This is a genomic window from Pseudoxanthomonas sp. JC1303 (genome assembly GCF_058448525.1).
The window spans coordinates 450,087-506,311 of sequence record NZ_CP185958.1 but is presented as its reverse complement, the minus strand read 5'-3'; the positions used below and the strand labels follow the sequence as shown (position 1 = coordinate 506,311).

The 56,225-nt window shown below is 66.4% G+C and carries 51 protein-coding genes (2 of these 51 cut by a window edge); 33 read left to right on the top strand and 18 right to left on the bottom strand.

Annotated elements, in window-relative coordinates:
• Nucleotides 1–180: the start of an Hsp33 family molecular chaperone HslO gene (hslO, locus tag ACORQU_RS02360; RefSeq protein WP_491643155.1), read on the bottom strand. 720 nt of this gene lie to the left of the window's left edge; 180 of the gene's 900 nt are visible here — the first part of the coding sequence; the start codon lies at nt 178–180; its stop codon lies beyond the left edge, outside the window.
• Nucleotides 181–401: 221 nt separating this feature from the next.
• On the opposite strand from hslO, the gene mtgA reads away from it, so the two are divergent.
• From mtgA to ACORQU_RS02345, 3 genes are read left to right on the top strand one after another with little or no spacing between them, the layout of a single operon-like run.
• A complete protein-coding gene (gene mtgA, locus ACORQU_RS02355; RefSeq protein ID WP_491643153.1) occupies nt 402–1,160 on the top strand; it encodes a monofunctional biosynthetic peptidoglycan transglycosylase in 759 nt (252 codons plus the stop codon).
• 2 nt (nt 1,161–1,162) lie between these two features.
• Nucleotides 1,163–2,185: a glycosyltransferase family 2 protein gene (locus tag ACORQU_RS02350; RefSeq protein WP_491643151.1), complete on the top strand. Its 1,023-nt coding sequence runs from the start codon at nt 1,163–1,165 to the stop codon at nt 2,183–2,185.
• Nucleotides 2,145–2,573 (top strand): CBS domain-containing protein, encoded by a 429-nt coding sequence (locus ACORQU_RS02345; RefSeq protein ID WP_491643149.1) that lies wholly within the window; start codon nt 2,145–2,147, stop codon nt 2,571–2,573. The genes ACORQU_RS02350 and ACORQU_RS02345 overlap by 41 nt, the downstream gene beginning before the upstream one ends.
• 4 nt (nt 2,574–2,577) lie before the next feature.
• Here the strand turns inward: ACORQU_RS02345 and ACORQU_RS02340 are convergent, their stop codons facing one another.
• The 5 genes from ACORQU_RS02340 to ACORQU_RS02320 form a co-directional block, all read right to left on the bottom strand.
• Nucleotides 2,578–4,545, bottom strand: a complete 1,968-nt coding sequence (locus ACORQU_RS02340) for an AsmA family protein (protein WP_491643147.1) — start codon at nt 4,543–4,545, stop codon at nt 2,578–2,580.
• 85 nt (nt 4,546–4,630) lie between these two features.
• A complete protein-coding gene (gene trhA, locus ACORQU_RS02335) occupies nt 4,631–5,299 on the bottom strand; it encodes a PAQR family membrane homeostasis protein TrhA (RefSeq protein ID WP_491643145.1) in 669 nt (222 codons plus the stop codon).
• 112 nt (nt 5,300–5,411) lie between these two features.
• Nucleotides 5,412–7,016 (bottom strand): peptide chain release factor 3, encoded by a 1,605-nt coding sequence (locus tag ACORQU_RS02330; RefSeq protein WP_491643143.1) that lies wholly within the window; start codon nt 7,014–7,016, stop codon nt 5,412–5,414.
• Nucleotides 7,017–7,088: 72 nt separating this feature from the next.
• Nucleotides 7,089–7,721, bottom strand: a complete 633-nt coding sequence (locus ACORQU_RS02325; RefSeq protein WP_491643141.1) for a hypothetical protein — start codon at nt 7,719–7,721, stop codon at nt 7,089–7,091.
• A gap of 68 nt (nt 7,722–7,789) precedes the next feature.
• Nucleotides 7,790–10,255, bottom strand: coding sequence for a penicillin-binding protein 1A (locus ACORQU_RS02320; protein ID WP_491643139.1), 2,466 nt, complete (start codon nt 10,253–10,255; stop codon nt 7,790–7,792).
• A 224-nt stretch (nt 10,256–10,479) separates the two neighbouring features.
• Between ACORQU_RS02320 and ACORQU_RS02315 the strand changes: the two genes are divergently transcribed.
• The 15 genes from ACORQU_RS02315 to ACORQU_RS02245 all read left to right on the top strand — a co-directional run bounded on the left by ACORQU_RS02315 (nt 10,480) and on the right by ACORQU_RS02245 (nt 28,761).
• On the top strand, nt 10,480–11,538 hold the full coding sequence (locus ACORQU_RS02315) for a pilus assembly protein PilM (protein WP_271644971.1): 1,059 nt from the start codon (nt 10,480–10,482) through the stop codon (nt 11,536–11,538).
• The gene (locus ACORQU_RS02310; protein WP_491643137.1) at nt 11,538–12,215 is read left to right on the top strand and encodes a PilN domain-containing protein; all 678 of its coding nucleotides are present in this window, start codon (nt 11,538–11,540) and stop codon (nt 12,213–12,215) included. The genes ACORQU_RS02315 and ACORQU_RS02310 overlap by 1 nt, the downstream gene beginning before the upstream one ends.
• The gene (locus tag ACORQU_RS02305) at nt 12,212–12,874 is read left to right on the top strand and encodes a type IV pilus inner membrane component PilO (RefSeq protein WP_271644974.1); all 663 of its coding nucleotides are present in this window, start codon (nt 12,212–12,214) and stop codon (nt 12,872–12,874) included. Before ACORQU_RS02310 ends, ACORQU_RS02305 begins: the two co-directional genes overlap by 4 nt.
• Nucleotides 12,875–12,888: 14 nt before the next feature.
• The gene (locus tag ACORQU_RS02300; protein ID WP_491644929.1) at nt 12,889–13,410 is read left to right on the top strand and encodes a pilus assembly protein PilP; all 522 of its coding nucleotides are present in this window, start codon (nt 12,889–12,891) and stop codon (nt 13,408–13,410) included.
• Nucleotides 13,411–13,424: 14 nt separating this feature from the next.
• Nucleotides 13,425–15,281 carry a type IV pilus secretin PilQ gene (locus ACORQU_RS02295; protein ID WP_491643135.1) on the top strand — a complete coding sequence of 619 codons (1,857 nt, stop codon included), beginning with the start codon at nt 13,425–13,427 and terminating at the stop codon, nt 15,279–15,281.
• 1,002 nt (nt 15,282–16,283) lie between these two features.
• Nucleotides 16,284–17,012: a hypothetical protein gene (locus tag ACORQU_RS02290; RefSeq protein WP_491643134.1), complete on the top strand. Its 729-nt coding sequence runs from the start codon at nt 16,284–16,286 to the stop codon at nt 17,010–17,012.
• A gap of 474 nt (nt 17,013–17,486) precedes the next feature.
• Nucleotides 17,487–18,434, top strand: a complete 948-nt coding sequence (locus tag ACORQU_RS02285; protein ID WP_491643132.1) for an AAA family ATPase — start codon at nt 17,487–17,489, stop codon at nt 18,432–18,434.
• Between the two features lie 103 nt (nt 18,435–18,537).
• Nucleotides 18,538–19,488, top strand: a complete 951-nt coding sequence (locus ACORQU_RS02280) for a DUF58 domain-containing protein (protein WP_491643131.1) — start codon at nt 18,538–18,540, stop codon at nt 19,486–19,488.
• Nucleotides 19,485–19,955, top strand: coding sequence for a DUF4381 domain-containing protein (locus tag ACORQU_RS02275; protein WP_491643129.1), 471 nt, complete (start codon nt 19,485–19,487; stop codon nt 19,953–19,955). Before ACORQU_RS02280 ends, ACORQU_RS02275 begins: the two co-directional genes overlap by 4 nt.
• A complete protein-coding gene (locus ACORQU_RS02270; protein WP_491643127.1) occupies nt 19,952–20,971 on the top strand; it encodes a vWA domain-containing protein in 1,020 nt (339 codons plus the stop codon). Before ACORQU_RS02275 ends, ACORQU_RS02270 begins: the two co-directional genes overlap by 4 nt.
• Entirely contained in the window at nt 20,968–22,743 is a 1,776-nt protein-coding gene (locus tag ACORQU_RS02265) for a VWA domain-containing protein (RefSeq protein WP_491643125.1), read from the top strand. Before ACORQU_RS02270 ends, ACORQU_RS02265 begins: the two co-directional genes overlap by 4 nt.
• Nucleotides 22,744–22,760: 17 nt before the next feature.
• Nucleotides 22,761–24,521 (top strand): BatD family protein, encoded by a 1,761-nt coding sequence (locus tag ACORQU_RS02260; protein WP_491643123.1) that lies wholly within the window; start codon nt 22,761–22,763, stop codon nt 24,519–24,521.
• Between the two features lie 126 nt (nt 24,522–24,647).
• The gene (locus ACORQU_RS02255) at nt 24,648–25,973 is read left to right on the top strand and encodes a dicarboxylate/amino acid:cation symporter (RefSeq protein ID WP_491643121.1); all 1,326 of its coding nucleotides are present in this window, start codon (nt 24,648–24,650) and stop codon (nt 25,971–25,973) included.
• Between the two features lie 107 nt (nt 25,974–26,080).
• A complete protein-coding gene (gene tkt, locus ACORQU_RS02250; protein WP_491643119.1) occupies nt 26,081–28,090 on the top strand; it encodes a transketolase in 2,010 nt (669 codons plus the stop codon).
• Nucleotides 28,091–28,287: 197 nt separating this feature from the next.
• On the top strand, nt 28,288–28,761 hold the full coding sequence (locus ACORQU_RS02245) for a DoxX family protein (protein ID WP_491643117.1): 474 nt from the start codon (nt 28,288–28,290) through the stop codon (nt 28,759–28,761).
• An 11-nt stretch (nt 28,762–28,772) separates the two neighbouring features.
• Here the strand turns inward: ACORQU_RS02245 and ACORQU_RS02240 are convergent, their stop codons facing one another.
• Nucleotides 28,773–29,075: a hypothetical protein gene (locus ACORQU_RS02240; protein WP_491643115.1), complete on the bottom strand. Its 303-nt coding sequence runs from the start codon at nt 29,073–29,075 to the stop codon at nt 28,773–28,775.
• A 223-nt stretch (nt 29,076–29,298) separates the two neighbouring features.
• Between ACORQU_RS02240 and mprF the strand changes: the two genes are divergently transcribed.
• Both mprF and ACORQU_RS02230 read left to right on the top strand, forming a co-directional pair.
• A complete protein-coding gene (mprF, locus tag ACORQU_RS02235; RefSeq protein ID WP_491643113.1) occupies nt 29,299–31,881 on the top strand; it encodes a bifunctional lysylphosphatidylglycerol flippase/synthetase MprF in 2,583 nt (860 codons plus the stop codon).
• The gene (locus ACORQU_RS02230; protein WP_491643111.1) at nt 31,878–33,326 is read left to right on the top strand and encodes a virulence factor family protein; all 1,449 of its coding nucleotides are present in this window, start codon (nt 31,878–31,880) and stop codon (nt 33,324–33,326) included. The genes mprF and ACORQU_RS02230 overlap by 4 nt, the downstream gene beginning before the upstream one ends.
• Here ACORQU_RS02230 and ACORQU_RS02225 read toward each other — a convergent pair.
• Nucleotides 33,323–35,287, bottom strand: a complete 1,965-nt coding sequence (locus ACORQU_RS02225) for an acetyl-CoA hydrolase/transferase C-terminal domain-containing protein (RefSeq protein WP_491643109.1) — start codon at nt 35,285–35,287, stop codon at nt 33,323–33,325. The two genes, ACORQU_RS02230 and ACORQU_RS02225, sit on opposite strands and share 4 nt — an antisense overlap.
• A gap of 293 nt (nt 35,288–35,580) precedes the next feature.
• Between ACORQU_RS02225 and fhuE the strand changes: the two genes are divergently transcribed.
• The 4 genes from fhuE (at nt 35,581) to ACORQU_RS02205 (ending at nt 40,634) form a co-directional block, all read left to right on the top strand.
• On the top strand, nt 35,581–37,755 hold the full coding sequence (gene fhuE, locus ACORQU_RS02220) for a ferric-rhodotorulic acid/ferric-coprogen receptor FhuE (protein ID WP_491643107.1): 2,175 nt from the start codon (nt 35,581–35,583) through the stop codon (nt 37,753–37,755).
• A gap of 143 nt (nt 37,756–37,898) precedes the next feature.
• Nucleotides 37,899–38,267, top strand: coding sequence for a BlaI/MecI/CopY family transcriptional regulator (locus tag ACORQU_RS02215; protein ID WP_491643105.1), 369 nt, complete (start codon nt 37,899–37,901; stop codon nt 38,265–38,267).
• On the top strand, nt 38,158–40,044 hold the full coding sequence (locus ACORQU_RS02210) for a TonB family protein (protein ID WP_491643103.1): 1,887 nt from the start codon (nt 38,158–38,160) through the stop codon (nt 40,042–40,044). The genes ACORQU_RS02215 and ACORQU_RS02210 overlap by 110 nt, the downstream gene beginning before the upstream one ends.
• Entirely contained in the window at nt 40,044–40,634 is a 591-nt protein-coding gene (locus ACORQU_RS02205; RefSeq protein WP_491644927.1) for a hypothetical protein, read from the top strand. The genes ACORQU_RS02210 and ACORQU_RS02205 overlap by 1 nt, the downstream gene beginning before the upstream one ends.
• A 103-nt stretch (nt 40,635–40,737) precedes the next feature.
• Here the strand turns inward: ACORQU_RS02205 and ACORQU_RS02200 are convergent, their stop codons facing one another.
• Complete coding sequence (locus ACORQU_RS02200; RefSeq protein WP_491643101.1) at nt 40,738–41,265, bottom strand: flavin reductase family protein; 528 nt, start codon at nt 41,263–41,265, stop codon at nt 40,738–40,740.
• A 157-nt stretch (nt 41,266–41,422) separates the two neighbouring features.
• Here ACORQU_RS02200 and ACORQU_RS02195 point away from each other — a divergent pair, with 157 nt between their 5' ends.
• On the top strand, nt 41,423–43,102 hold the full coding sequence (locus tag ACORQU_RS02195) for an ABC1 kinase family protein (protein WP_491644925.1): 1,680 nt from the start codon (nt 41,423–41,425) through the stop codon (nt 43,100–43,102).
• A gap of 96 nt (nt 43,103–43,198) precedes the next feature.
• Here the strand turns inward: ACORQU_RS02195 and modC are convergent, their stop codons facing one another.
• The 4 genes from modC to ACORQU_RS02175 all read right to left on the bottom strand — a co-directional run bounded on the left by modC (nt 43,199) and on the right by ACORQU_RS02175 (nt 45,756).
• Nucleotides 43,199–43,810: a molybdenum ABC transporter ATP-binding protein gene (gene modC, locus ACORQU_RS02190; protein WP_491644923.1), complete on the bottom strand. Its 612-nt coding sequence runs from the start codon at nt 43,808–43,810 to the stop codon at nt 43,199–43,201.
• Between the two features lie 2 nt (nt 43,811–43,812).
• A complete protein-coding gene (modB, locus tag ACORQU_RS02185; protein ID WP_491643100.1) occupies nt 43,813–44,514 on the bottom strand; it encodes a molybdate ABC transporter permease subunit in 702 nt (233 codons plus the stop codon).
• A 9-nt stretch (nt 44,515–44,523) separates the two neighbouring features.
• Complete coding sequence (gene modA, locus ACORQU_RS02180; RefSeq protein WP_491643098.1) at nt 44,524–45,333, bottom strand: molybdate ABC transporter substrate-binding protein; 810 nt, start codon at nt 45,331–45,333, stop codon at nt 44,524–44,526.
• 63 nt (nt 45,334–45,396) lie between these two features.
• Nucleotides 45,397–45,756 carry a winged helix-turn-helix domain-containing protein gene (locus ACORQU_RS02175; RefSeq protein WP_271644997.1) on the bottom strand — a complete coding sequence of 120 codons (360 nt, stop codon included), beginning with the start codon at nt 45,754–45,756 and terminating at the stop codon, nt 45,397–45,399.
• A gap of 101 nt (nt 45,757–45,857) precedes the next feature.
• Here ACORQU_RS02175 and ACORQU_RS02170 point away from each other — a divergent pair, with 101 nt between their 5' ends.
• Together ACORQU_RS02170 and trxC are read left to right on the top strand one after the other, a co-directional pair.
• Nucleotides 45,858–46,334: an OsmC family protein gene (locus ACORQU_RS02170; RefSeq protein WP_491643096.1), complete on the top strand. Its 477-nt coding sequence runs from the start codon at nt 45,858–45,860 to the stop codon at nt 46,332–46,334.
• Complete coding sequence (gene trxC / locus ACORQU_RS02165; protein ID WP_491643094.1) at nt 46,331–46,777, top strand: thioredoxin TrxC; 447 nt, start codon at nt 46,331–46,333, stop codon at nt 46,775–46,777. The genes ACORQU_RS02170 and trxC overlap by 4 nt, the downstream gene beginning before the upstream one ends.
• A 34-nt stretch (nt 46,778–46,811) precedes the next feature.
• Here the strand turns inward: trxC and ACORQU_RS02160 are convergent, their stop codons facing one another.
• The 3 genes from ACORQU_RS02160 to ACORQU_RS02150 all read right to left on the bottom strand — a co-directional run bounded on the left by ACORQU_RS02160 (nt 46,812) and on the right by ACORQU_RS02150 (nt 49,081).
• Nucleotides 46,812–47,630 carry a S1/P1 nuclease gene (locus ACORQU_RS02160; protein ID WP_491643092.1) on the bottom strand — a complete coding sequence of 273 codons (819 nt, stop codon included), beginning with the start codon at nt 47,628–47,630 and terminating at the stop codon, nt 46,812–46,814.
• A gap of 74 nt (nt 47,631–47,704) precedes the next feature.
• Nucleotides 47,705–48,391 carry an OmpW/AlkL family protein gene (locus ACORQU_RS02155; RefSeq protein ID WP_491644921.1) on the bottom strand — a complete coding sequence of 229 codons (687 nt, stop codon included), beginning with the start codon at nt 48,389–48,391 and terminating at the stop codon, nt 47,705–47,707.
• A 66-nt stretch (nt 48,392–48,457) separates the two neighbouring features.
• Nucleotides 48,458–49,081: an OmpW/AlkL family protein gene (locus tag ACORQU_RS02150; RefSeq protein WP_491643091.1), complete on the bottom strand. Its 624-nt coding sequence runs from the start codon at nt 49,079–49,081 to the stop codon at nt 48,458–48,460.
• A 220-nt stretch (nt 49,082–49,301) separates the two neighbouring features.
• Here ACORQU_RS02150 and gap point away from each other — a divergent pair, with 220 nt between their 5' ends.
• Nucleotides 49,302–50,306: a type I glyceraldehyde-3-phosphate dehydrogenase gene (gene gap / locus ACORQU_RS02145; protein ID WP_491643089.1), complete on the top strand. Its 1,005-nt coding sequence runs from the start codon at nt 49,302–49,304 to the stop codon at nt 50,304–50,306.
• Between the two features lie 63 nt (nt 50,307–50,369).
• On the opposite strand, the gene ACORQU_RS02140 is transcribed toward gap, so the two are convergent.
• Nucleotides 50,370–50,834, bottom strand: coding sequence for a hypothetical protein (locus ACORQU_RS02140; protein ID WP_491643088.1), 465 nt, complete (start codon nt 50,832–50,834; stop codon nt 50,370–50,372).
• A gap of 37 nt (nt 50,835–50,871) precedes the next feature.
• Nucleotides 50,872–51,378, bottom strand: coding sequence for a hypothetical protein (locus tag ACORQU_RS02135; RefSeq protein WP_491643087.1), 507 nt, complete (start codon nt 51,376–51,378; stop codon nt 50,872–50,874).
• Between the two features lie 245 nt (nt 51,379–51,623).
• Here ACORQU_RS02135 and ACORQU_RS02130 point away from each other — a divergent pair, with 245 nt between their 5' ends.
• The 5 genes from ACORQU_RS02130 to ACORQU_RS02110 form a co-directional block, all read left to right on the top strand.
• Nucleotides 51,624–52,166, top strand: a complete 543-nt coding sequence (locus ACORQU_RS02130) for a hypothetical protein (protein ID WP_491643086.1) — start codon at nt 51,624–51,626, stop codon at nt 52,164–52,166.
• A gap of 141 nt (nt 52,167–52,307) precedes the next feature.
• On the top strand, nt 52,308–53,480 hold the full coding sequence (locus ACORQU_RS02125; protein WP_491643084.1) for a phosphoglycerate kinase: 1,173 nt from the start codon (nt 52,308–52,310) through the stop codon (nt 53,478–53,480).
• Nucleotides 53,481–53,552: 72 nt separating this feature from the next.
• Nucleotides 53,553–54,197 (top strand): HAD hydrolase-like protein, encoded by a 645-nt coding sequence (locus tag ACORQU_RS02120; protein WP_491643082.1) that lies wholly within the window; start codon nt 53,553–53,555, stop codon nt 54,195–54,197.
• Between the two features lie 228 nt (nt 54,198–54,425).
• Nucleotides 54,426–55,895 carry a pyruvate kinase gene (gene pyk, locus ACORQU_RS02115; RefSeq protein WP_271645009.1) on the top strand — a complete coding sequence of 490 codons (1,470 nt, stop codon included), beginning with the start codon at nt 54,426–54,428 and terminating at the stop codon, nt 55,893–55,895.
• 102 nt (nt 55,896–55,997) lie between these two features.
• Nucleotides 55,998–56,225 carry the start of a class I fructose-bisphosphate aldolase gene (locus ACORQU_RS02110; RefSeq protein WP_491643080.1) on the top strand. It continues 777 nt past the right edge of the window, so the window shows 228 of its 1,005 coding nt (coding positions 1–228); the start codon lies at nt 55,998–56,000; its stop codon lies off the right edge, out of view.

Here is a 56,225-nt window from a genome sequence, read left to right as displayed (position 1 = left end):
GGTGAACAGGGCGGAAGCTGCCACGGCCTGGCCAAGCAGGTCGCGCGCGCGATCAGGGTAGGCTGCCGGCTCCAACAGCGTGGTCCAGGCCTGGTCCAGGCGAACGCAGACACCGCGCACGCCGGCGACGGGCAGAAGGAAACGAAGGCGCGTATCGCGCGTGTCATCGATCTCGGGCATGGCAGGATTCGGCGTTGTCGCCACAGGCAGGAATTAACTTCCTATCGTGTGGGCGATGAGGAGCCATTCCAAGTCGAGGCGGGCAGGGAGCTGACGGCTGCAGGACCCCGGAGGGGCTTCACGCGCCATGCCAGGCTCGCATGCGGGCCGATAGGGCGATGGCCAGGCGGGGGCGTGGCAAAGGTCGTGTCAGAAAGCGCGGGGAGGTTAACATCGTCGGGATGCCCGACCCGCAACTCAATCATGAGAGCCCTGTTGCCGATGTGCCGCTGCGCCGAAGTCGATTGCGGCGTTGGCGCCGCTGGCTACTCGCGCTGCCTCTGCTTTTCGCGGCCGGGAGTGCCTTGCAGGTGCTGGTGCTGCGCTTTGTCGATCCGCCGTTTTCGGCCTTCATGGTGACGCGGCAGCTCGACGCCTGGGGAGACGGGCAGTGGGCGTTCCATCCGCGCTACGCGTGGCGCGATTTCGACCGGATCGCACCAGCACTTCCGCTGTCGATGATCGCCGCGGAAGACCAGCGCTTCGCCACGCATTCGGGCTTCGACCTGCAAGCCATCGAAAAGGCCAGGGCGCACAATGAGCGCGGTGGCAGACTTCGCGGCGCCAGCACCATCAGCCAGCAGGTGTCCAAGAATCTTTTCCTCTGGTCCGGCCGCAGCTATGTGCGCAAGGGCATCGAGGCCTGGTACACCGTGCTGATCGAGCTGTTCTGGCCCAAGCAGCGGATCCTGGAGGTCTATGCCAACATCGCCGAGTTCGGCGACGGGATCTATGGGGCGCAGGCCGCATCGCAGGCGTTCTGGGGGATCGATGCGTCCCGGCTCAGTGGCGACCAGGCCGCCCGATTGGCCGCGGTGCTGCCCGCCCCCGGACGCTACAGCGCGAGCAGGCCGGGTCCCTACGTGCAGCGACGGGCGGCCTGGATACAACGTCAGGTGCGACAGCTCGGCGGCACCGCTTATCTGGATGAACTGGAGTAACCATGGCCCGTGATTGTCTGACCGTGGTGGTGGCTGCGCGCAACGAGGCGGAGTCCCTGCCGGCCTTGCATCCACGCCTTCGGGCAGTGCTGGTCCAACTGGAGGCCTTGGACTGGCGCGTGATCTATGTCGATGACGGCAGCCTGGACGCGACCTGGGAGGTGATGCAGCGCCTTGCGGAGGAGGACCGGCGGGTCGGAGTACTGCGGCTGTCGCGCAATTTCGGTAAGGAGGCGGCCTTGACCGCCGGACTGGATCTTGTCGCGCCGCACAGCGCCGTGCTGATCCTGGATGCCGATGGACAGGACCCGCCGGAGCTTATCCCCCAGTTCGTCGCCGCCTGGCGGGAGGGGTATGACAACGTGTTCGGCACACGGGTCGAGCGCGATGGCGAGACCTGGCTCAAGCGGTTCAGCGCGCACGGCTTCTACCGGGTGATTGGACGCCTGTCCAAGACCCCGATCCCGGCCGATACCGGCGATTTCCGCCTGCTGTCGCCGCGTGCCCAGCAGGCACTCAAACAGTTGCGCGAGCGGCACCGGTTCATGAAAGGCCTGTTCGGCTGGGTGGGATATGGCCAGCGCGCCATTCCGTATCACCGAGAGGCGCGCATCGCCGGTCGCAGCAACTTCAGTGCCTGGAAGCTGTGGAACTTCGCGCTGGAGGGCATTACCAGCTTCTCCACCGCCCCCTTGCGGGCCGCCACCTATCTCGGACTGCTGGTGGCGGCGCTGGCCTTCATCTATGCCGTGATGATCGTGGTGCGCGCGTTGTGGCACGGCGATCCGGTCGCGGGTTGGCCCAGCATAATGACCGTCGTGCTCTTTCTGGGGGGGACGCAGCTGATCGCCCTGGGAATGATCGGGGAATACCTGGGCCGACTGTACGACGAGGCCAAACAGAGACCGTTGTATCTGATTGACCAGTGGAACCCGGCCAGCGAAGGCGTATCCTCCGGACCAACCGAGGCTACCGGAGCGTCCCATGCGCACGGTGAAGCAGTTGCTGGACGGCAAGACCGCTGAGCTGGTCGCGGTCGAGCCGCATGAAGCGGTGTTCGAGGCGGTTCGCAAGATGGACCGGCACAGTGTCGGGGCGGTGCTGGTGATGCGCGGTGAGGTGCTGGTCGGGATCCTGTCCGAGCGAGATTACGCGCGCAAGGTGGTCCTGCTGGAGCGTTCATCGCACAACACGCGCGTCGATCAGATCATGACCACGCAGGTCGTGACGGTCGAGCCGGACCAGAGCGTTGCCCACTGCATGGAGGTGATGACGCGTCGTCGTTTCCGCCATTTGCCGGTGATCGACGAAGGGCGGGTGATCGGGGTGGTGTCGATCGGTGATTTTGTCAAGGCGGTGATCGAGGAGCAGCAGGCCGATCTGGACGCGCTGCAACGCTACGTCGCTTCCTGAAGCGTCACTTGGCGTACTGGCCGCCGCACTGGCTGTCCTGTCCACCACCCGGGTCGATCGTGGCCAGCAAGGCTGCTGGCGGGGCGATGGTACCCAGCGCCAGCGCGATCGCCCCGCGCAAGCCGAGCTTCTTCAGGTTGGGGCGGAACGACGGGTCCTTGAAGGTGCCACCGATCTCCAGCGGCGTGCGGAAACTCAGGATGCTGCGATCCTTGGGGCGCGGGGTCAGGGTCAGGTCCAGCGATTCGTCCTTGAGATTAATCGAGCCCGCGCCCAGCACGATGGTGTCGGTGGTGTCGAATGCCATGGCGCGACTTTGCATGAGCCCATCCTTGACACCGAAATCAGCGAATGCGCACCGGATAGGGACCTGCTTGTCCTGATCGAAGAGGTAGCCCAGCGACTGCGTCACATCCAGCCCGGCCAGTTCCACCAGAAGCTGCGGGAGATGGCCCTTGCCCATGCCGACGCCCAGCTCGCCGTTGGCGTTGGCCGCCATGGCGGCGATCGAATTGCCCGAAGTTTCGATGTTGATGCTGCCGCCAATGCGTCCGATGGCGTCCTGGGTCAGTTTTACCTGCGGAAACAATTGCCCCAGATTGAGCTTGCGCACGGAAATGTCGGCGCGGGTGCGAATTGTCGACTGGCGCGCATCCATGCGAATCGTGGAGCGGATGTCGCCGCCTGCGACGCCGAAATTCAGGGGTCGCAATTCAAGCAGTCCGTCGGTCAGGACCAGATGCGCGTCCATGTCGTCGATGGGAAGCTTGGGGGCGTTGATGCGCGCGGCCTTCCATCGCACGTCCGCATCCATCGAGCGCAGTTTGGACAGGTCGTAGCGCGTCTGGGGCAGGACGCGTGGACTTGTGGCCAGCTGGGCGGCCTGATGGGTCTGTTCAGCGTTACGGGTCTCGCCCGCGCCGCCTTTGGGCGGCGCGCCGACGAAGCCGGCCAGATCGTCGAAATCCAGGCGCCTAGAGGTCAGATCGGCCTCAAGCTTCAGACGCGGCCCGCCGGTGCTCACCGCCACGGCGCCGTGGAGGTCACTGTCACCCAGCGTGCCGCTGAAGTGGTCGTAATGCCAGGTCGAGCCGGTCCGCGTCAGGGTGCCATCGAGCGCGTAAGGCGGCGATGCCGGGATCGCCACGCCGATCAGGGGGTACAGGTCCGCCAGGTCCTGCCCGGCCAGCGACATGCGCAGGTTGAATCCGCCCAGGTGCAGCGGGTCGATCAGCGTGCCCCGGGCGTGGGCCTTGGTGGCCCCCGCGGCGGCCCGCAGATCGATCAGGTAGGGTCGCTGCGTCTGGGCCAGATCCAGCGGGGACTGGATGCGCCCGGCCAGGGTGAAGGTGTTGGCCGCCCAGCGGCCACTGCCTGACAGGTCGATTGGCGGTGCCTTGTACTGCGCATCGGGCTGCCCACTGTTGGCCTCAATGCGCAGGTCGGTCTGGTTGGGCGGATCCAGATAATGCAGGCGCGCGTCTTCGACGATGAGCGCGCCGATGCGCGGCATGGTCCCCTCCTCGTCGCGGCCGGCGGTACGGGTGTCTTCAAAGACCCAGTTGCCCCCTTCGCCGGCAGCGCGGTTCTGCAACTCGATCACCGGGCGCTCCAATCGGATCGCGGGAAGCACGACGCGGCCGTGGAAGATCAGCTGAGGCGCGTCCAGCTTGATCTCCAAGCGCTTGGCGGTGGCCATAGTCGCTGCGGTCTTGCTTGCCCAGTCGCTATTGCCCAGTCGTAGACCATCCGCGCGGACGATGGTGATCCGGCCCAGGTCGACATCCAGGTCGCCGTCGATATGAAAGGCGCGGCCCGTGCGGGCCTCGACTGCGCGTTCGACAGGACCTTTGAACCAGTTCCAGTCCCACAGCAGGACTAGCAATAGGACGAGCACCGCCAGGATGCCAAGCGCGGTCAGCAGCGGATGGGCGCGTGCGGGATTGCGTGACGGGTAAGTGGCTGGGTCCATGGCCGTCACTATCTGTGGGCCAGGTGTTCACGGCCTGCGAAGACGCCTGCGGGTATTCAGTCGTTCGTGCCAGGCTCGGGTCCGATCAGCCGCCGTGGTGCAAGCGCGGCACCAGCACCTGGCCGGTCACCGCCACGAAGTGGCACACGCTGCCGGCCAGCACGAACAGATGCCAGATCGCATGGAAATAGCGGACTGAGTCGCGCTGGTAGAAGTAGGTTCCCAGCGTATAGAACACGCCGCCGGCCAACAACCAGCCAAGCGTGAAGCCATCGACGGACTTCAGCAGCGGTTCGATGGCGATCACGACCAGCCAGCCCATCGCCACGTAAATGGCTGTGGACAGCAGCTTGAAGCGCCCGGTGAAGAACAGCTTGAAGACCACACCGAACGCGGCGATGGACCAGATCGCGGCAAACATGCCCCAACCCCAGGGGCCGCGCATACCGATCAACAGGATCGGGGTGTAGGTGCCGGCGATCAGCAGATAGATCGCGCAATGATCGAAGATCTGCAGCCGCGCCTTGGCCATGGGGTGCTGGATGGCGTGGTAGAGCGTGGAGGCCACATACAGCAGCAGCAGGGTGACGCTGAACACGATGGCAGTGCCGAGCTGCCAGCCATCGCCGTAGAGCGCGGCCAGGGTGATCAATACGGCGCCACCGGCGAGCGCCCCGACCGCGCCCAGGCCGTGGGTCAGGGCGCTGGCGATCTCGTCGCGCAGGTTGGTCTCGGGGTGCGCCTGTAAAGCCATAGACCGACTTTAACGCAATCCATTCTCAACAACATGGCAGGCCAGCCCTGCAGTGGACCGGCTGGGTCGGCGAGACGGGCCCATGTTCAGCTTGCCTGGCGCCTGCGACCGCTCAGTCGGTGACCACGCTGTAGGCGTGTTCGCGCGTGGCCGAGAAGCGCACGTCCGGTGCCCGTTCCTGGGCCAGCTGAAGATTGACCCGGGTTGGCGCCAGGTAGACCAGTTCGCCGGCCGCGTCGATGCCCAGGTTCATCGCGTTCTTCTCGCGGAACTCTTCAAGCTTCTTCTCGTTGTCGCAATGCACCCAGCGTGCGGTGGTCACCCCAACCGGCTCGAAGATCGCATCGACGCCGTATTCGTCCTTCAGCCGGTAGGCCACCACGTCGAACTGCAGGACGCCCACCGCGCCCAGGATCAGGTCGTTGCTCATCAGCGGGCGGAAGAACTGGGTGGCGCCTTCCTCGGAGAGCTGGGCCAAGCCCTTCTGCAGCTGTTTGAGCTTGAGCGGATCGCGCAGGCGCGCGCGGCGGAACAGTTCGGGGGCGAAGTTGGGGATGCCGGTGAAGCTTAAGGATTCGCCCTCGGTGAAGGTGTCGCCGATGGAGATCGTGCCGTGGTTGTGGATGCCGATCACATCACCCGGATAGGCCTCGGCGGCGATCTCGCGGTCGGAGGCCATGAAGGTCAGCGCGTTGGCCAGCTTCTGCTCCTTGCCACTGCGTACGTGAAAGGCCTTCATGCCGGCGGCAAAGCGGCCCGAGCACACGCGCATGAAGGCCACGCGGTCGCGATGCTGCGGGTCCATGTTCGCCTGGATCTTGAACACGAAGCCGGTCAGTTTGCCTTCGGTGGGCTGCACTTCGCGCCCGGTGGTCGCGCGCTGCTGCGGGGCCGGAGCGTGTTCGACGAAGAAGTCCAGCAGCGGCTGTACGCCGAAGTTGTTCACGCCCGAGCCGAAGAAGACGGGGGTCTGCTGGCCGCTCAGGTAGGCGTCCAGGTCGAAGGGATTGCTCGCCCCCTGGACCAGTTCCAGTTCGTCGCGCAGGCTGGCCAGCATCTGCGGACCGATCCTAGCCTCCAGACCCGGATCGTCGATCGACGGAAAGATGGTCGAATCCTGCCGGGTGAAATTGCGCCCCGGCTCGTACAGGTGGACCTCGCCGCTGATCAGGTGCACCACGCCCTTCAGGCGCTGGCCCATGCCGATCGGCCAGGTGACCGGCGCGCAGCGGATGCCCAGCACGGTCTCCACTTCATCGAGCAGTTCGATCGGGTCCTTGCCCTCGCGGTCCAGCTTGTTGATGAAGGTCATGATCGGCGTGTCGCGCAGGCGGCAGACCTCCATCAGCTTGATCGTGCGCTCTTCCACGCCCTTGGCCACGTCGATCACCATCAGCGCCGAGTCCACCGCGGTGAGCACGCGGTAGGTGTCCTCGCCGAAGTCGGCATGGCCGGGGGTGTCGAGCAGGTTGATGATCTTGCCCTCGTACGGGAACTGCATGACCGAGGAGGTCACCGAGATCCCGCGTTCTTTCTCCAGCGCCATCCAGTCCGAGGTGGCGTGGCGCGCGGCCTTGCGGCCCTTCACCGAACCGGCCATCTGGATCGCCCCACCGAACAGCAGCAGCTTTTCAGTCAGCGTGGTCTTGCCCGCATCGGGATGGGAAATGATGGCGAAGGTACGGCGGCGCGCGGCTTCGCGGGAGACTTCGGACATGGTCGTCGCGCCCGGGTGGACGCATTGGGGAATCAGGGAGCCGATAAGTATAGCGGCGCCGTGCGGCCGGGTTCAGCCGATCGGTGCGTCGGCCGCCAGCAGCGCCTCGAGCTGGCTGGCCGAAGCGCGCGCCATCGGGCGTGCATCGATCGCGGACAGGGGGGTCTGGCGCAGCGCCTGGCGCGGCAGGACGAGCAGATCGAAGTTCACCCCGTCGGCGACCAATTGCCACACCGTGACGTCGGCCTGCCGCGCCTGGTCCAGGCGGATGCGACGCGTGCGGGGATCGGCGGGGATGTGGTGGTCCTCAAGAAACCGCGAGATCGCGTCCTCGTCGTCGCTGTGCAGGTGCAACTGCACGCTCGATTGCCCATCGGCGGTGCCATCCAGCACCGGGCCAGCCAGGCGTGGGGAAAAGTCCGCGAAAAACGCCATCGCCTGGAGCGCTGCCGCACGCCTCGAGCGCAGCAGCCCGGCATGGTCGGGACTGGCGAACAGACGCTGGTACTCGCGCAGCGCCTGTTCAATTTCCCGATTGGCCGGCAGAGACGCCTCATCCAGCATGCCCAGCCGACTGGCGGCCTTGCGCTTGGCCTGGCTGTAGTCATCGATGCCGCCTTCGGCCATCAGACGGGCAGCCTCCTGCGCCACGTGTCGGCGGCGCTGCGCCGTCTGGGTCTGCGCATGCTGGCGGGCGTGGGGCATCTCCAGCCTCAAAATCGTCAGGGGCCACCGGACTCTACACGAGCCCGGTGATGCCCCTGGTCAAGCGATCAGAAGATGTCGAACGCCGCCTCGTCCTTGCTGGGATCCTGGTCCTGAAGGTTTTCATCACCCTGCATGCGATCCAGATCTTCGACCTTGATCCATTCGGTCGCCCCGTTGCGCGTGACCTCGACCATGCCCTCGGGCGGGTCATTGGGGGTGATCGGCTTGTCCTTCAGGGCCACGCGCATGTAGTCGATCCAGATCGGCAGCGCCGCACGACCGCCGTATTCCTTGTAGCCGAGCGAGCGGAAGTTGTCCTTGCCCACCCAGACCGTGGTCACGTAAGGGCCGGCGAAGCCGGAGAACCAGGCGTCGCGATGGTCATTGGTCGAGCCGGTCTTGCCGGCCGTGTCCTCGCGGCCAAGTACGTTGGCCGCCGTGCCGGTGCCGCGGCGGACCACGTCGCGCATCATCGACACGATCTGGTAGGCGGTGCGTTCGTCGATCGCACGCGGAGCGACCTTGGTGCCCGGCGGCGGCTCGTCATCCTGGCTCGGATCCGACTTGGAGGTCGCCAAGGGTGCCGATGCGCTGGCCTGCGGATCCTGCATCGGACCGAAATTGAAGCCGTCCACCACCTGGCTCGGCGGCTTGGCATTGGCGCCATGGCGTCCGCAGGCACGGCAGGCCACGGCGGGGTCGGCCTGGAAGACCACCTTGCCATCGCGGTCGGTGACCTTGTCGATCAGCCATGTCTCCACCAGGGAGCCCCCGTTGGCCAGGACCGTATAGCCACGGGCCACCGACAGCGGCGTCAGCGAGGCCGAGCCCAGCGACATCGATAGATTCGGTGGAAGCTCGGATTCCTCGAAGCCGAACTGGCTGATGTATTTGCGCGCGAAGTCCACGCCAATGGCGTCGAGCAGGCGTACCGACACCAGGTTGCGTGACTGCACCAGGGCCTCGCGCAGGCGCATCGGTCCTTTGAACTTGCCGTCGTCGTTGCCCGGGCGCCAGACATGCCCACGCCGATCGCGGAACACGACCGGGGCATCGAGCACGATGGACATCGGATTGAAGCCCTTCTCGAACGCCGCGGCGTAAAGGAACGGCTTGAAGCTGGAGCCCGGCTGGCGACGGGCCTGTGTGGCCCGATTGAACTTGTTGGCCGCGAAACTGAAGCCGCCGACCAATGCGCGGATGGCGCCGCTGTTGGCATCCAGTGACACCAGGGCCGACTGGGCCTGGGGCACCTGATCCAATGTGTAGACGTACTCGGGCTTGGCGGCCGGATCGGTCTGCTTTTCGGTCTCCTTGCGTTGGGCCGCGATACGCACCATGTCGCCGCGTTCGAGCAGCTTGGCCGGGGTACGCCCGGTCCACTTGCTGGAAGAGGCAGGCAAGGTGATCAGCTTGGCATCGCGGGTCACCACCGTGGCGCTGCCGTCTGCTTCGGTGGAGGCGACGATCACCGGGTCCAGTCCGCCCTGGGAGACCTGGCCGGCCAGGTGGCCGGCCAGGGACTCGGCGTCGGCCCCGGCGGTCACGTCGAAGTGCTTCTCCGCACCCCGCCAGCCGTGGCGATGGTCGTAGGTTTCCAAGCCTTCACGGACGGCCTTGTCGGCGGCCGGTTGCAGCAGCGGGTCGATCGTCGTGGTGACGTGGTAGCCCTTGTTGAGGACATCGCCGCCGAACTTGGCGACCATTTCCTGGCGGACCATCTCGGCCACGTAGGGCGCGTAGACATCGATCGGGCGCTCGTGCGGCTTGGCGTGCTCTGGCTCTGCCCTGGCCTGCGCCGCCTGCGCTGGGGTGATGTAGCCATCCTCAAGCATGCGGTCGATGACGTAGACGGAGCGCTGGTGGTTGCGGACCGGATTGCTGAGCGGATTGCCGCTGGAAGGGAACTTCAGCGAGCTGACCAGCGTGGCGGCCTCGGCCAGGCTGAGTTCCTTGAGGGATTTGCCGTAGTAGAACTCGGCAGCGGCCGCCACGCCGTAGGCCCGATTGCCGAAGAAGCTCTTGTTGAGATACAGCTCCAGGATCTGGTCCTTGGTGAGCATGCGCTCGATGCGCATGGCCAGCATCATCTCGGCCAGCTTGCGGGTGTAGCTGTATTCGTTGCTCAGGAAGAACTGTCGGGCGACCTGCTGGGTGATCGTGCTGCCGCCGGCCACGCGCCCATCCTTGGTCAGGGTCTGCCAGATCGCGCGGGAGATGCCCTTCGGGTCAACGCCGCCGTGCTCGTAGAAATTCGAGTCCTCGGCGGCGACGAAGGCGCGGCGAACCTGGACTGGGACATCCTCGATGTCCACCGGATAGCGCCGATTCTCACCGAACACTGCGATCAAGCTGCCGTCGTCGGCATAGACGTACATCGGCTCCTGCCACTGGACGTCGCGCAGGGACTGGATCGAAGGCAGCTTGGCAGCGATCGAGTAATAGAAGAAGCCCAAGACCGTTGCGCCGACAACGGCACCGACCAGGCACAAGACCAACGCCCAGCGCAGCAGGCGGCGAAAACGAGACATCCGGAGCATCCGATTGCACAATTCGTGGCACGGGAGTATAGATGCATCCCGAAGCAGGGGACGGCTTCTCCGGGGGAAACAAACACTTGGGGCATATCCTTACAAAAAGGTTGCAAGCCGTGGCGCGCAGCTCCTGAGCGCTTGCAAGTTGTGAATAATTCATTATTAATGTGAGGGTGGGCTGAACTGGCCCATCAGTTCCGCAGGGCGGAAGGGGACACACCGTGGGGCTCATCCCGAAAAGTCAAGCTACGCTCGTGGGCGTAGACATCAGCTCGACTGCGGTCAAGCTGTTGCAGCTGGCGCGCGTCGGCAATCGCTTTCGCGTGGAACACTATGCCGTGGAACCCCTGCCGCCGAACGCGGTGGTGGAGAAGAACATCGTCGAAGTGGAGGCCGTGGGTGAGGCGATCCGTCGCGCGGTGACCCGGGCTGGCACCAAAGCCAAGAACGCGGCTGCGGCCGTTGCCGGGTCCGCGGTGATCACCAAGATCATCCCGATGCCTGCCGATCTGGACGAGAGCGAACTGGAAGCCCAGATCGAGCTCGAGGCCATCAATTACATTCCCTATCCCATCGAGGAAGTGAACCTCGACTTCGAGGTGCTTGGCCCGCTGCCGAGCAATCCAGAGATGGTCCAGGTGCTGCTTGCCGCCTCGCGCTCGGAAAATGTCGAGCTGCGCCAGTCCGCGCTGGAGTTGGGCGGCCTCACCGCCAAGGTGATGGATGTCGAGGCATTCGCCATCGAAAACGCCTTCGCGCTGTTGGCCGGCGACTTGCCGGTACCGCACGACGGCGTGGTGGCGCTGGTGGACATCGGGGCCACGATGACCACGCTCAACGTGATCCGGACGGGCCGCAGCCTCTACAGCCGTGAGCAGGTGTTCGGAGGCAAGCAGTTGACCGACGAGGTCATGCGCCGCTACGGCCTGACCTATGAGGAAGCCGGCATGGCCAAGCGCCAGGGCGGCCTGCCGGAAAGCTATGAGATCGAGGTGCTCGAGCCGTTCAAGGAAGCGACGGTCCAGCAGATCAGCCGGTTGCTGCAGTTTTTCTATGCCGGCAGCGAGTTCAACCGGGTGGACCAGATCGTGCTGGCGGGCGGCTGTGCCGCGTTGGCCGGGCTGCCTGAGATGGTCGAAGAGCAGCTTGGCGTGCCGACCATCGTGGCCAATCCGCTGGCGCAGATGACGCTGGGTCCCAAGGTGCAGGCGCACGCGCTCGCCCAGGACGCGCCGGCGTTGATGATCGCCACCGGCCTTGCCCTGCGGAGCTTTGACTGATGGCAAAGATCAATCTTCTTCCGTGGCGCGCGGAACGCCGCGTACAGCGCCAGAAGGAGTTCTACGGCATGCTCGGCGTGGCCGCGGCCGTCTCCGTGTTGCTCGCGCTCTTCATCTGGTTCTACTACAACGGCCAGATCGACGGCCAGAACGACCGCAACGCGTTTCTGCAGGGCGAGATCACCAAGCTCGATGCCCAGATCAAGGAGATCGAGGCGCTGGACAAGCAGAAGGACCGCCTGCTTGCGCGCAAGAAGGTGATCGAGGAACTGCAGGCCAATCGCTCGCAGATGGTGCACCTGTTCGATTCGCTGGTCAGGACCATTCCCGACGGCGTGGTGTTGTCGAGCATCAAGCAGGATGGAAACATCCTCACCCTGCAGGGTCGTTCCCAGTCCAATGCGCGGGTGAGTACCTACATGCGCAACTTGGAGGGCTCTGGCTGGATGACCAAGCCCGACCTGTCGGTCATCGAAGCCAAGAGCGATGACAAGGCCGCGCCGGTCGCCTCGACAGGGCGGGCTTTGCCCTATGTCTTCAGCCTCAAGGTCGAGCTGGCGACGCCCACCGAAACCGATCCTGCGACCGTGCCGGCGGATGCACCCGCGGCGGCCCAGCCCGCCACGCCTGACGCACAGCCCGCGCCCACCCAGACGCAAGGGACTCCCGCGTCATGAGCCAGAAGAAAGTCAAACTCAACGAGCTGGATTTCAACAACATCGGCGGCTGGCCCCAGAACTACAAAGTCGGGTTCTGCGTGCTGGTTGGCGTCCTGATCCTGCTGCTGGCCTACCTGCTGGTGTTCCGGGGCCAGCGCGAAGAGCTAGAAGGGCTGGAGAGTCAGGAAACCACCCTGCGCGGCGAGTTCGAGCAGAAGGCCGGACGCGCTGCCAATCTCGAACCCCTCAAGCAGCAGCTGGCGCAGATGGAACAGGTGCTGCAGCAGATGTTGCGGCAGCTGCCCAGCAAGACCGAGATGCCGGACCTGATCGTGGACATTTCGCAAACCGCGCTGTCCAGTGGCTTGACCAACGAGCTGTTCCAGCCAGGTCCGGAAACCCCGAAGGAGTTCTACGCCGAGAAGCCGATTGCCCTGCGCATGGTGGGGAGCTACCACCAGTTCGGTGCCTTCGTCAGCGGCGTGGCCTCGCTGCCGCGGGTGGTGATCCTGACGATGCATGACATCTCCCTCCAGCCGGTCGATCCCAAGGCGGGGCTCTCAAGCGGCAATCTCGAGCTTTCGGGCACGGTGAAGACCTACCGTTATCTGGATGAGGAAGAAACCGCGGAGCAGGAGAAGAAGGCTGGCACGCAACCTGCAGGAGGCCAGCCATGAGTCGTCCTTCTTCAATGATCCGCGTCTGCGCCTGTGCTGCCACGCTGCTGGTCATGGTCGGCTGCACCCGCAGCATCACCAGTACGCCCGGCGACGCGCCGAATCTTGAGGATTGGGTTGCCAACGTGCGTGCGCGGCCTGCGCCGCCGCTCGACCCTCTTCCGGTGATGCAACAGTTCGAGACCTTCGAATATTCAGCGCAAAACCTGCGCGACCCGTTCAGTAGCGCCTGGGGCACGACAACGGATTCCAGCGGACTGCGTCCGGATCCGAACCGGCGCAAGGAAACGCTCGAGCAGTACCCGCTGGACAGCCTGAAGATGGTGGGCACCATCGGGACTGGCGCAAGCCTGGTCGGCCTAGTGATGGGACCGGACAAGGTCACTTATCGCGTGTCGCCAGGGGCTTACATGGGCCAGAGCGATGGTCGCATTACCGATATCCAACAAGATCGCATCGATCTCGTTGAGCTTGTGCCGGACGGCGCGGGTGGCTGGCTGGAACGTCCGGCCGCCGTGACGCTTGATGATCAATGATTAGGGGATACACGATGACCGCTTCCAACGCTGACAGCCTGCGTCCCCTGCGGCGCCTGGCCACGACACGGCTCTGTGCGCTGGCATGTGCCGTCGCCATGGTCGCCGGGCCAATGCCGGCCTTCGCCGCCCAGACCGCCTCGGTCGCGCCTGCAGTGCAGCGGAGCGCGGTCCAGGTGTCCAACATCGATTTCCGTCGTGGGGATGACGGAGCCGGGCGTCTCATTCTCAAGTTCGACCAGAAGGGCGCGACGCCCGATCTGCGAACGGAGAATGGCAAGATCGTGGTCGATCTTGCCAACGTCTCGATGCCTGCCTTCCTGCAGAAACAGATGAATGTGGTGGATTTCGCCACTCCGGTGCAGCGCATTGATGCGCATGCGTCTGGCAAGGGGGCGCAGTTGGTGTTCGATACGCGCGGCGCCGTGGACTCGCTGGCTTACCAGACCGAAGACCAGTATGTGGTGGAGATCTCGCCTCGTGCCGACAAGCAAGCGGTGGGTGCGGCTTCGGGTGCGGTGGCTGGCGCTGCCCAAATGGCGGCGGTCGGGGCCAAGACCTATTCCGGCAAGCCAGTCACATTCAACTTCCAGGATGTGCCGGTTCGCACCGTCTTGCAGCTGATCGCCGAAGAATCCAACCTCAACATCGTGGCGTCCGACACGGTGCAGGGCAGCGTGACCCTGCGGCTGGTGAACGTCCCGTGGGACCAGGCACTGGATATCGTGTTGCGTGCCAAGGGCCTGGACAAGCGCCGCGACGGTAACGTGGTCTGGGTTGCGCCGCAGCCCGAATTGGCCAAGTTCGAACAGGACAAGGAAGACGCGCGCATCGCGATCGAGAACCGCGAGGACCTGATCACTGATTACGTGCAGATCAACTACCACAGCGCTACCGAAATCTACAAGGCGCTCACGGAAGCCAAGGGAATTGGGGGACAGAACGGTGGCGGGCAGGGGAGCCAGCAGGAAAATGGTTTCCTGTCCTCGCGTGGCCGGTTGGTCGCCGATGAGCGCACCAACACCCTGATGATCAGCGACATTCCGAAAAAGGTCGCGTCGATGCGCGAACTGATCAATGTCATTGATCGGCCGGTCGATCAGGTCCTGATCGAAGCTCGGATCGTGGTGGCCACCGATACATTTGCACGTGACCTGGGTGCAAAATTCGGCATCGGTGGTACGCACACCTATGGTGACAACGTTGCGACCATCGGCAGCGGAGCGACCGGCGGTGGTACGGCTGCTACGAGAGGGCTAAACGTTGATCTGCCAGCTGGTGGCTTCACACAAGGCGCAACGGCGCCCAGCTTGGCTTATACGCTGTTAGGGGCCAATTTTAATCTTGATCTGGAGCTTTCTGCGTTGCAGCAAGAGGGGCGTGGCGAAGTCATTTCCAATCCACGCATCATTACTGCGAACCAGCGTGAAGGTGACATTAAGCAAGGTACCGAAATTGGTTACGTGACCATTACTGGAGGTACTAATGGAACTGCCGCGACGCCGAACGTCCAGTTCAAGGAGGCGTTGCTGGAGTTGAAAGTGACGCCCACCATTACTCATGACGGGCGCGTGTTCCTGAACATGTTCGTCAAGAAAGATGATGTCGCTGACTACATTGATCTTCCTAATTATGGTGTCGTGCCTACGCTGAATCGGCGCGAGATCAACACCGCGGTTCTGGTCGAGGATGGTCAAACTGTGGTAATTGGTGGTGTGTACGAATTCACGGACGATGCATCGGTATCCAAGGTCCCCTTCCTCGCGGACGTCCCCTTCCTGGGCAATCTCTTCAAAAAGCAGGGCAGGCAGAAGAACAAGGCGGAGCTGCTGATCTTTGTGACACCCAAGATCATTGCGGTTCGCCAATAACGTTGCCCAAATGCGGTTAAAAAAGGGAGCCTAGTGGCTCCCTTTTTCAGTCAACGCTTGTCTCTTATGGGCAGGACTGTGTGACCGTCGCAGCACAGCTGAGTGATCCACCGCTTGCGTTGTACGATCCATTGCAGCCAAGGGAAACTGTTCCGGGGCCATTAGCTGTGATCGACTGTCCAACAGGAACAATGGCGCTAGCGGACCCCGGCACCGTAATTCCGCATGTGGTGCCGTAAATGCCACCGGCTGCTTGAGTGCATTTAACAGTTGCCACTGAACTGATAGGGGTCAGCCCCTTGGTTGTTTGCTGTGACTTGGCGCTGGCCGTAAGAGATGTGGGGGATTTGCAAACAGTGTCCTCCACCTTTGCCGAACAAGTCAGTGAACCGCTGTTGTAGTCGTAACTGCCGCTACAATTTAAAACGACGCTACCTGCACCGCTAGTTCCAATTGATTGACCGGCTTTTATGGCCCCGTACCATCCTGGTGCTTGGATCATGCAAAGAGTGCCGGCACTTCCGCCGCCTGAAGCCTCGGTACATGTAACTGTAGATGGGACTGATGTAGTAGCTGTCCCGTTCGTAGTATTCCCGTGACGCGCGGATGCCGTGATTGTTTGAGTTGCCGCATCTGCGGCGCCGGCAAAAAACGGGCCGAAAAGCAAAATGGCAAGAGACCGGCAAAGCATATGACTCGTCATTTTTTGTCCTTGGATAGAAAATTTTCCGTGAATCCATGGATAAAGGGTGCGAACATGGAAGGGCGTCCATGGTTACCCATTCATGCAGGTCTCTAGAAGGTTAGGGACTTGCCTCAGATATTGCGATCCGCAGCTCAGTCCTGTCAATATGAATCGCCATTGCGCGTGAGCCTGTGATGCAATCCTCATTGCAGACAGGTGGCCGAGTGGGTTTTTTCATATAGAAAGGTCCATTTTTGTTATTCTTGCGATAAGAAGGCGGTCGGTCTTATTTTCTACTGGATGCGGCGCGCAGTAGGATGGGTGCAGCAAATTTGGTGGCGTGCGCGGATATTGGCGGAGGTAGAGGCGAAGTGAGTAGGGGGCGCTATTGGATAATTGCAGCGATTATCGCAGTCGGGGCGGCTTATGGTTGGCTTTTTCTTCAAAAGGCGGAAAGCCAGGCGGTTGAAGAACATCCCCGGGAGCGAGAGATCCCTCAGGGTGACCTGGCTATTGTCGGAGGTGGCCAAGGCAGTAGTTCGGAGATTTTTGACAGCGGAAGCGAATTATCTCCCACAACTCACTCTAATCGAATAGCCGCCTCCGGAGTGAATCTCCGGTTCGAGAAGACGCTGCTGCGAGGCGGGAAGATTTCTTACGACCAAACTATTCGAATACTTCAAGGCGACCATTTCGATAGTTACATGCAGGATGTCCTATGGCAGTCAGCGAGAGATCTGGACGCTGCCCATCTGACCGAGCTATATGCGCGGAAATTTGAAACGGCTTTCACTAACGATCCCTCTATCTTCATCGAAGATTTCGCCTGCGGGTTAAGTATCTGCGTTGGTGAAATTACTACCTACGGCGTCCAGGGTGAACAGGAGTACAGCCGCTTTCATAAAGCGCTTTCTCTTGCCGACGACACGCCGGCCTATTCAATGATCGAGTTGCCTATTGGCGAGGACCGGGATGTTACGGAACACAGGTTCGTTTTTGCGACGGATCCCTTCATGAACGGGATTGGCGATCGTGCTGTGTACTGATGATGGCTGTAAGCCTGCAGATCACCTGAAATAACTTGTTCCTTGCGCGGTGATTATGGCGCTTATCCAAGTGGCGTACCTTCCACGTGCGGCTTCTGCGAAGAATAGGATTCGCTCACTCGCCACGAAGCGCATCCTGCATAGCAGATCAGTGCCGACAGTTCAGACGCGACATTTTTGTGGCAAAGGTCGGAGATATAAGCTGCTAGTAGAGGATGGAGTACTTGCGGGTCCTGGCGATCTTCCCCTGCGGACTCGCCGCAGGGAGGGATTTGCGCGGGGTCCCCGGAAATGACGCCTTCGCTGAACGAGGGACTCAGGGTATCGTGGAAGGCGGAACCCCACCGGTTTGCGCTGGTCTGACCTGCGCTGGCCTAGACCGTGAGAGACAAGATGGAACCATTCCCCGACGCGCTTCCTTCCCCGGCGCCTGTACCACAGGCTGGGTCTGATGGCTGCCTCCATGATGCGTTCATGGCTTTGCGCGACTCGCTGGCACAGACGATCGTTGGACAGCAGTCGCTGGTGGATCGTCTGCTCATCGCGCTGCTGGCCGATGGTCACTTGCTGGTGGAAGGCGCGCCGGGGCTGGCCAAGACCATGGCGATCCGCGCGCTGGCCGCGCGCCTGGAAGCCGACTTCGCGCGCGTCCAGTTCACGCCTGACCTGCTGCCGGCCGACCTGACCGGGACGGAGGTCTGGCGTCCACAGGATGGACGGTTCGAATTCCAGTCCGGCCCGATCTTCCATCCAATCCTGCTGGCCGATGAAATCAATCGCGCCCCGGCGAAGGTCCAGTCCGCACTGCTCGAGGCCATGGGCGAGCGCCAGGTGACGGTCGGGCGTCATACCTATCCGCTGCCACCGTTGTTCCTCGTCATGGCCACGCAGAATCCGATCGAGCAGGAGGGCACCTTCCCGCTTCCGGAGGCGCAGCTGGATCGCTTCCTGATGCACGTCAAGATTGGCTACCCCGAGGCTTCCGCTGAGTCCGAGATCCTGCGGCTGGCGCGCGCCCGGGCGCGTGACGCGCTGGAGCCGGCCACCGAGCAGCTGGAACGGCTTTCGCTCGAGGACGTCTTTGCCGCGCGGCGACAGGTGCTGGACCTGCACATGGCGCCGCAGCTGGAGCGCTATCTGGTCGAACTGGTCCTGGCGTCGCGTGATGCCTCCCGGTATGACGCCGCACTCGGGCGGCGCATCGCCTGGGGCGCCAGCCCGCGTGGCTCGATCGCGCTTGAGCGATGCGCACGCGCGCATGCATGGCTGGCAGGCCGCGATTACGTCACGCCCGAGGACGTGCGTGCCATGGCGCCGGATGTGCTGCGGCATCGCGTCCTGCCCAGCTATGAGGCGACAGCGGAAGGCTGGGATGGCGCGAGGCTGGTGGAGGCGCTGATCGAGCGTGTCCCGCTGCCCTGAGTCGGCGCGGCCTGCGGCATGGCCTTAGCGCGTTGGCTGCTTTCACTCTTTCGACATCCTGCTGAGCGGGTGCCTGTCACCCGCCGGAGACTTCCGCGGTTCGATGGCTTTGCAGATCCCGACATCGAAGAAAGGCGCCGCACCCGCGCCAGGAGAAGGCGATGGCCTTCGTCCGACATTGGCCGAGTTGGTCCAGTTGCGGACGCTGGCCCAGCGCCGGCCGGCCGCACGACGCGGAAGCCATCACCTGACCGGGCCGGCGGCCTCGCCGCTGCGTGGACGCGGGATGGAGTACGCCGAGTCGCGTGAATACGTCGCGGGCGACGACGCCAGGCATATCGACTGGCGGCTCACGGCCCGCAGCGGCAAACCTCACACCAAGCTCTTCCAGGCCGAGCGCGAGCGGCTGACCCTGGTGGTCGCCGATACATCGCCGGCGCTGTATTTCGGCACGCGCGTGCGATTCAAGTCGGTGCAGGCGGCGCGTGCCGGTGCGCTGGCGGCCTGGGCGGCGGTTCGCGATGGGGATCGGATCTCCATCCTGCGCGGGGCGTCGCGTGAGGCGCCCGTCGCGCCGGCGTCCGGGACGCGCGGGGCGCTGCGCGTGCTGGATGCGCTGCATCGCTGGTACAGCGAGCCGCCGCAGGATGATGCGGGGCTTGGCTCGGCCCTCGAGCATGCGCAGCGTGTCCTGCGTCCGGGTTCACGGCTGGTCGTGCTGGCCGATCCACGCAGTCTGATGGACATCCCCGAGGTGCGCTGGCCGGCGCTGGCGATGCATCACGAGGTCGTCGTCCTGCTCTTGACCGACGCCATGGAGCAGGCGCCTCCCAAGGCCTCGCTGCCTTTTCATTCTGGGGAGCACCGGCTGGAGCTGGACCTGGGCAATGCGACCCAGCGGCAGCGCTGGAGCCGTGAATTCGTACAGCCGCTGCATGCGGCCCTGGAACGCCTGCCCACCCGGGGCGTGAGGGTATTCGCGCTCCGCGCCGATGCCGCATCCGATGCCTGGCTCCCACTGCTGGGGCGCGCACCCGCGCCAGCCACGGCATGAGTCAGGCTTCGCCCACGTTGGTGCTGCGCGACGTGCACGTGCCGCAAGGCCCGGGCTGGTGGCCACCGGCGCCGGGATGGTGGCTGGTCCTGCTGGCGGTGCTGCTGCTCGTTGTGCTGCCGTTGGCCGTGCTGGCCTGGCGCCGGCGACGCCAGCGCCGTTGGGCCGAGTTGTTCGATACCCAATGTCATAGCGCCCTGGCACCGCCGGCACAGGTGGCCGCGGCTTCCGAACTGCTGCGCCGCGCTGCCCGGCGTGTCGATCCTGGCGCCGACCGGTTGCAGGGAGATGCCTGGCTGCAGTTCCTGGATGGGAAGGGAAGCAAGGCGGGTCACCCTTTCAGCCAGGGCGAAGGCCGCCTGTTGCTGGACGGTGGCTACCGACGGCGTGTCGATCCGCGCCAGCTTGAAGCCCTCCGTGCCCTGGCCCGGGGGCGGTTCCTGCAGCTGATGCGGGGGCGCGCATGAGCCCTGTCGAACAGTGGGTCCAGGCCTTCCAGCTTGGATTTGGTGGGTTTGCCTGGCCCTGGATGTGGCTGGCGCTGCCGTTGCCCTGGCTGGTTGCCGCACTGCTGCCCGCCGTGCGTAGCCAGTCGCCGGCGCTGCGCGTGCCCTATGGCGATCGCCTGGACGGGATTGCGGCCACCGGGGCGGTGGCGCGCCGTTTCCGGGTCAACTGGTTCGCTGCCCTGGCGTGGCTGCTGCTCTGCGCCGCTGCGGCACGCCCCCAGCAGTTGGGCGAGGCCATCACGCCGCCCCAGGCCGGGCGCGACTTGATGCTGGCGGTGGACCTGTCCGGCAGCATGCGCGAACCGGACATGGAGCTGGGCGGACGTGCGGTCGATCGCCTGACCGCCGCCAAGGCGGTGCTGGCCGACTTCTTGGACCGGCGCATCGGTGACCGTGTCGGCCTGCTGGTGTTCGGCAGCCGGGCGTACGCGGTGGCGCCGCTGACGCTCGATCGGGATTCGGTGCGCAGCCAGCTGCGCGACACCGTCAGCGGACTGGCCGGGCGCGAGACAGCGATCGGAGACGCGATCGGCCTGGCGGTCAAGCGGCTGAGCAAGCAGCCGGCCGGCCAGCGGGTCCTGATCCTGTTGACCGATGGCGTCAATACGGCGGGGGCGCTGGATCCGCGCAAGGCGGCCGAACTGGCCAAGAACGAACATGTGCGCATTCACACCATTGCGTTTGGTGGCAACGGCAGCGGCATGTCCATCTTCGGGATGCGTCTGCCCTCGCAGGGCGATGACGACATCGACGAAGACACCCTGCGTGCCATCGCCAGCACGACGGGCGGGCGCTTCTTCCGCGCGCGCGATACCGAGGAACTGGTGGGGATCTACGCCGAGCTGGACAAGGTTGAGCCGATCGCACGGCCAGGGCGCGCCGTGCGCCCGCGGATCGAGCGCTACCCGCTTCCGCTCGCGCTTGCGCTGGGATTCGGGCTGGTTGCGCTGGGCTGGCGAGGGCTGAGGTCATGAACGAGCGCGGGTCTTCCCTGGTCCAGGCACTCGGCGATTTCCATTTTCTGCGGCCGTGGTGGCTGCTGGCCTTGCTCGTCTTGCCCGTGCTGTGGTGGTTGTGGCGCCTGACCCAGCAGCGCGCCAATGCCTGGCGCGGCCTGGTGGATGCCCATCTGCTGGCGCACCTGCAGGTCGGCGGCGGACGCAGGCAGCGGTTGACTCTGGTCGGCTGCCTGCTGGCCTGGAGCCTGGGCGCGCTGGCGATGGCCGGCCCCACCTGGCGTCAGGCCGAACAGCCGTTGTGGCAGACGCGCGCGCCCCTGGTCATTGCGCTGGACCTGTCGGGCAGCATCAACGCCAACGACCTGCCGCCTTCGCGGCTGCTGCAGGCGCGGGCCAAGCTGGCCACGCTGCTGCGTGAGCGCGCCGGAGGTCAGGTGGGGCTGGTGGCCTATGCGGCACAGCCCTTCACCGTGGCGCCGTTGACCGACGATGCGGCCAACGTGGCGTTGTTCCTCGATGCGCTGCAGCCCGGGATCATGCCCGTGCCAGGCAACGACGCCCGCCAGGCGATTGCCTGGTCGCAGGGCCTGTTGCGCCAGGCAGGATTCGATCAAGGGCAGATCCTCCTGCTGACCGACCATGTCGATGACAACGCCGAGGCCGCGGCGCGGAGCGCGGCGGCCCGGGGTTACAGCGTGTCGGTGATGGGCCTGGGCACCGCCGACGGCGCGGCCTATCGCGATGCCGACGGCCAGATCGGGCGCGCACGTCTGGATGCGGCCTCCCTGCAGCGGCTGGCATCGGCCGGTGCGGGGCGCTACACGCCACTGACCAGCGACGATCGCGACCTGAAGCTGCTCGGCGTGCTCGATCCACAATCCGAGGACGCGCGCGCCGCCCACGGTGAGAAGGGAACGTCCTGGCTGGACCAGGGCTACTGGGTGCTGCCGCTGTTGATGCTGCTGTGCCTGCTGGCCTTCCGCCGGGGCGGAGTACTGGCGGTGCTGGCGCTGTGCGCGGTCTTGCCGATGGCCTTCCCGGCGGGGGCGGTGGACTGGTGGCAGCGGGCCGACCAGAAGGCCCAGGCCAGGATCGAGCAGGGGGCGCAGGCCTACCGCCGGGGCGATTTCGAGACCGCTGAATCGAAGTTCCGCGGCCTGCCGACAGCCGACGGGCTTTACAACCGTGGTAACGCGTTGGCCAAGCAGGGGCGCTACGACGAGGCCATCGCCGCCTACGATGCCGCCTTGAAGCAACAGCCTGGCATGGAAGACGCCATTGCCAACCGCGCGGCGGTCGAGGCGGCGCGTAAGCGCCAGCAGCAGTCCGGCGGCGGGCAGGGCGGCCAGGGCGGAAAGGGGGGGCAGAAGCCTCCACCGCAAGGGCAGAACCAGCAACAGGATGGCAAACAGGGCGCCGACAAGACCGGCGCGCAGGATCGCTCCGAAGGGGATTCGAAACAGCAGGATCCCAAGGGCGGCGAGCAGGATGACAAACAGGGCGATCCGCAGGAGGATCCAGCCAAGTCCCAAGCCCAGCGCCAGCAGGAGCAGCAGTCAGCCGATGCGGCCCAGCGCCAGCGCATGGAGCAGGCCATGCAGCAGGGTCAGGGCGAGCAGGATGCCGACAAGGCCGCACAGGCAAACGGCAAGCAGGAAACCCCGGCCGAGCGCGAGCGGCGCCAGGCAACCGAGGCCTGGTTGCGGCGCGTCCCCGATGATCCGGGCGGGCTGCTGAAGGCCAAGTTTCAGCTTGAGTACGAAAGACGCCAGAGGGAAGGACAATGATGCGACCGGTGACCCCCATGCCGCTCCGCCGCCAGCGGGCGCACGGCATCGTGCGGATGCCGGTCGTAGCGCTGCTGGTCCTGCTCTCGCTCCTGGTCTGCGCGGCGCCCGCCCTGGCCGAAACCCGTGCCTGGCTGGATCGCTCGCGCACCGTGCTGGGCCAACCGGTGGTGCTCAACATCGAGAGCAGCAAGGACATCGGCCAGCCAGACATGACGCCGCTGCAGCGCGACTTCGATGTCGTCGATACCTCCAGCAGCCGGCAGGTGGAGATGGTCAACGGGCGGATCAACCGCTCGACCCTGCTGGCCATCACCCTGCAACCGCGCCGGACCGGCGAGCTGACCGTGCCGCCGCTGGAATTCCAGGGCGAGCGCACCCCGCCCCTGGGCCTGCGCGTGGCCGATGCGCCGGCGGCGCAGCCGGGCAGCAGCAACGCCTACATCGAGACGCAGGTCGATGACCTGACGCCGTACGTGCAGCAGACGGTCGGGGTCACGCTGCGGCTGTTCTACGCGGTGCCGCTGGTGTCGGGACAACTGGACATGGATCCGCCCAAGGGCACCTCGCTGCAGCGGGTCGGGGATGACGTGCAGTCCACCCAGGAAGTCAACGGGCGTCGCTACAACGTGGTCGAGCGGCGGTTCCTGCTGGTGCCCGACCGCAGCGGCACGCTCACCTTGCCGGCGGCGCGGTTCACCGGGCGCGCCGCTGGCGGTGGCTTCTTCGACAGCATGCTGGGGATGGGCCAGCGCAGTGAGCTCAATGCCGTCGGGCAGTCTCAGACGCTGCATGTGCAGCCGCAGCCTGACCAGGCGCGCCAGCCATGGCTGCCGGTCTCCGATCTGCGCCTGCGCTACGCCACCGCGCCGCGTGACCTGACCGCCGGGCAGGCGAGCAGTTTCGTGGTCCAGGCCACCGTGCGCGGTGCGACGCGGACGCAGCTGCCCGACCTGCCGATCCCGGACGTCCAGGGCGCGCAGGTCTTCGCCGAACCGGCCACGTACGAAGAGCGCTTCGACGGTGCGACACCGGTGGTGGAGGTCACGCGCAAGTATTCACTGGTGCCCAACGGGGCCGGGAAGCTCGTCCTGCCTGGGTTGAAGATGGACTGGTGGGACGTGAAGGCCGACCAGGCGCGCACCGCGGCGCTGCCGGACATGACCTTGCAGGTGGCGCGTGGCGCCGGCAGCTTCGCCAACGCCACCCTGCCGCAGGCGGCGCCTGCGCAGGCCGCGGAAGATGCCCCCGCACCGGAGGCCAGGACGCAAGCGATCCCCATGCCCAACGCCGGTGGCGACCTGTCGCGGGGGGCGGGCAACGCGCGGATCTGGATGCTGTTCGCCGTGCTGTTCGCGCTGCTGTGGCTGCTGACCCTGGGCTGGATGCTGTGGCGCGCCCGCACCGGCCAGGGTCCGTTGTCGCGGATCGCGCCGGCGTTGGGCCTGCCGGTCGCCGCCACGGGGCCAAGGCCGACCCATGGCTTGCCCGACCTGCGCAAGGCGCTGGATGCCGGCACCCTGGAAGAGGTGGCCGAGGTGCTGCGCGGCATGGCCGCGCCGCCCGCCGCGGATCTGGATCGCCTGACCGAGGCGCTGGCCGATCCCGCCCAGCGGGCGGCGGTCGATGCGCTGCGCCGCGCGCGCTGGGCCGATGGCGATGGGCCGGTCGCGCGCGCGCGACTGCGCGACGCGTTCGCGCGGGGTCCCCGGTGGAAGGCGCAAGGCGCCAAGGCGGGTGACGCGCAGCTCCCGCCGCTGTACCCCGGCGGCGACTGAGCGTTCGCGCGCACGATTGACGCGCTCACCCGCCCGACGGAGTGGGGCACCCTGCAGGCTTCCGAGGCGGCTCCAGCGGCGGGCAGCTCCTTGCTAAGCTGCGCGGATACCTTCCAGGAGCGCCGGATGTCCGTTTCCCCTTCTTCGCCCAAGCGCGGTCTTGAACTCCACTGGCAGATGGCCATCGGGTTCGTGGTGGGAACCGTGGCCGGCCTGCTGGCCAATTTCTATTTCGCCAACGCCGGCTGGCTGGAGACGCTGACCCAGTACGTCACCGACCCCATCGGCCAGCTGTTCCTGCGCCTGCTGTTCATGCTGGTGATCCCGCTGGTGTTCTCGGCGCTGGTGCTGGGCGTGGTGGAAATCGGCGATCCCAAGTCGCTGGGGCGCATCGGCCTGAAGACGTTGCTGTGGATCCTGCTGGTCACCACCATCGCGGTGACCATCGGTCTGGTGGCGGTCAACCTGCTGCAGCCGGGCCACGGCCTGCCCGAAGCGCAGCGTGCGCTGCTGATGGAGGCCGGGGCCCAGCGCGGCGGCGAAATCGTGGCCAAGGGCCAGTCCAACCCTTCCGGGATCGAACTGCTGCTCAACATCGTGCCCAAGAACCCGATCGCCGCCGCCGCCAATGGCGAACTGATCTCGGTGATGTTCTTCGCGCTGATGTTCGGCATTGGCGCCACCGTGCTGCGTACTCCGGGTGTCAACACCTTCGTCGGCGCCTGCCAGGGCGTCTATGACATCTGCCTGCGCCTGATCGAGTGGGTCATCAAGCTGGCGCCCTACGCGGTGGCTGCGCTGCTGTTCAGCATCACCGCCAAGCTGGGGTTCGAGGTGCTGGTCCAGCTGGCCCGTTTCGTCGGCACGGTGCTGCTGGCCTTGGGCGTGCATTTCTTCATCGTGTTTCCGACTCTGCTGTGGTTGTTCTGCCGGGTCTCGCCGCTGGCGTTCTGGCGCGGCGCGCAGCCGGCCATCCTGACCTCGTTCTCCACCTCGTCTTCCAGCGCCACGCTGCCGACCTCGCTGATGGTGGCCGAGGAGCGCCTGGGCGTGCCGCGCCAGGTGGCGCGCTTCGTCTGCACCCTGGGGGCGACGGCCAACATGAACGGCACGGCGCTGTTCGAAGGCATCACCGTGCTGTTCCTGGCGCAGTTCTACGGCGTGCATCTTGGGCTGGGACAGCAGGTGATGATCCTGGTGCTGTGCGTGTTCGGCGCCATCGGAGCGGCCGGCGTGCCGGGCGGTTCGCTGCCGGTGATCGCCATGATCCTGGCGATGTTCGGCATCCCGCCGGAAGGCATCGGCCTGATCCTGGGTGTGGACCGCCTGCTGGACATGTGCCGCACGACGGTCAACGTCACCGGGGATATCGTCGGTTCGATGGTGGTGGCCAAGGGCGAGCCGGCGCACCATGAGACTTCCGTGGAAGAGGAACTGCGGGCCGGCGCCTAGCGGCCGCAAATCCTCGCCGCCCCGGTCCTCATGTGACCTTCCGGGGCGGGGATGGGACAATGGGGGTTCCCGGCGCTGCCTGCGCCGCTTTCTGCCCCTGTCCCCTCATGTCCGCTCCGACCCGCCGCCAGCTCGCCAACGCCATCCGTTTCCTCGCCGCCGACGCGGTGCAGGCCGCCAATTCCGGCCACCCCGGCATGCCCATGGGCATGGCCGACATCGCCGAAGTGCTGTGGAACGACTACCTCAGCCACAACCCCAACAACCCCAAGTGGTTCAACCGTGACCGCTTCGTGCTGTCCAACGGCCACGGCTCGATGCTGCAGTACGCGCTGCTGCACCTGACCGGCTACGACCTGCCGATGGAGGAGTTGAAGAACTTCCGCCAGCTGCACTCCAAGACGCCTGGCCACCCGGAAGGACACCTGACGCCCGGCGTGGAAACCACCACCGGTCCGCTGGGGCAGGGCTTTGCCAACGCCGTGGGCTTTGCCCTGGCCGAGAAGCTGCTGGCCCAGCGCTACAACAGGCCCGAATACAACGTCGTCGATCACCGCACCTGGGTGTTCATGGGCGACGGCTGCATGATGGAAGGCATCTCGCATGAAGCCGCCTCGCTCGCCGGCACCCTGGGCCTGGGCAAGCTGGTGGCCTTCTGGGACGACAACAAGATCTCCATCGACGGCGACACCGACGGCTGGTTCACCGATGACACGCCGGCGCGCTTCCGCGCCTATGGCTGGCACACCATCGGTCCGATCAACGGCCATGCGCCGGAGGAGATCAAGGCCGCCATCGACGAAGCGCTGCAGATCACCGACAAGCCCACGCTCATCGCCTGCAAGACCACGATCGGTTTCGGCTCGCCCAACAAGGCCGGCAAGGAAGAAGCCCACGGTTCGGCGCTGGGCCCGGACGAAGTGGCCGCCACCCGCAAGGCGCTGGACTGGCCGTACCCGGCCTTCGAGATTCCGCAGGAGATCTACGACAGCTGGCGCGCCACCGGCGCAGGGTCGCTGCGCCAGGGCGAGTGGGAGCAACTGTTCGACAAGTACGCCAAGCAGTTCCCGGCCGAGTCGGCCGAACTGGTGCGTCGTTCGCACGCCGAGTTGCCCGAAGACTTCGGTGCCAAGCTGGATGCCTATGTAGCCAAGCTGCAGGAAGAGGGTCTTGAGATCGCCTCGCGCAAGGCGTCCCAGCAGACCATCGAAGTCCTGGCCGGCCTGCTGCCCGAACTACTGGGCGGGTCGGCCGACCTGGCTCCGTCCAACCTGACCATGTGGAAGGCGGCCAAGACCGCGGTGGGCGAAGACCCTCAGGCCAACTACGTGCACTACGGCGTACGCGAGTTCGGCATGACGGCCATTGTCAATGGCGTGGCCCAGCATGGCGGCTTCGTGCCGTTCGACGCGACTTTCCTGACCTTCAGCGACTACGCCCGCAACGCGGTGCGCATGAGCGCCTTGATGCATAGCCGCGCCATTCACGTGTACACCCACGACTCCATCGGCCTGGGCGAGGACGGCCCCACCCACCAGCCGGTCGAGCATTTGGCCAGCCTGCGCCTGATCCCCAACAACGATGTGTGGCGCCCCTGCGACGCGGTGGAAACCGCCGCGTGCTGGAAGGCGGCCGTCATGCGCACCGAGGGCCCCAACTGCCTGATCTTCAGCCGCCAGAACCTCAAGCACCAGCCGCGCGACAAGGTCGGGATCGAGGGCATCTACCGCGGCGGCTATATCTTGGCCGAGGCCGAGGGCGGCGCCCCCAAGGCGATCCTGATCGCCACCGGTTCGGAAGTGGGCATCGCCTCGGAGGCCCGCGAAAAGCTGCAGGCCGCCGGCATCCCGACCCGGCTTGTGTCCATGCCTTGCACCGATGTGTTCGATCGCCAGGACGCGGCCTACCGCGAGTCGGTGCTGCCGCGTTCGGTTCGCGCGCGCGTGGCGGTGGAGGCGGCGTCGGCCGACTTCTGGTTCAAGTATGTGGGCCTGGATGGTGCGGTGGTCGGCATGACGACGTTCGGCGAATCGGCCCCGGCCAGCGCGCTGTTCCCGTACTTCGGCTTCACCGCAGACCACGTGGTCGAAGCGGTGCAGAGCGTGATCCAGGGCTGATTGCGGCTTTCCTGACTTGAGCGAAGAAGGCCGGGCCATGCCCGGCCTTCTTCGTTTCCGCTCCGCGCATGGCCAGATGCTCGACGGCATTGTTGGCCCAGCTTGAATGATGCTGTCCGTCCATTCGGCTTTATCCCTGTGGGCGCTGCGACAAGACTGCAGATCCGGCGCCTTGGGCGCGAATCGAGAGACTGCGCATGTCGATGGAGCGGAAGGTCAATGAGCCGCCTCGTGCCGGCACTCTGGGAATGGGGCACGCCGAGGCCCTGGGATATGCGCTGCTACGCATCTGCTTCGGCGCGATTCTGCTGACCCATGGTCTGCCCAAGGCGCTGGGAACCGCGCATGGGTCGATGGCCGACCCAATGCAGGGCTCGATCCACCTGATCGGCGAACGCATGGGGCTGCCCTTCGCTCCGCAGCTGGCCTGGCTGGTGATGCTGCTGGAAACCGTTGGTGCGCTGCTGTTGATCCTGGGGGCCGGCACCCGTGCTGTGGCCGCGCTGGTGGCGCTGGAGATGGTTGGCATCTGCCTGGCGTTGGGCCCGACCTGGCCGTGGATCGATCGCGGCATCGAATACCCGGTGCTGATGGCCGTCCTGGCAGCGTACCTGGCCGTGCGCGGCGCCGGTCCGCTGGGGCTGGATGCGGTGTGGCGGCGCGGACGCTGATCCGGCCGCGCTCAGCGCGGCGGCGCGGTGGGTGTCGTCTTCGAAGCGTCGGAACTTGCCTGCCCCGGCGCCGTGTCGGTGGTCGGCGCGTCCGCGGGGACTCGGGTTGGCTGGACGTCGCCGACCATGCGCACGGCCGGTGTCGCTGGCGGAGTCTGGTCCACCGCCGCATCGACGGCGGCCGCAGCCGAGCCCGGCATCGAGGTCTGCTGGACCTCAACGCCGATGGCGCGCTTTGCCTGGTAACGCTCGATCATGCGCAGGCCCACCGCGCCGATCACGATGCCCAACAACAAGGTCAACAGGAATCTCATCGGAAGCTCTCCACTTTTTGGCGCTGTGCCGTGGGTGGCGCCGCGCCGCTGGATACCATGCCGGGTCGGGTTGCGCGGGCAGCGTGAAGAGCCGCCTGCGGGCCCATCGCTGCGCGCATGCAATGACGGCTGAAATGCCGATGCCGGTCGCGCTTGCGGCAGCGTGTGGCATACGCGCATGATGCGCGCCTTCCCAGATTCCCACCGACATGGACGGCGTTGCATGAGGCTTTCGCAGTGGCGTGCACGTGGCGCCTGGCTGGAGCGCTGGCTGCCACGCCTGCAACGCGCGCGACCGTGGCTGGTCGCCCTGGCCGCGCTGATCGTGGCGGGGCTGGTGCTGGTGGCGTTCGGCGACCTGTCCCACCAGCTCAGCTATGCCGGCGTCCTGGCGGCGGTGCGCGAGATTCCGGGCTGGAAGCTGGGCATGGCGCTGTTGGCCACCGCGGTCAGCTTTGTGGCCCTGGGCGGCTATGACGCCTCGTCGTTGCGCTATGCCGGTGCGCAGGTGCCGTACCGAATCGTGGCCAAGACCTCGTTCATCGCCTATGCCCTGAGCAACATGATCGGGCTGGGGGTGTTCACCGGCGGGGCGGTGCGGCTGCGCCTGTATGGCGCGGCGGGCGTCGAAGCCGGGGTCATCACCCGGGCGATCGCGTTCAACGCGCTGGCCTTCGGCCTGGGCATCAGCGTGGTCGGAGCGGCGGGCGTGCTGCTTGATGCGGCGGCCCTGGCGCCGTTGGCCCATCTGCCGGCGTGGGCCCTGCGCGGCGGCGCCGGGTTGGCCCTGGCCCTGGCCGCGACCCTGATGCTGGCCTGCCGACGCGGTGAGTTCGTCGCCGGGCCGATCCGCATCCGCCTGCCGGCCCCGGCGCTGGCCTGGCAGCAACTGGGCGTATCGGTGGTGGACATCGTGGCCTCGGCCGCGGTGCTGTGGTGGCTGCTCCCTGACGACGCGATCGGCTTCCCAGCCTTCGTGGGGTTCTATGCCGCGGCCATGGTGCTGGGCGTGATCAGCCACGTGCCCGGCGGGTTGGGCGTCTTCGAAGCGGTGATGCTGGTGGCCCTAGGTGGCCGCATGCCGTCGGAGGACCTGGCCGGTGCGCTGGTGCTGTATCGCTTGATCTATTACGTGCTGCCGTTGTTGCTGGCCATCTGCACGCTGGCCCTGCATGAGTTGGGGCGCAGCCCCGCCGCACCGGTGGGCCGGGCGCTGGTCGGGCTGGCACCGCGCCTGCTGGCCGCGTTCGCGGCGGTGGTCGCGGTCATGCTGCTGGTGTCGGGCGTCACGCCCGCCACGGACCGGGCGACCAACCTGCTGGCCATGCACGTGCCGCTGTTGCTGGTGGAGGCGGCGCACTTCCTCAGCTCGGTGGCCGGCGTGGCGCTGCTGTTCGTGGCCCGGGCGCTGTTGCGGCGGCTGGACGCCGCCTGGTGGGCGGCCCTGGCGATCAACGTGCTGGCCCTGGTCCTGGCCCTGCCCAAGGGCTTGGCGGTGACCGAATCGCTGGTGCTGACCTGTCTGCTGGTGGTGTTGCTGCTGTCGCGTCGCCAGTTCAACCGCAAGGCCTCACTGCTGGCGGTCCCGTTCAGCGGCGGCTGGCTGCTGGCCATGGTGGTGACCTGCGTGGCGGTGACCGCGCTGTTGTTCTTCGTCTACCGCGATGTGGATTACCGCAACCAGCTGTGGTGGCAGTTCGAGTTCGATGCCCATGCGCCGCGATCGCTGCGGGCGATGGTGGGCGTGGCCATCCTCGCGCTGGCCCTGGCGCTGCGGCAGTTGCTGCGCCAGCCGGCGCCGCCACTGCCGCTGCCCACGCCCGACGAACTGGAGCAGGCCGCCGGCATCGTGCGTCTGCAGAGTTCGGCCGACGCCGGCCTAGCCTTGACTGGCGACAAGCCGCTGATGGTGGCGGCCGACGCGCAGGCATTCGTGATGTTTGGGCGCCAGGGCAAGTCGTGGGTCGCGCTGGGCGATCCGGTGGGTCCGCGCGTGGCGTGGGATGAGCTGGTCTGGCGCTTCCTGGAGCGCGCCCGTGAATCCGGCGCTCGCGGCTGCTTTTACCAGGTCCGCCCCGAGGCGCTGCCGCTGTATCTGGACGCGGGCCTGCGCCTGTACAAGCTGGGCGAATACGCCTGGGTGCCGCTGGCCGACTTCAGCCTGCAGGGCAAGCGCCGCAGCAACCTGCGCAATGGCGTCAACAAGTGCGAGCGCGAGGGCCTGGTGTTCGAGGTGGTGGCGCGCGAGGACGTGGCCCCGATCCTGCCCGAGCTGCGCGCGGTGTCCGATGCCTGGCTGCACAAGCACCACACCGCCGAGAAGCGCTTTTCGGTCGGCGCCTTCGACGATGAATATGTGATGCGCAATCCGGTGGCGGTGGTGCGCCGCGAGGGCCACATTCTGGCGTTCGCCACGCTGCTGACCACCGAGCTGCCGCAGGAGGCCAGCATCGACCTGATGCGGCATCTGGAGCAGGCGCCCAACGGCACGATGGATTTCCTGTTCGCCAAGCTGATGCTGCACTTCGCCCAGGCCGGCTACGCGCGCTTCGGCCTGGGCATGGCGCCGCTGTCGGGCATGGCCGGCCATGCGCTGGCGCCGCGCTGGCATCGCGTCGGACGGTTGCTGTTCGCCCATGGCGAGCATTTCTACAATTTCCGTGGCCTGCGGGCCTTCAAGGAAAAATTCGATCCACAGTGGGAAGCCCGCTACCTGGCCGCGCCAGGCGGTGTGACCCCGCTGCTGGTCATGGGCGATGTCGCGGCGTTGATCAGCGGCGGTTACAAGGGAGTCATCGGGAAATGATCCGGATTGCAAGTGGTCTGCTGGTGCTGGCCTGCGCGCTGCCGCTGTGCGCGCAGACCCGGGCCGCATCAACGCCTGCGGCCTCGCGTCAGGCGGAAGTGCCGCACGTGGAGGCCGAGCGCATCTCGCACGGCAACTTCCGCGACGTGGCGCTGTACAGGCCGGTCGGGCCGCTGAAGCAGGTGGTGCTCATGCTCTCGGACAGTGCCGGGTGGAATGCGGCCATGGATGCCGACGCGCGCGCGTTGGCGCAGAACGGCACCTTCGTGGCGGGCATCGATACGCCCCAGATGCGCAAGCAGTTCACCGGCGACGGCAAGGGCTGCGTGTTTCCCGACGGCGACCTGGAAAACCTCTCGCACTACCTGCAGGGCTACGCGCAGCTGCAGGGCTACCGTGCGCCGCTGCTGGTCGGTGAAGGCAGCGGGGCCTCGATCGCCTATGCGATGGCCGCGCAGGGCGATGCCGGCGTGTTCGCCGGGGCGCTGACGGTGGACTTCACGCCCACGCTGGACCTGGGGCGGGTGCCCTGCGAAGGCCAGGGCAACCTCTTCGATGTGCTGCCGCGCAAGGGCGCGGCGACCACGCTGGTGCCGGCAACCCGGCTGGGCGTGCCTTGGGTGGCGCTGAGCTCTGGCGGCAAGGCGGCGGGCTTCGATGCGCGGACCTTCGTGGCGCACACCAAGAACGCCTCCTTCGTGCAACTGGTCGCCGCGCAGGACGAGGGCGCGGTGCGCCGCGCCGCGCTGGCGACCGCTGCGCACATGCTGGCCCGCGAGGAGCACGCCCTGCTGCCCCCACCACCGCCCAAGGATCTGGCCGGTCTGCCGTTGACCGAAGTCCCGGCCAACGGTGCGGCGGGCGACACCTACGCGGTGCTCCTCAGCGGCGACGGTGGCTGGGCCGGATTGGATCAGGAGGTGGCCGCGGCCATCGCCGCTAAGGGCATCCCGGTGGTGGGTTTCGACTCGTTGCGCTACTTCTGGAAGAAGCGCACCCCGGAGGGGCTGGCCGGCGACCTGGACCGGATCCTGCGCTATTACGGCGCTCACTGGGGCAAGTCGAAGGTGATCCTGATCGGCTACTCGCAGGGCGCCGACGTGCTGCCGTTCGCGGTCAATCGCCTGGCGCCGGATACGCGCGCGCAACTGGCCCAAGCGGTTTATCTGGCGCTGAGCGACACCGCGGCCTTCGAGTTCCATGTCACCAACTGGATGAGCGACGACGTGGCCGATGGGCTCTCGACCCTGCCGGAAATTCGCAGGCTCAACGCCGCCCAGAACCTGTGCATCTACGGCGAGGGCGATGACGACGAGGTCTGCAGCAAGGTCCCGGCCGGGCATCTGCGCGTGCAGGCGCTCAGCGGTGGGCACCATTTCGATGGCGACTACGGGCATCTGGCCGAATTGATCCTGGCCGACGCCGCCGCGACATCGCCGCGCTAGCGTGCGGTTTCAGCCAGGGCCAGGCGCAGCAGACGGGCCATCAGGCGCTCGCCGATGCCGTGCGGCGCGGCCAGGTCCATGCGCGTCAGCGCGGATGCGTCATGCGGTGGTCGGGTGGACAGCGCGCGCATGACCGTGCGCAGCTTGTCGCCGCGGGACGCGGTGTTGGCCTTCAGCCAGCTCAGCGCGCGGACCAGGCGCTGCTCGGTGTCGGTGAAGTCACTGCCCAGCGGGTAGTCGGGCAGGGTGCCGTTGCGACGGAATGGGGCGAGCCGCTCGGCCAGGTGCTGCGATGTATTGCGTTGCCAGGCGGCCGGGGCGCTGAAGTCGCCGCGCAGCTTGCCGGCCGCCTTGGCCTGTTCCAGCAGCGGCGCGATGAAGCGGGCATCGGTGATGCCGGCCATGGTGATGATGCAGTCCTCGTCGGTGCGCGCGCGCAGGTCGGCGATGCCGTATTCGTCCACGTAGACATCGCGCAGATGGCGGGCGATGGTGGTGTGGCCGTAGTGCCAGCGGATGTTGGACCTGGCCTGCGCGCCTTCGCCGCGCTGGCTACGCAGCATGAGCACGCTGCGCGCGTCGTGCAGGGCGTGGGCCATGGTCACGAAATCATGCTGTCCCCCCACGCCGGACACCACCCGTCCGTCCTCCAGCCCGTCGGAGACCGCCGCCCCGAGCGCGGTGGCCATCATGCAGCTGTTGAAGAAGCGTGCGTCCACCCGTTGCATGCGCTCCAGCGCCTCGTTGCCGCCATAAAGCTGGTTGATCTGGCTGATGCGCTGCATCCCGATGGCGCGGCGCTGATCGTGGTCCAGGTTGCGCAACCAGTCGTAGAACGTAGGTGACCCAAGATAGAAGGCGCCGTGCAGGTACTGCCCGTCCGCCTGCAGGCGGGCATGGTCGTCGCCGCTGGCGGTGCCCTCGGCCATGCGCTGCATGAGCGCGGCGTCGTCGAGCACGCGGCGTTTGATGACGCCATGCTGCACCAGCAGGCGGAAGCCCTCGTTGAGCATCTCGCTGCAGCCATACAGGCCGATCCGGAACGGATCCAGGCCGCCGCTCTCGATCACTGCAGGATGCTGCGCCAGGTCGGGGTCCAGGGCGTGCAGGACGCGCCGGTAGGCGGCGTTGTCGGTATGGCGGAGCACCAGCGCGTGGCTCAACGCGTCGGCCAGCGTCCCGATGCCGATCTGCAGCGTCCCGCCGTCGCGCACCAGGGTGCTGGCGTACAGGCCGATGGCGTAGTCGGCGTCGCCGACCGGCTGCCGCGGCAGGGCGAACAGCGCCGGATGCGGCCCGGGTGGATCGATCACCACATCGAAGAAGTCTCCGGGCACCGCGGCCTCGCCATCCAGCCACGGCAGCTGCGGATCGACCTCGGCCACCAGCAGCGGGCGCGGCAGTCCACGCCGGGCGATGGCATCCAGCGTGTCCTGGGTGGTGTCGTTGTTGCACGACAGCGACAGGCGCAGCGGCGCGTCTTCGCCTGCCTGCGGGTGACGCGCGACTTTCTGCACGATCACGTTGGGCGCGCGCCGGGCCACGCCATCGGCGGCGTGGGTGTAGTTGAGGCTCACGTAATGGCGCTGCATTCGCCGCGAATGCAGCAGCGCGCCGGACTGCATGTAGAACTCTTCGACCTGGATGTGCGGCGGCAGTGCATCGGCCTTGAGCGCCTGCACGTAGTGCAGCGTTGGGAAATCCTCGCCGAAGTGGCGTGCGCCGAATGGCTTGAAGAACCGTGCCTCCAGGCCGTCGCCTCCTGGCGCAGGCGGGTCGAGCGACAGCGCGGTGTAGAGCTGGAGTGGACGCGAGGGATCCGGCGCGATCCGGTCGTAGAGCGCGTTGAGCAGGCGGTGCGGCTTGCCAATGCCTAGTGGGGCGGCGACGCGCAGGGCGCCCGGGACGCGAAGCAGGATCAGGTCGACGGCGTCTGACAGGGCGATGAGGCGTTCGGGCATGGGGCCAGCTTCCAGGGGCGTGCGTGCAGTTCGGGTCGACGTGGCGGCTGCGCCCGTCCTCCACAAGATGGCACGCGAGTGCCGAACCGTGGCGCAGGCGACATGGGGGGGGCTTGTGGCGAACGAGAATTATTTTCATTAAAATGGCGTTCCCGGTGCCATGCAGGACCTGCTTGCCCGGGCCCGCCAGCCGCACATCGCGACTTCGCCAGCGGATGTTGTCCCCACCTTAGTACGTGTTCCGGGCGGCCAAGCCTGGCCGGGACGTCTTGTCGCACACATTGGAAATGCTCATGACCCAGTTCCATACCGCCCCTCCCGCTGCCTGCCTGCAGCATCCGCGCCGCCTGTCGCTGGCGCTGCTCGCCGCGCTTGGCGTGGCCTCGGTGGCGCCGGCCTGGGCGCAGGACGCATCAGGCACCGATACGCCGGCCGACGCCGACGTGACCACGCTGGACGGTTTGAAGGTCAAGGGCGAGCGTGCGGAAGGCTACAGCGTGCGCAGGACGACCGCCGGCACACGCTTCGACCTGACCGCGCGCGAGATCCCGCAGTCGGTGAGCATCATCAGCCACCAGCGCATCGAAGATCAGGGCCTGGACGACATCATCGACGTGCTGGAAAACACCACCGGCGTGTCCAACACGCGTACGGACAGCGAGCGCTTCGAGTTCTACGCACGCGGCTTCTATATCGACAACTATCAGTTCGACGGCATCCCGACCACGATGGTGCAGAACTGGAGCTATGGCGATTCTGCACTGGACCTGGCGTTGTACGACCGCGTGGAAGTGGTGCGTGGCGCGACCGGCCTGCTGACCGGCACCGGCAATCCTTCCGCCTCGGTCAATCTGATCCGCAAGCACGCCGACAGCCGCACCTTGACCGGCAGCGTCTCGCAGACCTTCGGTAGCTGGGACCGCCGCCGCACCACGGTCGACGTGACCACGCCGCTCAACAGCACCGGCACCGTGCGGGCGCGCGTGATCGGCAGCTACCTGGACACCGACTCTGCGGTGGACCGCTACAGCCAGAAGAAGTCGCTCTTCTATGGGGTCATCGATGCAGACCTGACCGACAACACGCAGCTGAGCGTGGGCTACGACTATCAGAAGAAGGAATCGGACGGCGTCACCTGGGGCGGCTTCCCCCTGTGGTACTCGGACGGCAGTCGCACCGACTACTCGCGCGCCTTCAATCCCGCCGCCGACTGGACTTACTGGGACACCACCGTCAAGCGTGCCTTCGCCACCCTGCAGCACGACTTCGACAACGGCTGGAAGCTCAAGGCCAACGCAACCCACGACAAGACCGATGTCAGCGACAAGTTGTTCTACCCGTATTACACGATCTACGGTTTCGACAAGAACACCGGCGCGGGGGTGGTGCCGTATTCGGGCTACTACATCACCGGGCGCAAGGTCGATGGCCTGGACGCGTACGCCGAAGGCCCGTTCCAACTGGCTGGGCGCGAGCACGAACTGATGGCCGGCGTGTCCTACAACCGGCGCGAATATCGCAATACCGGGGCCTACGACTTCCCCGGCCCGCTGGACACCTACCTGGGCTGGACCGGTGACTACGCCGAGCCTGACTGGTCGCCGATCTCGGTGTACAGCACCGGTACGGTCACCCAGAAGGCGGTCTATGCAGCCGCTCGCCTGAGCCTGGCCGATCCGCTGAAGCTGATCGCTGGCGCGCGCTACACCGACTGGAAGGTGGACGGCACCGAAAGCGGCGCGCCGTATGCCAGCGAGGAGAAGAAGACGATCCCCTATGCGGGCCTGGTCTACACGCTCAACGACACGTGGTCGACCTACGCCAGCTACACCGACATCTTCAATCCGCAGACCACCAAGTCGGCCGACGGCAGGTACCTGGATCCCACGACCGGCAAAAGCTACGAGGTCGGCGTCAAGGGCGCCTGGTTCGATAACCGCCTCAACGCCTCGATGTCGGTGTTCCGCATCGAGCAGGACAACCTCGCGCAGGCCACGGGCCAGTATTCCTCTTCGGGTGAGGCGATCTATGTGGCCGCGCAGGGCACGGTGAGCCGCGGCGTGGAATTCGAGTTGAATGGCGAGCTGGCGCCAGGCTGGAACGCCACGTTCGGCGCGTCGCGTTACGTGGCCAAGGACGGCGAGGGTGACGACATCAGTACCCAGCTGCCGCGGACAACGCTGAAGGCGTACAGCAGCTACACCCCGCGTGGGCTGTCCGCGTTGACCTTCGGTGGTGGCGTGAACTGGCAGAACCGGATCTTTTACAGCGATGCGACCTACGGCCGTTTCGAGCAGGGGGCCTATGCCTTGGTCAACGCGTTTGCCCGCTACCGGTTCAACCAGCACTTCTCGGTGCAGGCCAACCTCAACAACCTGCTGGACAAGAAGTACTACTCGCAGATCGCCGGCTACGGCGCTTACGGGGAACCTGCCAACGGCTCGGTCACCCTGACGTATTCGTTCTGATCCCATCGGACATCGCGAACGTGCAGAAGCGCCGGCATGACCGGCGCTTCTGTATTTTGGGCAGCGGCACTGATGCACGAAGAGGGGTTGACAGCCGATCGATTACGCGCGTAATTTGAATGAAAATTACAGACGTAAACGAAATGGCGATCAGTGAAGCCGAGGCGGTCGTGATGGAGGTCTTGTGGGGCCGCAGCCCGCAGGGTGCCGATGAGGTCGTCGCCGCGCTGGCCAGCCGCACCGACTGGGCCGAGCCGACCATCAAGACCTTGCTCAACCGCCTGCTCAACAAGGGCGCGATCCAGGCCACGCGCGAAGGCCGCCGTTACCTCTACGCGCCCGTGCTGAGCCGGCAGGCCTGGGTGCAACAGCAGAGCGAGGGTCTGCTGGAACGGGTGTTCGGTGGGCGCGTGGCGCCGCTGGTGGCGCACTTCTCCGAGCGCGGGAAACTCTCGGCACAGGACATTGCCGATCTCAAACGACTGGTCCAGGAGTTGGACGATGAACAGTGAGTTGATGACCTGGCTGTGTGGGACGACGCTGGCGACCAGCGCGGCGGTCGTGCTGGTGGCATTGCTGCGCCGGCCAATGCGCCTGATCTTTGGCGTGGGCGCGGCCTATGCATTGTGGGCGCTGGTGCCGGTGGCGTTGATCGCCGTGTCGTTGCCGGCACCGGTACGCCCCGTGCTGGTGGTGCCGATGGCCGCGAAGGTGGGTGTCATGCACGCCGTCGGCGAGGCATCGCAGGAATCCACGCTGCCTTGGACTTTGCTGCTCGCCATCGCATGGGGCATGGGCGGGCTGGCGATGGCCGGCCTGCAGTTCTGGCAGCAGCGCCGCTTCATGCGTCGCCTGGGGCCGTTGCGCCCGCATGCGGACGGCCTGCGTCTGGCCGCAACCAGCGCGGGCCTGCCAGCGGTGACCGGCGTGCTGCGGCCACGCATCGTGCTGCCCGCGGATTTCCTGCATCGCTATGACGCCGATGAGCGCGCGCTGGTCGTGGCCCACGAACGCCAGCACATCGCGCGCGGCGACCTGGTGTGCAATGCGCTGGCCGCGCTGCTGCGCTGCGTGTACTGGTTCAACCCGCTGCTGCACTGGGTGATGGCCCGCTACCGCCATGACCAGGAACTGGCCTGCGATGCGCGCGTGCTGCAGCGCCATCCGGGCGCCCGGCGCGCCTATGCGCAGGCGATGCTGAAGACGCAGCTGGACGACTTCGCCCTGCCGGTTGGCTGTCACTGGCACACCCACCCGATCAAGGAACGGATCGCCATGTTGAAGCGTCCCAGTCCAGGCCGGTGGCAGACCGGCGTGTCGTCGGCGTTGCTGCTGGCGCTATTCGCGGGAGGTGGTTATGCGGCGTGGGCCGGCCAGCCGGCGGCGGCGCAGGCGACAAAAGCCGCGCCCATGCGGTACGCCGCAACGTTGCAACTCGCGGTGGACGGCGAGCAGCAGGCGTTTGACATGCGAAGCGATGCCGGCATGCCATTCGCCTTTGCCCTGCACACCAAGGCAGGACATCGTTGGGAGGGCACGGCCAGCATCTCCCCGTTCGCGGCAGGTCAGGTCAGCGTGGACATCGCGCTCAAGCGGGATGGCGTTGCGCTCCCGGATCCGATGATGCTGGTCGCCCGGTTGGATGAGGACGCTTCAGTCAAGCTCTCGCCCGATGCGTCTTCGGGTCCGCTCGTGTTGACCATGCGGGTCGGTCAAACAGCGCCGCAGCACGTGCACAACGCGACGAGCACAGAGAAGGCCGGTCCCAGCCAGCGCGCGCAGGCATCCACGGGTCTGGATGACGATGCAAGTCCGTTCGATCACACCCAGCACGCGCCGCCGCGTTATCCCAAAGAGGCCGCCAATGCAGGCATCACCGGGACGGTCGTGATGCTGGTGGACATCGCGCCAGATGGGCAAGTGGCACGCGTCGTGGTGGAGCATTCCGCACACAATGCGCAGCTCGATGCGGCTGCGGTGGAGGCCGCGCAGAAGTGGCGTTTCAGGCCAAAGCTAGAAGCGGGCCGGGCCGTGGCGCACCGCGTCCGGGTGCCCATTGAATTCAGTATCGATGAGCCTACCGATGGAGCCCCGTCAGCATCTGGCGACAAGCGCGTGGTCGAGCAGGACACGCCTTCCCGAACCAGGCAGCTTCAGGTATCCGAGGGCTTGTTCGGCATGAAGATTCTTGCTGACGTCCCTGCGGCTGGCAGCACAGCGCATGTCCGCCTTGCTGCCAGCCGTCCGCCGGGCAAGTGGGAACGCGCGGTCATGGGGGCGGCATGCTGATGGCGCGGGCACGCATTGGCGGAGTGATGGCCGCCCTGCTCATGGCCGGCTGCGCCACCCGGCCGCCCATGGTCCAGGAAGACACCGCCACCACCCGCAACACCAATGTCGACCAGCGCATGCTGATGCCCGAAGGCGGACAGGAAGGGGCGGCCAAGATCGAGCGCTACACGCTGGCGCCGAGCGAAGTGTTCCGCATGCCCGAGCCGACCGAGGCAGGCAATCCGGAGCTCCCATCCGATTCGCCACGCCAGACCCTGGCGCCGACCACGGTCTGCGCGCGCGTGGTCCTGGATGCCCAAGGCGGGGTGCAGCGCGCCGAACTGCTGGACGACCGCGCCGACTGCGCCGCCGGTGCGCAGCCGGATAACGCGGACCTGGTGCAGGCGATGTTGGCCAAGGTGCGGCAGTGGCGGTTCGTGCCGGCCGCGGTCTGCTACTTCTCCGCCCACCAACCGCCGGCCGATCCGCAGCGCTGCGACGGGGCGCAGTCGGTGGAGCCTGTCCCGGTGACGCTGCTGTACGCCTTCACCTTCGAGGTGGAACAGGGCCGCGTGCACGTGGAGCGCGGTGGTATGGGCGGGCAGTAGCGCGCTATAGCTGTTGGCTTGGTGGGAGCCGATTTATCGGCGATGTGGCTTCACCGAGGTGGCCCGATCGCCGATGCATCGGGTCTCATAGGTATCGCTGTCGCTACAGCATCTCCGGCTTGAACAGCCCGCGCCGCGAGCGCTCGCTGCCCGACACCATGAACTGCCCGTCACCCCGGTAGTGCAGCGTGCGCGGCAGCTTGGGTGTCGGCGCAACATGCGCCTTGATCACTTCCCAGACGAACAGGTTGTAACGGTCCACCAGCGCGTCGTCGTGCAGGCGACATTCGAAGCTGGCATGGCATTGCGCGATCAGCGGCGCGTCCACGCAACTGGCCCGCTGCGCGGTCAGGCCGAAGGCCGCGAATTTGTCGACCTCGCCCCCACTGCAATTGCCGATCCGCACCACGGCGTCCAGCAGCGGCTCGGTCGGCAGGTTGATCACGCACTGTCGGCCGGCACGGATCAATCCGAAGCTGTGGTTCGCGCGGGAGATCACGCAGGCCAGCAGCGAGGGCGCGAATTCCATGACCATGTGCCAGCCCATCGTCATGATGTCGCGTTGACCATCGTGCGCGCTGCTGACCAGTACCACCGGGCCGGGCTCGAGGAAACGGCGCACCTGGTGCACGGAAAATCCTGTTTGGCGATGGGCTGCATCGGGCTTCGGGCGCTGGCTTTAGAGGTGCACCAGTGTGCGTGGTACGCCGTGACGGGTGTCTTGCAGCCGTATCGGCGCGGTAGGCTTGAACGCCACGCACGCGCATCGCGTCAACGGAGAGATCGGCATGTGGGAAACCCTGGGCACGCTGCGCGACCTGGGCCGGCTGCAGGAAATCGCCTCGGTGCTGGTGCGTTACGGCTTCGGCGACGTGGTGCGCAGGATCGGCCTGGCCAATGTGCTGGAGCGTGCCGGGCGCCTGGTACATGCCGAGCGCGCCGGCGAGTTCCTGCATCTGCAGCCGGCCCAGCGCCTGCGTCGCGCGCTGGAAGAACTGGGGCCAACCTTCATCAAGCTGGGCCAGGTGCTGGCCACGCGCGTGGACCTGCTGGCGGCGGACTGGATCGTCGAACTGGGCGCCCTGCAGAGCGCGGTGCCGGCGCTGGACTTCGAGCAGGTGCGTGCGCAGGTGCGCGAGGACCTGGGCGCCGAACCCGAGGCGGTCTTCGATCGCATCGACACCGCCGCGCTGGCGGGCGCATCGCTGGCGCAGACCCATCGTGCGTGGTTGGCCGATGGCACCCCGGTGATCCTCAAGATCCGCCGTCCCGGCATCGTCGAAGTGGTCGAGGCCGACCTGCGCCTGCTCGCGCGGCTGGCCGACATCGCCCAGGCCCGGCTGCCGGACCTGCGCCGCTTCCGGCCGGACGAGGTGGTCAAGCAGTTCACCGCCTCGCTGCGCGCGGAGCTGGATTTTGCCGCCGAGTGCCGCAATGCCGAGCAGATCGCGGCCAACTTCGCGCAGTTCCCGGGCATGGTGGTGCCGCGCGTGTACTGGACGTGGACCAGTGCCCGGCTCAACGTGCAGGACTTCGTCCAGGGACTGCCGGGCGGCGACATGGCCGCGCTGGATGCCGCGGGCCTGGACCGCAAGGCACTGGCGCGCACCGGCGCGCAGATCGTGATGAAGATGGTGCTGGAGGACGGGCTGTTCCATGCCGACCCTCACCCGGGCAACCTGTTCTACCTGCCCGATGGCCGCATCGCGCTGATCGATTTCGGCATGGTCGGGCGCGTGTCCCAGACGCGGCGCGTGCAGATCGCGCGGCTGCTGCACGGCCTGGTCACCCAGCAGCCCGAGGCGGTGGCCGATATCCTGCTCGACTGGGCCGGTGATGAGGGCCAGGGCGAGGCGGACGAGGCTGTGCTGCTGGCCGATATCACCACCTTCACCGACCAGTTTCACGGCGTGCCGCTCAAGGACCTGCGCATCGGCCGGATGCTGACGGAGCTCTCCACCTTGCTGCGCGTGCATGCGCTGGTGCTGCCGCCGGATCTGGCGCTGATGATCAAGGCCTTGCTGACCTTGGAAGGGCTGGGCCGGCAACTGGACCCGGACTTCGACATGGCCAGCCAGGCGCGGCCGTTCCTGGAGCGGGCGATGCTGGCGCGCTACGCGCCGCGGCACCTGGCCCGGCGTGGAGGTCGGATGCTGGGCGAATCGCTGGACCTGCTGGGCGAGCTGCCGCGCGATGTGCGGCGGCTGGTGCGCGCGGCCGGGCGCGGGCGCATGAAGCTGGAGATCACCAGCCTGCGCAGCGTCGGTGCGCAGCTGAACCACGCGGTGAACCGGCTGACGATGGGCATCGTCACCGCGGCGCTGATCGTTGGCTCGGCCATCGTGATGAACAGTGCCGGCGGCGTGCCCAGCGCGTGGCGCACCGGGCTGGGCCTGGCCGGCTTCATCGGCGCGGCCGTGTGCGGCGTGGGCATCCTGCTGTCGATCTGGCGCAGTGGACGCCGCTGACGCCGCCGGCGCGCGCTTGCGGGTCCGCCACTGTGTATGGACTCGCCGATTCCCGTAGCGCCGAGCAAGCTCGGCGCTACAAGCGGATCCAGCGCATTACAGCACGTGCACCGCGTCGGCCAGCTGCTGCACCTCATCGGCCTGATGGCTGACGTAGAGCATCGGCAGCCCGGTCTGTTCGCGCACGCGGCGCAGGTAGGGGATCAACTCGCCGCGCCGCGCTGGGTCCAGCGCGGAGAGCGGCTCGTCCAGCAGCAGCATGGCCGGCTGGGAGAGCAGGGCGCGGCCGATGGCCACGCGCTGGGCTTCGCCCCCGGACAGGTTGCGTGGGCGCCGCGCCAACAGCGGTGAGATGCCCAGCAGGTCCACCACGGCGTCGAAGCCAAAACCCTTGCCGCCCTTCGCGCCATGGCGGCCGTAGCCCAGGTTGCCGCGCACGTCCAGGTGCGGGAACAGGCGCGCATCCTGGAACACGTAGCCGATGCGCCGCCGGTGTACGGGCAGGTTGATGCGGGTGGCGCTGTCGAACAGCACGCGGCCATCCACCTCGATCCGACCGGCCTGCGGCCGCAGCAGGCCGGCAATGGCGTTGAGCACGCTGGTCTTGCCCACGCCGGAAGGGCCGGTGAGCGCCAGCACGCGGGCATCGCTGTCGATGCGCACCTGCCGCGCGAAGGCGCCGCGGCGCAGTTGCAGGTCCACATGCAGGCTCACAGCACCTCCTCGGCGTCCGTGCCGCGTTGGCGCCTGGCCAGCCATTCGCTGAGCATCAGCGCGGCCAGCGAGAGCGCCAGCGACACGCCGGCCAGGCGCCAGATGCCAGCCTCGGCCCCGGGCACCTGCAGCAGGTTGTAGATGGCCGAGGAGATCGTCTGGGTCTGCCCGGGGATGTTGGAGACGAAGGTGATGGTCGCGCCGAACTCGCCCAGCGCCTTGGCGAACGCCAGCACCACGCCGGCCAGGATGCCCGGCCACGCCAGCGGCAGGGTCACAGTGAAGAACACGCGCCACGGTCCGGCGCCCAGCGTGGCGGCGGCATGTTCCAGGCGGCGGTCGACGTGTTCGATGGACAGGCGCACCGCGCGCACCATCAGCGGGAAGCCCATCACCGCGCAGGCCAGCGCCGCGCCGGTCCAGCGGAACGCGAAACGGAAGCCGAAGTGTTCCAGCAGCCAGGCGCCGACCACGCCCTGCGTCCCCATCACCACCAGCAGCGCATAGCCGGTGACCACCGGCGGAAGCACCAGCGGCAGGTGCACCAGCGCATCGAGCAGTGTGCGCCCCGGGAAGCGCCGGCGCGCCAGCAGCCAGGCCACGGCCACGGCCGGCGGCAAGCTGGCGACCGACGCCACCAGCGCCACTTTCAGGCTCAGGCCGATGGCCGTCAGTTCGTCCGGGGAAAACGCCAGCATCGCGCGAGGTTACTTGAGCAGCGAGAAGCCGTGTTTCTCGAAGATGGCCCGCGCGGGCGCGCTTCCGAGCCAGGTCACGAAGGCCATGCGCCCCGGCGCGGTGCCGGCTTTGAGCGCGGCGACGGGATAGACGATGGCCGGGTGGCTGCCGGCCGGAAAGGTGGCCACCACGCGCACGCCGGGGTCGGCGGCCGCATCCGAGCCGTAGACGATGCCCAGCGGCGCCTCGCCGCGCGAAACCAGCAGCAGCGCCGAGCGCACGCTGTCCGACTCTGCAAGCTTGTCCTGCACGCGCTCCCACTGGCCCAGCGACTGCAGCGCGGCCTTGGCGTACTTGCCTGCCGGCACGCTGTCGGTCTTGCCGACGGCCAGGCGGCCATCGCCCAGGGCGGCGGACAGGGCGCCGGGCTGGCCGAGGCTGACCTGCGCCTGGCTGGCCTTGGGCGCGACCAGCACCAGGTCGTTGCCCAGCAGGTTGCGACGGCTGGCGGTGTCGATCAGGTCGCGTTGCTGCAGATCATCCATCCACGCCAGGTCGGCGGAGATGAACACATCGGCCGGCGCGCCTTGGGCGATCTGCCGGGCCAGGGTGGAACTGGCCGCATAGGACACAGTGACCGGGGTGCCGGTAGTGCGCTGATACAGCGCGGCGGCCTCGTCCATCGATTCCCTGAGGCTGGCCGCCGCAAAAACGGTGATCGGCTGCGCGGCGACAGCCTGCGCGGCGGTGAGGGCCGCCAGGAGCAGCAGGCCGGCGCGCAGCAGGCGCGAGGCGAGGTGGGCCGGCATGAACGGCAATAGGCGAGGCAGGCGCTTCATTCGATCTCCCGTTATATCCGTCAGGATATACCGAAGCTGTGAGCGCGGCGCGAGGCGGCGGCTTCAGTCCGGCTGGCGTTGGGCCGCCAACCAGGCCAACTCGGCGGCCGCGGCTTCGGCGCAGCGCTGCTCGATGCGCCGGTAGGCGGCCAACACCTGCAGCCCGAACGGGGTGAGCACGGCGCCGCCGCCACCCGTGCCGCCCTTGTTCGCTTGCACGACCGGCTCGCGGAAGACCTGGTTCATGGCGTCCACCAGATCCCAGGCGCGCTTGTAGCTCATGCCCATGCGCCGCCCGGCGGCCGAGATCGAGCCGGTGTCGCGCACACCTTCCAGCAGCTCGGCCTTGCCCGGCCCGAGCGCGGTCGCTGGGGTGAGCATCAGGCGTAATTTCAGGGGCAGCGGGGAGACGGAGGCAGGCATGGTGCAGATCCGGCGGCAAGGCCCGCGGCAGCATAGCCGAGGCGCCGCCGCCGCCCTGCCGCGCTGCTAGGCTGTGGATCCCATCCGACGGCGAGGCCAGCATGGCATCCGACCCGATCACCGTGGTGCTGGAACAGACCGGCGACTACGCCTTCCATGTGCGTTTTGAAGGGCTAGAGGCGGAGCTGCACACCGACGAATCCCCGCCGCTCGGACGCGGTGAAGGGCCCAATCCCGCGCGCCTGCTGCTGGCGGCCATCGCCAACTGCCTGTCGGCCAGCCTGGTGTTCGCCTTGCGCAAGTTCCACAACACGCCCGGGCCGCTGCGCGCCACCATCACCGCCGTGCCGGTGCGCAACGCACAGGGGCGCGTGCGGATTCCGCAGGCGCAGGTCGTCCTGGAGCTGCCGGGCCTCAATGCGGACTACCAGCACCTGGAGCGGGTGCTGGACACCTTCGAGGACTTCTGCACGGTCACCCAGAGCGTGCGTGACGGCATGGACGTGGAGGTCACCGTGCGCGATGCCGCCGGCCATGTCTTGCACGGCCAGGCGCAGGCGGGGGAGGCCGGGGCATGAACGCGGCGCAGGCACTGCTGGTCGCCTGCCCCCACTGCCACGCACGCAACCGCGTTCCCGCCGCGCGGCTGGCGCAGGCCCCCACCTGCGGACGTTGCCACCAGGCGCTGTTCACCGGGCGTCCGGTCGCGCTGGATGCCGCGCATTTCGACACCCACGCGCGCGACAGCGACCTGCCTCTGCTGGTGGATTTCTGGGCCGACTGGTGCGGGCCGTGCAAGATGATGGCGCCGCACTTCGAGGCCGCCGCCGCGCAGCTGGAGCCGCGCCTGCGCCTGGCCAAGGTCGATACCGAGGCCAATCGCACGCTGGGTGCGCGCTTCGGCATCCGCAGCATCCCGACCATGGCGCTGTTCCTGCACGGGCGCGAGCTGGCGCGCCAGTCCGGCGCCATGCAGGGTGCCGACATCGTGCGCTGGGCGCGGGCGACGGCCGGGATCTGACGCGGGGCCGCGCCAGGCCCTGTGCGTCCTGCGCTCAGCTGCCGCCAAGCGCGGCGTTGAGAAGCTCGGCCAGGTGGGTGCCGGCGATGCGGATCTGGCGTTCGGCCACCGGCGTCCAGCGGTCGAAGTAGGCCTGGTCGATCTTCGAACCGGCCGGATACAGCCCGGGCGAGACCGCGATCCGGCAGGAGGCTTCGGCCCACTGGGCGCCGTGCGGCGGCAGGATTGTGCCCTGGGTCGGGGCGGGCGCGGGCAGTGCTTGGATCTGGGCCAGCAGCGCGCCATCGTGCAGCCCGGTGTGGCGGAACAGGCCGCTGTCCCATAGGGCGTGCAGGTTGGTGCCGCGACCGTCGACGTTGACCTGCACCGTGTTGCCGCCCTTGTCCGCCGCGTAGCCAGCGTGCAGCGGCTGGTGCAGGTCGCCGGTGAAGTGCACGACGAACTTCAGCGCCTGCAGGCGCGCGGCGGCCGGCTGGCCGCGGTCGGCCAGGATGGCGGTCTGGCGGTTGAGCGCCTCCACGGCGCAGTTGCCGCCACGGCAATCACGCGGCGGATCGTAGTGGCAGTGATCCTCACCCAGGTTGACGTAATGCCAGGCGGCGGTGCGCTTGCCCAGGTCTGGATCCTGTTCGCGCAGGTCGTCGGCCCAGCTGGCAATACCGCCCAGGGTAGCGCCGGGCTCCTGGGCGAGCAGGGCATCGATCTGCCGGCGGGCGGCGGGGGTGAGGTCGGCATCGGCCAGTTCGGCCACCAGACGATGGCCGGTGTGGCCCCAGGCCAGGGCTTGCAGGGGCGCGCAGGCGGTGGCCAGCGCGAGCAGCGCGGCCAAGGGCCGAGCGAGGAAACGATTCACGAACAGGCGGTCCAGCAACGGAAACGGCCAGCGATGATACGCCCGGCCCCTCGTGCTGCGGCCCGGCGCTGCGCTCAGAAATACCAGAGGTAGGACACCCCGAAGAACAGCGGATCGACCTGCGCGCGACCGGCCTTGTGACCGAGCAGCTCCAGGTCCGGGCCCATGTCGATCCAGCGCACGTCCACCCGGACCGCACCGCGGCTGCCCAACGCGAAGTCGATGCCGGCGTGGGCGGTCAGGCCATAGGAATCGCGCAGCGACAGGTCGGTGCCAGACAGCGCGCCCTCGTTCTGCTCGTCAAGGAACGTCGTGTAGTTCAGCCCCAGGCCAACGAAGGGCGACACATCCCCACTGCCGTTGAAGTGGTACTGCACCGTGAACGTCGGTGGCACGGCGATGAAGCTGCCGACCTGTTCCCCTTCCCATTCGAGGTCGCGGCGCCCGCCCAGTGGCAGGGCCAGCTCCAGGCCCAGATTCTCGCGGACGAAGTATTCCCAGGTTGGGGTGACGGCGGCCGTGTTGCCGACCTCGAGCGAACCCCCGAGCACATGGGCATCTCCACCGCTGGACCACACCCCTTCCAGCCCGAGACTGGCGGTGCTGTGGCCGGCCGCCTGGGCGAAGGCGGCCGGGACGGTGCAGCAGGTCAGAACGAGAGCGGCCAGGCCGCGACGGATTGGGAAACTCCCCGGTGGTGAAGACGTGTCACGGAAGTGCGTCCCGCCTCGTGATCCGTCCCCGCCTTCCTGGCGGTCCACCGACACCCGCAATCCCTGATGCCGCGAGTGTGCCGGAGCCCGCGCGATCGCGCGCGGACCAGGGGCTCAGAAGTGCTTCACCCAGGCCACGCCGTAGACCAGTGGGTCGATATGCGCGGTGCCCAGGCTGGCGCCATCGACATGGACCTTGGTATCGATGTCCATCCAGCGCGCATCCACGCGCAGGGCGCTGCTCGGGCTCAGGGCGAAGTCCACGCCGACATGGGCGGCCAGTCCCCACGAATCATCGAGCTTCAGGTCGGTGCCGGCCAGGGCGCCGGTGGTCTTCTCGCTGAAGAACGTCGTGTAGTTCAGGCCCGCACCGATGAACGGCGACACCTTGCCCGCGCTGTTGAAGTGGTATTGCAGCGAGACGGTCGGCGGGAGGTGCTTGGTGCTGCCCACGCGGCCGAGCCCGGCGATGTTGATGTCGTGTTCGAACGGCCAGGCGGCCAGCACTTCCAGCCCCAGGTTGTCGGCCACGAAGTACTCCAGGCTGACGGTGGGCTTGGTGTCGCTGCCGATCTCCAGCGGCAGGGTGCCGCCGGCGAGGCTGCCGTTGTCCGACTTCGGATTGACCTGGTGGACGCCGACGCCCAGCGCCCAGTCGCCGCGCTGTTGGGCATCGCTGTTGAAAGCCGTACCGCCCAGGGCGAGGGCGGCGAGCAGGGGGAGGGTGAGGGTGCGCATTGCAAGGGTCCTGTTGGAGAAGTGCGCGCAGTGTCCGCGCAGGTCCCCGGGTGCGCCTTGATTGCAATCAAGGCACGGAGCGCCATGATCGCGGCGGTGCAGTGCCTCCACCGCGCTCCCCCGGGCCATGACCGGCTGCCAACATGGCGCGCTGCTAGAATGCGGGTCCCTTCAACGCTGCGCCGCGCCGTTGCGTGCGGCTTACAGGAGTCCCCCAGCAATGACCATCAAGGTTGGCATCAACGGTTTTGGCCGCATCGGCCGCAACGTGCTGCGTTCGGCGGTGCAGAACTTCGAAGGCGACATCGAGGTCGTGGCCATCAACGACCTGCTGGAGCCGGACTACCTGGCTTACATGCTGCAGTACGACTCGGTCCACGGCCGTTTCAAGGGCACCGTGTCCGTCGAGGGCACCACCCTGATCGTCAACGGCAAGAAGATCCGCCTGACCGCCGAGCGCGATCCGGCCGCGCTGAAGTGGGACGAGATCGGGGCCGAGGTCGTCATCGAATCGACCGGCATCTTCCTGACCAAGGAAGGCGCACAGAAGCACCTGGATGCCGGCGCCAAGAAGGTCATCATGTCGGCACCGTCCAAGGACGACACGCCGATGTTCGTCTACGGCGTCAACGACAAGGCCTACAACGGCGAGACCATCATCTCCAACGCCTCGTGCACCACCAATTGCCTGGCACCCATCGCCAAGGTGATCAACGACAAGTGGGGCATCAAGCGCGGCCTGATGACCACCGTGCACGCCGCCACCGCGACGCAGAAGACCGTCGATGGCCCGTCCAACAAGGACTGGCGCGGCGGCCGCGGCATCCTGGAGAACATCATTCCTTCGTCGACCGGTGCGGCCAAGGCCGTGGGCAAGGTCATCCCCGCGCTCAACAAGAAGCTCACCGGCATGAGCTTCCGCGTGCCGACCTCGGACGTGTCGGTCGTCGACCTGACCTGCGAGCTGGAAAAGCCTGCCACCTACGACGAGATCAAGGCCGAAATGAAGGCCCAGTCCGAGGGTGCGCTGAAGGGCGTGCTGGGTTACACCGAGGACAAGGTCGTCGCCACCGACTTCCGCGGCGAGACCCGCACCTCGGTGTTCGACGCCGAAGCCGGCATCGCCCTGGATTCCACCTTCGTCAAGCTAGTGTCCTGGTACGACAACGAGTGGGGCTACTCAAACAAGTGCCTGGAAATGGTCAAGGTCGTGGCAGCCAAGTAGGCCGCTGCGGGTTGGAACAAGACGGGCGCCGCAGGGCGCCTGTCTTGTTCTGCACGAGTTGTTTCATTCCGCCTTGATTGTCATGTCATCGCCGCTGCCGGTCACTACCACACGACTTCCTTGCCCAAGCCCCTCGACCTCGGTGCTCGATTTGGCAACAGCGATCTTGCTTTTGTCGTCGAAGCCGATTTTCAGCATGTAGCGTTTCGACGGGCCGACGCCGACGATCTTGTCGGTGACGCGGTCAGCGACATACTCACCGGCCAGCATGCCAACGGTGACGCCGGTCCCACTCTTCAGCTTGCCGCCGATCTTGGTGGTGGCCAGAGCGCCCATCATTTGTCCCGGCAGCTTCGACATGTCGCGCCAACGGCTGTTTTTCTCTGAGATATCAGAGCCCTTGTTCTCAATCGCCCGCACTTCCAATATCTCACCGTGTCGGGTCTGGGCGAAAGCGGTATTGCAGATCAAGAGGCAGGCCACGAGCAGGGACGCGCCGAGGCGCTTATGCCAGGTCATTGCTTCCATGCGTTGTTACTCCTTGTGGTTGTCGTGTTGATAGGTTTCACGGCGCCTCAGGCTTTCCCCACCTGCGGAAATAAGGCTTGCAGTTACTGCCACGGAAATCGTAGCGGCGGATGATGCCCTGCACATCTGCGATGAAGGTGACATTGCACTGCTCGCTGAGTGGGTGGTAGGTCTTTTCGACGTGTTGTACCTGCTCGAAGATTGGCATGGACGCCACGCCCCCCCCGCCCGGCGTCATGCCGATGATGTTGCCCGTGTTCTCGGTCCAGTAATTGAAGGTGTAATGGGCGGGAATGGCAAAGTAATAGGTGTATGCCGTCTCGTGGGTCTTGGCATTTTCAGAGGTCGAGAACCTGACGTCGTCACTGACTGGCCACTGCATGAGCAGGTCTGCTGCCTCATGCCCGATCCAGGCAGTGGCGATTTCCTCAGCGGAAGTGAACAGGCCGGCGTGGGCCGCCACTGGCATGCCCATCAGCGCAGCTAAGACCCCTCGGGTCAAGAGAGATGCCCGCGTGGAAAGTTTGGTGCGGGATAGCAGCATTGTGTCGACGTCCGTGTTGGCTTTTTTGCGGTAGGCGCGCTAGTGGCGCGACCTTGCGCCCGTTGGTGTGCTTTCCATGCTTTTTTATCATGCGCGGTAAAGGTCGGCAATTCACAACTCAAGGGTTGTGCGCGGTGCCGCTGAAGTGGGCTGTCGATAGCGTTATATTGATGCCACGTGCCTGCGGACCCGAACGCTGGCGGGGATGGAAGGATTCGGGGATCGTCGTTCAAGGAGAACAACCAATGCAGAACAACAAGTCTTTGTGGCTGGCGGCATGCGCGCTGGCGGTTTCGATGTGCGTTGTCGCGCCGGCTCACGCGGGCTGGCCCTTCAAAAAGAAAGATGCGGCGCAGGCCGAGCAGGCCGAGCAGGCTGCGTCAGAAGCGGACGGCAAGCCCAAGGGGCATCCGGCCTGGATGAACGATCAAGGCGAAGTCATCAAGGCCTCTGACGCCGAAGAGGGCTACGGGCAGAAGGTCAAGGGTATCAACGACTGGGAGGGTGAGATCACTGGGAAGCCGGCACCCGGGAGCAAGTTCACCGAGCTCAAGATCGGCATGCCTGTGAAGCAGGTGACCGACATCGTGGGGCAGCCAACGGATCAAGGCGTCTACGCAACCGGAAAGGCCTGGATCCCGTTCTATCATGGCTCTGGTCGTACAAGGATTGAGTACGTCTACAAGGGGCAGGGGCGCCTGATCTTCGACGGAAAGGGGGGCTTCGACAGCGGCGCCAACCTGGTGTGGATCATCAATAGCGCGAACGAAAGCGGTTACCGCGAGTAACTGTCGTTCGATCTGCTTTCTGGTAAAGCCCCGCGCCGTGTCGCGGGGTTTTTTCTTGCGTGGAACATCAGGATGCCCTGTGTTTGCCGCCTCACGCTCCAGCGCGGACAATGAGGGCCTGATCCCTGCACAGGAACCCCCATGACCATCCTCCGCATGAGCGACCTCGATCTGTCCGGCAAGCGCGTGTTGATCCGCCAGGATCTCAACGTGCCGATCGAGAACGGGCAGATCACCTCCGAGCAGCGCATCACTGCCTCGGTGCCGACGCTGAAGGCCGCGCTTGAGCAGGGGGCGGCGGTCATGGTGACTTCCCATCTGGGACGCCCGAAGGAGGGGACCTGGAGCCAGGAGGAGTCGCTGGCGCCGGTCGCCGAGCGCCTGACGGCCTTGTTGGGCGTGAAGGTGAATCTGGTGCGTGATTGGGTGGACGGCGTCGAGGTCGAGCCGGGTCACGTGGTGCTGCTCGAGAACTGCCGCATGAATGTCGGCGAGGCCAAGGACGACGAGGCCCTCTCGAAGAAATATGCCGCACTGTGCGACGTGTTCGTCATGGATGCTTTCGGTACCGCGCATCGCGCGCAGGCCTCGACCCATGGTGTCATCAAGTACGCGCCGGTCGCGGCGGGTGGCCCGCTGCTGATGGCCGAGCTGGATGCGCTGGACAAGGCCCTGGCCGATCCGGCCCGCCCCCTGCTGGCCATCGTCGCGGGCAGCAAGGTGTCCACCAAGCTGGAGCTGCTCTCGAACCTGGTCGACAAGGTGGATCAACTCATCGTGGGCGGCGGCATCGCCAATACGTTCATTGCCGCGGCGGGGCATTCGGTCGGCAAGTCGCTGTGCGAGCCGGACCTGCTGGAGACCGCGCGCAAGATCGTCGCCGATGCCAAGGCGCGTGGGGCCGAGATCCCCCTGCCGACCGACGTGGTGGTTGCCAAGCAGTTCCTGCCCGATGCTGCTGCCACGGTGAAGTCGCTGGACGCGGTCGAGGAGGATGACCTGATCCTGGACATCGGCCCGGACACCGCGCAGGCCTATGCCGATCGCATCGCAAAGGCGGGCACGGTGGTCTGGAACGGTCCGGTGGGCGTGTTCGAATTCGACGCCTTCGGCAAGGGGACCGAGACCCTGGCGCGCGCGATCGCCGCCTCGTCTGCGTTCTCCATCGCCGGTGGCGGCGACACCCTGGCGGCCGTCGACAAATACGGCATCGCCGAGGATGTGTCCTACATCTCGACCGGTGGCGGCGCGTTCCTCGAATTCCTCGAAGGCAAGACCCTGCCGGCCGTGGCGGCGCTGGACGCGCGCGGTTGATCTCGGACCGGCCCGGCGCGTTTCCTCGTCGGGTCGGTCGCGCTGCGGTCCCTTCTCAAGCGAGCGTCATCCATGCGGTCTTTCCCGATTGTGTTCTTCGACCTGGACGGCACCCTGGTCGATTCCGAGCCCGGCATCATCAACGGCATCCAGCACGTGTTCTCCTCGCTTGGGCGCCCCGTGCCAGAGGCCAAGGCATTGCGTTCCTGGATCGGCCCGCCGATGCGCGACAGTTTCCAGGCAGCCTTCGCCGACGAGGCGCTGGTGGCTCAGGCGCTGTCGTTGTATCGCGCCCGTTACGACACGATTGGCTGGACCGAGCTAACGGTCTATGCCGGCATCCCGGAGCTCATCGGCGCGCTGCATGCGCAAGGGCGCAGACTGGCCGTGGTGACCTCGAAAAACGAGCGCTCGGCGCGCCAGATCCTGTCCGGGCTCCCATTAGGCGCCTGCTTCTCGGACATCATCGGCGCCAGCGACGACGGGTCACGACGCTTCAAGCCCGATCTGATCGCCGAGGCGCTGCGGCGCCTGGAGGCCGAGTCAGGGCAATGCGTGATGATCGGGGACCGGCGCATGGACATCGACGGCGCCAACCACCATCACATGCGTAGCATCGGCGTGCTTTGGGGATTTGGTGATCGCGACGAACTGGAGCAGGCCGGTGCAGGCGCCGTCGTGAGCAGTCCGGCAGCGCTTCAACAACGCTTGGTCTGATGGCGCATCGCGTCCCGCGCGGGCTGCCGGGAGTTCGCGCAGTAAGATGCCAATAAAATACCATTTGGGAGCGGCGGCGTGACTTGCCTGATTCCATTAAACCCATTTCAGATCAATGAGTTGAATCTAGGTGCTTGATGCGCTCCGGTGGCGTGTGCGGTCTTGGTTGCATCGCACAAGCGGACCACAAGCAGTCCTGTGATAGCGTTTACCGCTTCGGAGGACATCATGAACACGACACAGCAGCGCCGCACCAAGATTCTTGCCACTCTCGGGCCCTCAACCGACGCACCTGGCGTACTGGAAAAGCTCTTCCGGGCTGGGGTCAACGTGGTCCGCCTGAACTTCTCCCACGGATCGCCCGATAGCCAGCGCCAGCGCGCCGAAGCGGTGCGGGCCGCCGCTGCCGCGGTCGGCGCCGAGGTGGGCATCATGGCCGACCTGCCGGGGCCCAAGATCCGCATCGAGCGCTTTGCCGCCGGCAAGGTTTACCTGAAGGCGGGCGCACGGTTCGATCTGGTCGCCGAAGCCGATGCGCCTCCAGGCGACGAGCAGCAGGTCGGTGTGAGCTACTTGGGGCTGCCAGGCGATGTGGCGCCGGACGATGTGCTGCTGCTGGACGACGGCATGCTCCAGCTGCGGGTCAAGCAGGTTCAGGGCCAGCGGATCATCACCGAAGTCCTCAACGACGCCGCCCTGAGCGACCGCAAGGGCCTGAACAAGCAGGGAGGCGGTCTGTCCCTGGGCGCGCTGACGCCGCACGATCACGACCTCATCAAGGTCGCGGCCGACATCGGCGTGGATTTCATCGCCGTGTCCTTCTGCCGCAATGCCGCGGACATGGAAGAGGCGCGGGCCAGCGCCCGCAAGCACGGCAGCGATGCGCACGTGGTGTCCAAGGTCGAACGTGCCGAGGCGATCGCCAATCTCAAGGAAGTCGTCGGCGCCAGCGACGTGGTCATGGTCGCGCGTGGCGATCTGGGCGTGGAGGTCGGCGATGCCGAGTTGCCCGGCCTGCAGAAACAGATCATTCGCGAAGCGATCGAGCAGAACAAGGTCGTCATCACCGCGACCCAGATGCTGCAGTCCATGGTCGAAAGCCCGCTGCCTACGCGCGCGGAGGTCATGGACGTGGCCAATGCCGTGATCGATGGCACCGACGCGGTGATGCTGTCCGGGGAAACGGCGGCTGGGCAGTATCCCGTGCTTGCCGTCGAAGCGATGGCGCGCATCTGCGTGGGCGCCGAGCGTTCCTTCGCCATGGATACCGATTTCGAGGCCGCCCAGCGCAACCTGCAGCGGGCCGACCATGCCATCGCCATGGCCACGATGTTCCTGTCCGAACACATCGGCCTGGGCGGCGTGGTGGCGCTGACCGAGTCCGGCGGGACGGCGGGCTTTCTGTCGCGCTTCCGCTCCTCGGTTCCGGTCTATGCCTTCTCACGGCACGACGCCGCGCGGCGCCGCATGTCCATGATGCGCGGCGTCACGCCGATCGCCTTTGACAGCCGCGGCATGGTCCCGCGCGAGGCGGCACGTGCCAGTATCCAGATGCTCGTCCAGAGCGGCCTGCTGGCCGCGGGCGACCGGGTGGTGTTCACCAGCGGCGAGCACATGGAAACCCACGGTGCGACCAACACCCTGCGCCTGCTCGAAGTCGGCGCCGATGGGCGCGCCAGCGGGCTGGGCGAGCTGTAATCCGCCCCGCTTGCGTCCGCTTGAGCGGGCGCCGCTGCGGACGGGTCTGGCGATGGCGGCCGCTATAATCGCGGCCTTTCCCGCTGTCGTGACAGGATCTCCATGAGCGTTGAAGAGCTCGCAGAAACCGCGCTCGCCCTGGTCTCGCCAGGCAAGGGCCTGATCGCCATCGACGAGTCGTCGAACACGATCGCCAAGCGGTTCGCCAGCGTGGGTATCGAGAACAGCGCGGAGCATCGCCGCCGCTACCGCGAGTTGTTGATCACCACGCCGGACCTCAATGCGTCCATTTCCGGCGCGATCCTGTTCGACGAGACCATCCAGCAGTCC

Bases quoted from the DNA above. Each gene is read 5' to 3' on its own strand.
- mtgA (WP_491643153.1), top strand. From the start codon at position 402: ATGCCCGACCCGCAACTCAATCATGAGAGCCCTGTTGCCGATGTGCCG.
- ACORQU_RS02350 (WP_491643151.1), top strand. From the start codon at position 1,163: ATGGCCCGTGATTGTCTGACCGTGGTGGTGGCTGCGCGCAACGAGGCG.
- ACORQU_RS02345 (WP_491643149.1), top strand. From the start codon at position 2,145: ATGCGCACGGTGAAGCAGTTGCTGGACGGCAAGACCGCTGAGCTGGTC.
- ACORQU_RS02340 (WP_491643147.1), bottom strand. From the start codon at position 4,545: ATGGACCCAGCCACTTACCCGTCACGCAATCCCGCACGCGCCCATCCG.
- trhA (WP_491643145.1), bottom strand. From the start codon at position 5,299: ATGGCTTTACAGGCGCACCCCGAGACCAACCTGCGCGACGAGATCGCC.
- ACORQU_RS02330 (WP_491643143.1), bottom strand. From the start codon at position 7,016: ATGTCCGAAGTCTCCCGCGAAGCCGCGCGCCGCCGTACCTTCGCCATC.
- ACORQU_RS02325 (WP_491643141.1), bottom strand. From the start codon at position 7,721: ATGCCCCACGCCCGCCAGCATGCGCAGACCCAGACGGCGCAGCGCCGC.
- ACORQU_RS02320 (WP_491643139.1), bottom strand. From the start codon at position 10,255: ATGTCTCGTTTTCGCCGCCTGCTGCGCTGGGCGTTGGTCTTGTGCCTG.
- ACORQU_RS02310 (WP_491643137.1), top strand. From the start codon at position 11,538: ATGGCAAAGATCAATCTTCTTCCGTGGCGCGCGGAACGCCGCGTACAG.
- ACORQU_RS02305 (WP_271644974.1), top strand. From the start codon at position 12,212: ATGAGCCAGAAGAAAGTCAAACTCAACGAGCTGGATTTCAACAACATC.
- ACORQU_RS02300 (WP_491644929.1), top strand. From the start codon at position 12,889: ATGATCCGCGTCTGCGCCTGTGCTGCCACGCTGCTGGTCATGGTCGGC.
- ACORQU_RS02295 (WP_491643135.1), top strand. From the start codon at position 13,425: ATGACCGCTTCCAACGCTGACAGCCTGCGTCCCCTGCGGCGCCTGGCC.
- ACORQU_RS02290 (WP_491643134.1), top strand. From the start codon at position 16,284: ATGGGTGCAGCAAATTTGGTGGCGTGCGCGGATATTGGCGGAGGTAGA.
- ACORQU_RS02285 (WP_491643132.1), top strand. From the start codon at position 17,487: ATGGCTTTGCGCGACTCGCTGGCACAGACGATCGTTGGACAGCAGTCG.
- ACORQU_RS02280 (WP_491643131.1), top strand. From the start codon at position 18,538: ATGGCTTTGCAGATCCCGACATCGAAGAAAGGCGCCGCACCCGCGCCA.
- ACORQU_RS02275 (WP_491643129.1), top strand. From the start codon at position 19,485: ATGAGTCAGGCTTCGCCCACGTTGGTGCTGCGCGACGTGCACGTGCCG.
- ACORQU_RS02270 (WP_491643127.1), top strand. From the start codon at position 19,952: ATGAGCCCTGTCGAACAGTGGGTCCAGGCCTTCCAGCTTGGATTTGGT.
- ACORQU_RS02265 (WP_491643125.1), top strand. From the start codon at position 20,968: ATGAACGAGCGCGGGTCTTCCCTGGTCCAGGCACTCGGCGATTTCCAT.
- ACORQU_RS02260 (WP_491643123.1), top strand. From the start codon at position 22,761: ATGCCGCTCCGCCGCCAGCGGGCGCACGGCATCGTGCGGATGCCGGTC.
- ACORQU_RS02255 (WP_491643121.1), top strand. From the start codon at position 24,648: ATGTCCGTTTCCCCTTCTTCGCCCAAGCGCGGTCTTGAACTCCACTGG.
- tkt (WP_491643119.1), top strand. From the start codon at position 26,081: ATGTCCGCTCCGACCCGCCGCCAGCTCGCCAACGCCATCCGTTTCCTC.
- ACORQU_RS02245 (WP_491643117.1), top strand. From the start codon at position 28,288: ATGTCGATGGAGCGGAAGGTCAATGAGCCGCCTCGTGCCGGCACTCTG.
- ACORQU_RS02240 (WP_491643115.1), bottom strand. From the start codon at position 29,075: ATGAGATTCCTGTTGACCTTGTTGTTGGGCATCGTGATCGGCGCGGTG.
- mprF (WP_491643113.1), top strand. From the start codon at position 29,299: ATGAGGCTTTCGCAGTGGCGTGCACGTGGCGCCTGGCTGGAGCGCTGG.
- ACORQU_RS02230 (WP_491643111.1), top strand. From the start codon at position 31,878: ATGATCCGGATTGCAAGTGGTCTGCTGGTGCTGGCCTGCGCGCTGCCG.
- ACORQU_RS02225 (WP_491643109.1), bottom strand. From the start codon at position 35,287: ATGCCCGAACGCCTCATCGCCCTGTCAGACGCCGTCGACCTGATCCTG.
- fhuE (WP_491643107.1), top strand. From the start codon at position 35,581: ATGACCCAGTTCCATACCGCCCCTCCCGCTGCCTGCCTGCAGCATCCG.
- ACORQU_RS02215 (WP_491643105.1), top strand. From the start codon at position 37,899: ATGGCGATCAGTGAAGCCGAGGCGGTCGTGATGGAGGTCTTGTGGGGC.
- ACORQU_RS02205 (WP_491644927.1), top strand. From the start codon at position 40,044: ATGGCGCGGGCACGCATTGGCGGAGTGATGGCCGCCCTGCTCATGGCC.
- ACORQU_RS02195 (WP_491644925.1), top strand. From the start codon at position 41,423: ATGTGGGAAACCCTGGGCACGCTGCGCGACCTGGGCCGGCTGCAGGAA.
- modB (WP_491643100.1), bottom strand. From the start codon at position 44,514: ATGCTGGCGTTTTCCCCGGACGAACTGACGGCCATCGGCCTGAGCCTG.
- modA (WP_491643098.1), bottom strand. From the start codon at position 45,333: ATGAAGCGCCTGCCTCGCCTATTGCCGTTCATGCCGGCCCACCTCGCC.
- ACORQU_RS02175 (WP_271644997.1), bottom strand. From the start codon at position 45,756: ATGCCTGCCTCCGTCTCCCCGCTGCCCCTGAAATTACGCCTGATGCTC.
- ACORQU_RS02170 (WP_491643096.1), top strand. From the start codon at position 45,858: ATGGCATCCGACCCGATCACCGTGGTGCTGGAACAGACCGGCGACTAC.
- trxC (WP_491643094.1), top strand. From the start codon at position 46,331: ATGAACGCGGCGCAGGCACTGCTGGTCGCCTGCCCCCACTGCCACGCA.
- ACORQU_RS02150 (WP_491643091.1), bottom strand. From the start codon at position 49,081: ATGCGCACCCTCACCCTCCCCCTGCTCGCCGCCCTCGCCCTGGGCGGT.
- gap (WP_491643089.1), top strand. From the start codon at position 49,302: ATGACCATCAAGGTTGGCATCAACGGTTTTGGCCGCATCGGCCGCAAC.
- ACORQU_RS02140 (WP_491643088.1), bottom strand. From the start codon at position 50,834: ATGGAAGCAATGACCTGGCATAAGCGCCTCGGCGCGTCCCTGCTCGTG.
- ACORQU_RS02135 (WP_491643087.1), bottom strand. From the start codon at position 51,378: ATGCTGCTATCCCGCACCAAACTTTCCACGCGGGCATCTCTCTTGACC.
- ACORQU_RS02130 (WP_491643086.1), top strand. From the start codon at position 51,624: ATGCAGAACAACAAGTCTTTGTGGCTGGCGGCATGCGCGCTGGCGGTT.
- ACORQU_RS02125 (WP_491643084.1), top strand. From the start codon at position 52,308: ATGACCATCCTCCGCATGAGCGACCTCGATCTGTCCGGCAAGCGCGTG.
- ACORQU_RS02120 (WP_491643082.1), top strand. From the start codon at position 53,553: ATGCGGTCTTTCCCGATTGTGTTCTTCGACCTGGACGGCACCCTGGTC.
- pyk (WP_271645009.1), top strand. From the start codon at position 54,426: ATGAACACGACACAGCAGCGCCGCACCAAGATTCTTGCCACTCTCGGG.